Origin of the sequence: Flavobacterium selenitireducens (genome assembly GCF_014748335.1) — a bacterium.
In the GTDB taxonomy this organism is placed as follows: domain Bacteria; phylum Bacteroidota; class Bacteroidia; order Flavobacteriales; family Flavobacteriaceae; genus Flavobacterium; species Flavobacterium selenitireducens.
Genome location: NZ_JAAVIY010000010.1, coordinates 1 through 57671 on the forward strand (window position 1 = coordinate 1; position 57671 = coordinate 57671).

Genomic DNA, 57671 nt, shown 5'->3' on the forward strand with positions numbered 1-57671 from the left:
GCGGAACGAACGCCACGGCTTCGGGCCTTACGGCGGGAACTTATACCGTCACCGTTACCGATGCCAACAGTTGTTCGCTTACGCAAAGTTTCACGATCACCGAGCCGACGCCCCTTTCTGCAGTCGCTTCACAAGTAAGCACGGCAACGTGTATCGAGAGTGCGGACGGACAGGCCGAGGTGTTGGCTGCGGGCGGAACTGCGCCTTATACGTACCTTTGGGATAACGGCGTGACAACGGTCGCGAACAACATGCTGTCGGTTGGTACACACAACATCATTGCAACAGACGCGAACGGATGTACGTATACGGCCAGCGTCGTCATCGGCTTCAGCGATACGGTCGCACCGGTTCCGACACTTGCTGCCTTGCCTAATATCACGGCCGAATGTGCGGTAGTTGCCTCGGATATCCCGGTTCCATCGGCTACGGATAATTGTGCAGGTTTGATTTCGGTAACGAACAATGCTACTTTTCCGATCACGGCCCAAGGCACCACCGTCATCACATGGACGTATACGGACATCAACGGCAACACCGCGACACAAACGCAAAATGTAGTCATCGACGATGTCAGCGCACCGGTGCCACAAATCACATCGTTGCCTACAATCAGTATGCAGTGCGCGGTTTTGGTTACCGATATTCCGGTTCCGACCGCTATCGACAACTGTGCGGGTTCCATCTCGGCAACGACCGTCGATACGCTTGTTTATCAGGCTGTCGGAACTTATTCCATTCTTTGGCAATACGATGACGGGAACGGCAACGTCAGCACCCAGACCCAGATGGTCGAAGTGACGGAATCTGCGATCGCATCGGCTACGTTTGCCAGCCAGGAAGTGGTTTATAACACCCAGCCGCAAAGCATCAGCGTGGCCAATTTGCCAGAAGGCGCTTCGGTAAGTTATTCGATTGTCCCTGAAACCGGTCTTGGCAATGCCGCGGTGAACACAGGCGTCTATACGATTACAGCTGCGATCACACCGGCATCGGATGCGCCGAACTGCGGGCCGATAACGTTGACTGCGACACTGACGATCGTCCGCGCTCCTCAGCAAATCGTTTTCGACGCGCTGCCTGTCAAGCATCTTGAAAACGATCCAGACTTCCAGTTGACGGCCACGGCTACATCGGGATTGGCGGTCCACTATACTTATTCGTATACGTCAACCAACGTTCCGGCCACGGTTAGCGCCACTGGCTGGGTCGACATGCTCACGTCCGGTACGGTGCAAATTACGGCCCATCAGGACGGGAACGCCAATTATCTGCCGGCGGAGACGGTCGTGCAACCTTTGACGATCATCAGCAGCGACGCCTCGATCCATTCGGTGAATATCGGAGGGACAACATATGCAAACCCTTCATCGGAGATTTATTATCTGATGGAATGCAACAACACAGATGACGCGGTTGCCGTGTCCCTCACTACTGAAGCCAACGCCGAGGCGAATCCTGGCCACGAATTTACGATTGCCACTCCGAGGCCGGGCATTTACAGCCAATCCGTTTTCTTGACCTCCCAGGACGGCACGGGGACGAGCCAGTATACGATCGTGATCGAAAAGCGATTCAACTTCTTTGATATCGTCGAGCAAAAATTTGACAATGTGTTGTTGGCCAACAACAATCCGGCGACCAACGGAGGTTATTCGTTTGCCGAATACGAATGGTACAAAAACGATGTTTTGGTGAGCCGCAACCAGTATTTGTCGGCAGGCCCGACGCAAAACGACCTTTTGGACCCGGAAGCCGAGTACCACCTCAAACTGACCACGATAGAAGGAGACGTGCTGCAAACCTGTATGGGACGCATAACACGGGAGCACGATTACTCGATGTCGGTATTCCCGAATCCTTCGCGATGGGGCCAACAGATCAACGTAGTCGTCGATTTCCCGTCCGAAGAAATCCAGGACATGCAGATCGAGGTATTCGACCTCACGGGACGCAAAGTGTACGGAATGGCAAGCAGCGAGCGCAAGACGGCGTTGCAGCTTCCGGGATCTGTACAGGCCGCGACCTATATCGTCAAATGCACGACGAGCCGCCGTCAGAAAACTTTTAAGATTATTCTAAACCGATAGTTCGAATACAATGAAAAGCAACAGTAAATTGAATGGGCTGATCGTCGCTTTGGCACTGGCCGGCGCCATCGAGGTAAACGCGCAGCAAAGTGCCGGGTCGAGACATGAATTGTCCATCGTGGCGGGCGGCGTGACGTCGTCTTTGGATTACGATCTGAATGCGGCCAACAGCAAAGAAGGGATCGGCGGAAGCGCAGGTTTGGAATACACGTATTATTTCTCCGGGAATTTCGGAGTGTCGCTTGGAGCGGAATACAGCTTGTTTACTGCAAAGACGAAGCTGGAAAGCCTCTCGGGAGCTTACAACACGGTCGATTTCGAACAGGAATCGTTTGAGTTTCGCTATAAGATGGAGAATGTCCGCGAGAAGCAAACCATCGGATTCGTAACCATTCCCGTGATGCTGACTTACCTTAATAACGCCAATGGGTTTTATATAAAGGCGGGAGGAAAAATCGGCTTGCCCGTCAACAGCAAGTTTTCGAGCCGGTTCAATTTGTCCACGAGCGGGTATTATCCTCAATACAACGTCGAACTCATGGATCCCGCGTTTATGGGATTCGGCACATTCGACGGCATCAACGCTTCGGGCAACGACATCGAAACGGAGATCAACTATATCGCCTCGGTAGAGCTTGGTGTCAAACTTCCGATTGGAAAAGACAATGTTTACGCCGGTTTTTATTTCGACTACGGCTTGACCGACATCTCGAAAACCACGGGACAACCCGTAGGTTACCGAACCAGCCCGGATGGCGTCGCGTTTGCTTACAACAGCTTGTTGAATTCGGGTTATGCCGATGAAGTCAGGACGTTGTCGTACGGGCTCAAACTGAGATACGCGTTTAGTTTGTAACCCGAAAAAAGAGTAATGTAACAATCCCCGGAGCGCATCCGGGGATTTTTTTTGGTGACGGTTCAGCTTTTACCCAGGTAAATTTCCGATGCGATCCGGAGGTAACGCCGTTCGACATCATAAAAGATCACAAGCCACTGTAGTTTTTTCCGCTGCTTGCCGATAAGGTGCTCGATGCGCGTTCCTAGCTTTCCGTCATACGTGACGTTATTGGTCTGGATGCGCCTGCCGATATCGTCAAGGGTAATGCCGAGTTGCTGGATCAGGACGCTTTGGGCAAGGTTGATTTGCCGGTCGACGAAATCGTCCGTGATTTCGTTGGGCTTTCCGATATATTCAAAGGTGTAGTCGTACATGTGAGATTTGGTCTTGGAATTTCAATTTGCCGGGTCAGATGGCCTCGTGCTGTTTTAGCGGAAGCCGTATCGAAAATGTCGCGCCGTCGCCGGGACGCCCGGTAGCGGAGATCGTGCCGCGGTGCCTTTCGACGATCTTCTTGCACAACGCAAGGCCCAGTCCCGTTCCGTCGTACTGGTCTTTGGAATGCAGGCGACGAAAAGTCTCGAAAATATACGAAGACTGGCTGTTCTCGAACCCGATGCCGTTATCTGTGACTTCTACGTCCACGGCTTCTTCCGACATGCGAGACGTTATTGAAATGCGCGGTGGAACGCCGGGGCGGGCAAATTTCAGCGAATTGTTGATGAGGTTGTAGAACAATTGATACAACAGCACAGGCGCGCCTTCTATCGTCGGCAGGCCGTCGTGGATGATTTTTCCTGAGGTATTCTGCAAGGCTACCTCGAGGTCTACTTCGATATTATTGACGATATCGTCCAGATCTACTCGTTCGGGCGCCCTCGAGTTCGAGCTGACCGTCGAATAACCCAGCACGCCCTCGATCATCGTGTACATGCGGTCGGTGGCTCCGTTGATTTTTTCGATGAATTGCGATAGCGAACCGTCGGCATCGGAACGGTGGCGCCCGATCTTTTCCTCAAGGCGGCTCACGAACATCTTGATCTTCCGGACCGGCTCCTTGAGATCGTGTGAGGCGACATGTGCAAATTGTTGGAGGTCATCGTTGGAGCGCTGGAGTTCCTGAGTGCGTTGCTCTACCTGTAACTCAAGCGTTTCGGATAACTTGCGGTAGCGGTTTTCGCTTTCCTCAAGCTTTTTACGCGCTAGGACATGCGCGGTGACGTCGACGGCTACCTGTATCATGCCTACGATTTCCCCGGCGTCCCTGAGCGGACGGTAAGAGAGGTTGTAATAAAAGTCCTCGATTTCGCCACCGCGTGTATGCGACACACAAACTTCCGGATGATCGAATGTAATGCCGTCGTCGTACACTTTCACCACTTGTTCCCAAATGTAGGAGCCTTTGAGTTCGGGTAGCACCTCTATGAGCGGCAGACCGATCACTTCCTCTCCGTGGCCGATCATCTCCAACATCGGTTTGTTGATCTGTTCGATCACAAGGCGGTCGCCCATGAGCACCAACGTCGGGGCAGGCGTCTGGTCGATCGTCATTTTGAGCCGGGATTCGCTCTGGCGTATTTTTTCGGCGGACTCTTTTAATTCTGTAATGTCGCGTGTCGTTCCTGCTACGACTTCCACCTCTCCCGCTTCGTTCAAAACAGGCACCAAAATATAGTCGTAAACACGTTCGCCAAGTTCAGCATGCGGAAACGATACGGTTCCTCTCACATTCTTTTTAGTGGCTGCGACCTCGTCGATTTCACGCTCGTGCATTTCGGCATGCCATTCTTCGTACCCATTTTCCCTTAAGCCCTTCCCGATAGCTTCCGCGGCCGTTTTGCCCCACATTTCGAGCAAGGCTTTGTTGGCATACGTAAATCGGTAATTGAGGTCGAACACATACACAAGATCAGGCGTATTACTGGTAATGCTTTCGTAGAGTCGCCGTTGTTTTTCGGCTTCAGCCATCGCATTTTCCAACACCGTTTCGACTTTCCTGACGTCGCTGATGTCGTAAGTCGAAACGATCAGGAAATCGTCCTGGCGGCTAACCTCATATCGCAGCCAACGCGCTCCTCCTGCGGTTTGCAGCGAATCGACGAACCGGGACGGTATTCCCGTTAGCGCTACGTCGGCAATTTGGTCGAGTGCCGTGCCCCGGGCAAACATTGGCACTATATCACTCGCTGTGAGATCCGGGTAATCCGCAATGGAATACTCGTCCCGGAAGCGTGGATTGAGATATTGTATATTGAAGGTTTTTACATCGGAAGGGTGTTCCGCATCTATCTTCAGGATGGCGACCGCATTGGGCGAAGCGTCGTAGAGCGTCCGGAAAAGGTTCAAATTGTCGGCTGCACTCATCGCGGAAAGCTGTCTTTTGTCATTGTAAAATTAAGCGGATGTATGGGTTCGCATCGTTTATTAAATATAATCAAACTAATCATCACCACCAATTAAATTGCATATTCATCCGTAAAAAAGGTTGGGCGCCTGCCGTAAAATTCCTACGGGACGATGTCGGTCACGGCAAAATTTCATTCGTGCATTTGTCGCTTTTCGGGACATTCCGCTCCATCATCCCAAGCTATCCTCGGCGAAAGCGACGCAAACCAACGGCTGTCCAAACCAAAACAAATCCGTAAATTTAAGGCATGAAAAATCTTGGATTTTTATCGTTCGGCCACTGGGCCAATCATCCGGCTTATGCCACTCGCACTGCCGCCGATACTTTGCTGCAATCGATAGATTTGGCCGTTGCTGCCGAAGCACTGGGCCTTGACGGAGCTTATTTTCGCGTGCATCATTTCGCGGCCCAACTGGCGTCTCCGTTTCCGTTGCTGTCCGCTATCGGCGCCAAAACCTCGAAAATTGAAATAGGGACAGGCGTGATCGACATGCGCTACGAAAACCCGATGTATATGGTGGAAGATGCCGGAGCCGCAGACCTAATTTCAGGAGGGCGACTGCAACTCGGCATCAGCAGGGGCTCGCCGGAACAAGTCATAGACGGTTGGCGCTATTTCGGATACGAGCCCAACGAAGGCGAATCCGATGCCGACATGGGCCGGGTCAAGGCGCTGGAATTTCTCGACAAACTCAATGGTGTCGGTTTCGCGGAGCCGAATCCCTATCCGATGTTTCCCAATCCTCCGGGACTGCTTCGGCTTGAGCCACATGCTCCGGGCCTGCGCGACCGCATTTGGTGGGGAGCCGCTTCGAATGCGACTGCGATTTGGGCGGCCGAGAATGGCATGAACCTCCAAAGTTCCACGTTGAAGTACGACGAAAGCGGGAAACCGTTTCACGAGCAGCAAGCCGAGCAGATCCGGCTTTATAAAGACGCTTGGAAAAAAGCAGGCCATAAGCGCGAGCCAAGGGTTTCGGTGAGCCGGTCTATTTTCGCGCTCGTCAACGATCAGGACAGGTTGTATTTCGGGCAATCGGGCAAATCGGATTCCATTGGGATGATCGAGCCGGGCAAGCAGGCCATTTTTGGAAAGAGCTACGCCGCGGAACCCGACAAACTTATCGAAGAATTGGCCCGTGACGAAGCCATCCGGGAAGCCGATACGTTGCTTTTGACGATTCCCAATACGCTTGGCGTGGACTATAACGTTCACGTATTGTCTTCAATTTTGGAACACGTCGCGCCTGGTTTGGGCTGGCGTTGACCGTCAAACAGCATATTTATAAAGGAAGTCTCATAGAAAGGCTTCCTTTTTTATTTCCTAATATCGTGATGCGAAATAGACAACGCCCTCATACGGTCAATCAAGATAAAAGGTTGATAGCGGAAGGAAGTGGCAAAAAAAAAAGGATCCGACACTATAGCCGGATCCTTTCGAGTTGAAGACGGTCTTCGTTACCTAAGAAGTCGCCTCACAAGCGTCGGACAGTAACTTCTCCATCGCCTGCAAAAGTCCGTCGATAGGCGTATCGCTTGTATTGGTCAGGCAAAGCGAACCGTTGCTGGTAATGACGCCGACCGTTTGCTCTTTGCCCTTTCCGGAACGCACCATAGGGCCGTAAAGTGCGTTGAGCCGCAGCGCCCCGAAGTCGGTATCATATTTTACGCGTCCGAGGTTTGTCACCATGATTTCCTGGTTGAACGCTTGCTTGAGGATTTCAACAACCTCTCGCAGATCAGGCGTCTTGAAGGTAAGGTCCCTAAAAAAGCCGATGTAGTTTTGGACGTGTTCGGCAGTGTCGGTACCTGCGAGTCCTGCTTTTGCCAGACGCGCGATATCCCAGAACGGCAAATGTTGTTCGCCTTCGAAATGAACGGGATGTGTAGTGATGTTCAACCCGTAATTGTCGTCGAGGCCGAGTGCGCGTCTTGAACAAATAGGAGAGATCAGCTCGATTTTTTTGTCGGTCCAATCCGCTCTCATTTTGCGTGAGGCGATCAAAACGGCAGCACAAATGGCGGCGTGGACCGTCGTTTTTTCCTGTCTCGATTTGTCGATGATGGATTTTGTAAGGCTTGGCGATAGCCGCAGACTCGCAATTTTTGGGGCGAACGTCTTGTTGTCGTCCGCTTTCAGATGCAAATCGGATGGATCGCCAACGCCATCGTATTCGGCAAAGCCCAGTGTTTCGTCGTTTGATTTCTGGGGCTGCATAAGCGGCAAGTCAATGCCGGTAATCGCGTTCAGTATGTCGCGGAACAGGTAATTGATCGAAGTGCCGTCTGCGATTGCGTGATGTCCGACGAGGATCAGCACGGTATGTTGCGGTTTTTGGACGAGGACCGCACGAATCAACGGGCTTTTCGAGGTGTCGAATCGGATCGCGAGTTCTTTTTCGACCTCGGCTTCCCAACGATAATCGTCCGGAACATCGACGACACGCAATGGGATTGGCGTCGATTCGACATGTTCCAGAACGGTTCCCGCAGAGGCGTCGGACGTTATTCTCACGGAAAGATTCGGATGGCGCCGCTGTACTTTTTCAAGAGCCGATTCCCATTCTGAAATCGCTTTTCGGCCTTCGATTTCCCCGGCCAGGGCGAAGTCTTTGGAATCGATGAGGTCGAGCAGCCAAAATGTTTTTTCGAATGCGCCAAGACGGCGGTTTTGCTGTTTCATTTGCTTGTTTTTTTTGATGAATACTAAATCTGATAAAAGGTGGGAAATGCAATGATTTTCCGCTCGGCAAAGTTCATGATAGTCAGGCGGCGCGGGAATGGACAAATGGCGTCATGTGTTGCAGGATTTTCCTCTGCAAGCCAATCTGATCGGAATCAGAATTGAGCGGTGGCCAGCAACACAAGCGTGCAGGCACGTTCGGTGACGATTCCGTTTGCGATTGCAAGCCGTTCGAGTCCGGGATTTTCGGAACCGGGATTGAAGATGATCCGCCTCGGTTTTGTCTCGAGAATGTAATCGTAAAGTAACGTTTGGCGCGCAGCACCGATGTACATCGTGATGGTGTCGATGTCTTCGTGGATGGCTTTTGGCGCCTGGATCGGAATGCCTTCGATTTCGCCTTCCACAACGCCGATATTGACGATCGTATGTCCCGAAGCAATCAGGCGGGTTGCGGCAAGGAAGGCATAGCGTCCAGGGTTGTTTGTCGCGCCGAGTATCATGGTTTTTTTGTGTGCCATTTCGAAAGGTTGTATGGATTTGGCAAAGTTGGAGCGGATTTCCACATTCGGAAATGGACGAAAGTGCAGGATTGCCCCACGATATTCCCGCGGTCGCATTGGCAGGGCATCGGAAGAATCCATCGGCGGCCTAAAGCAGGGAAAATGATGCAACGCGCGTCCACTAATGTGCGTTTTTTAGCGATGGCGACCGGGCCATCTTTGCAACGTCGGAAAACGGTAGGAGTGATTCCGAAATATCACAAAAATGTCAGCGATTGATCTTAACGAATTTGTAGTATGTCTGAAAATCTGTTCACGAGCGATCTTAAAACCCTTGGGCTGCTTCCGATAGCCCGCGAAAATGCCGATAAAGTCAACGATGCGTGCTTCAGGCCGTTTATAAAAGTGTTGTTCCTGACCGCGGGTTACGAATTGCAGATCGACCTCAAGCGCTATTCGGTAGAGCGGCCGTCGCTGTTTTTCGTCAGCCCGGATCAACACCTGACCCTCGAAAAATCAGGGAGCGGCCAAGGATATTTTATTTTTTACAACCGCGATTTTTATTGCATACAGATCCATGACGACGAGGTGGCTTGCGACGGGTTGCTGTTCAACAACACCCACGATATCCCGATGGTGGCACTCGACGAAACCGAAAAACCGTTCTTTATTAGCCTTTTCGAACAGATGATCGGGGAGTTCGGCCTTGGCGATGGGGCGCTTGAGGAAATGATCCGGACCTACCTCAAGCAATTGTTCATCAAAGCGGTGCGGTTGTGGAAAAAGCAAAACATGGACAAAGCCTTCCTGCAAAGAAACGGCGATCTCGAATTTTTCAGGAAATTCACAAGGCTCGTCGAGCAGCATTACAAACACAAACACAATGTTTCGGACTATGCCGAACTATTATTCGTGGCGCCCAAGACGATTGCGCACAAGTTCAAAAAACTCCGTTTGCCCCAACCCAACGACGTCATCAAGAACCGCATCGTGCTAGAAGCCAAACGGTTGCTCGTCCATACGAATCTAAGCACAAAAGAAATCGGGTATAAGTTGGGTTATGACGATCCGGCTTATTTCAGCAGGCTGTTCGTCCAGAAGACGGGCCAGACAACATCCGGTTTTCGATCGAAATTCTTGGCTGAAGTGGATGCCTGATCAAAATTCCGACATATTTCAAATATCATAAATTTGCAAAAGTACCTTCAACGATGAAACAGTCCAGATTTTTCGCCATCATTTTCAAATATTTTATCTTCTTATTGGTTTCCACCGCAGGCTACGCGCAAAAGCCCGAAACTTTCAAGCTTTCCGAACAAGCGCGGCCTGCGCCGGAGAGCGTGTTCGCCAAATTCAGGAAGGCCGGTATGGATCCTGTGGACCACGTTTTGACGCCTTCGGAAAAAGTCAAGGTCGACAACGCCTTTGCGATGCTGCCGCTTTTGCATCAAAAAATCCTAAAACGCCATTTGCACAGCATCAGTTTTATGGACAACATGCCCAATACGGCCCTTACGTCTCCCGTAGAAACGACGGGCGCTGTTAAGAAATTCAACATTACTTTCCGGGCCGAAATTTTGGACGAAACCATTTCAGAGTGGGCGACTTGGAAAGAAAAAACCTGTTACGATTTCGCTGCCAATAAAGAGTATCAGCTCCTCATCGATGCCGGCACGCTCGATGCCATTTTGTATGTGCTGTTGCACGAAGCGACACACGTAGTCGATGTCGTACGTGATCTCACGCCTCATCCTGACGACGCCGATGCCTTGGTAGCGCCCACCGCTTTCACCTCAAACGTCTGGGAAAAAATGAATGTGCCCGTTCCCGGATTTATCAAGCCCCTGCTGGAGAAGACGCGTTTCAGGGGAGGCCAACTCATCGATATCGCCCGTGCGCCCGAGGTTTATGCGACGCTTGAACAAACGCCATTCGTTTCGCTTTACGGTACGGCGTCCTGGTCTGAAGATCTCGCCGAACTCGTTACGATTTACCACCTGACGGCGAAATTGGGACAGCCCTTTCGGATTTTGATGTTAAAAAACGGAGTGGAGCTTTACCGATTCGAGCCGATGAAAAACCAGCTGGTCAAGAGGCGGGTGGATCAACTCGATAGTTTTTATAAATGATGTGTAAGGTGTATCGTAGTGGCGCGATAACTTTTTCCGGTAACGCCGACATCTAACGGATTGCAAAGAAACGAGGTCGTTTGTTACGAAACCCTGGTGTTTTACACGGTGTCCGAAAAAAGAGATTACCGTGGTTACCTTCATTCTTCAATACCGGGATATAATACGCCGGAACCACTGTTAATTATCGATTATCAATTACCATTTTCGTAAATTGCACGCTCAAAATTCCCATCATTTCTAAAATGGAGCAAGCAAAACCATACATTCCTGTAAATAAAGTAAGAATCGTAACGGCCGCGTCGCTTTTCGACGGTCACGACGCCGCGATCAACATCATGAGGCGCATCATTCAGTCGACAGGCGTCGAGGTAATCCACCTGGGCCATGACCGAAGCGTAGAGGAAGTCGTCAATACGGCCATCCAGGAAGATGCGAACGCGATCGCGATGACGTCGTATCAGGGCGGGCACAACGAATATTTCAAGTATATGTATGACTTGCTCAATGAAAAAGGAGCGGGCCATATCAAGATTTTTGGCGGCGGTGGTGGCGTGATCCTGCCGAGTGAAATTTCGGAACTGCACGAATATGGCATCGAGCGCATCTATTCCCCTGATGACGGCCGCGCCATGGGATTGCAGGGCATGATCAACGATCTGGTCAAGCGTTCCGACTATCCGGTCGGGGATTCGCTGAACGGGGAAGCCAAACATCTCGAGGAAAAATTCGCCCCGGCGATCGCAAGGGTCATTTCGTCTGCCGAAAATTTTCCGGAAGTCGCCATGCCGACGATGGACGAGATCCGCACGAAGAATGAGAATTCCACGACTCCCGTTTTGGGAATCACGGGAACCGGAGGCGCCGGAAAATCGTCTTTGGTCGATGAATTGGTACGTCGGTTTTTGATCGATTTCCCGGAGAAAACGATCGGATTGATATCGGTAGATCCGTCGAAGCGCAAAACCGGAGGCGCACTTTTAGGCGACCGCATCCGCATGAACGCCATCAATAATCCGAGGGTTTACATGCGATCGTTGGCCACGCGGCAATCGAATCTCGCACTTTCCAAATATGTGGCCGATGCGATCGACGTCCTAAAAGCCGCAAAATACGACCTGATCATTCTCGAAACTTCGGGAATCGGACAATCGGATACCGAAATCATGGATCATTCCGATGTTTCGCTTTATGTGATGACGCCGGAATTCGGCGCCGCGACCCAACTCGAGAAGATCGACATGCTCGATTTTGCAGACCTGGTCGCCATCAACAAATTTGACAAAAGAGGCGCTCTCGATGCGTTGCGCGACGTCAAGAAGCAATTCCAGCGCAACCACCAATTGTGGGACGCCGACCTCGATACATTGCCCGTTTTCGGGACAATCGCTTCCCAATTCAACGATCCCGGGATGAACACGCTTTACAAGGCGATCATGGATAAGGTGCACGAAAAGACAAATTCAGGGCTCGAATCGTCGTTCAAGATCTCGAAGGAAATGAGCGAGAAAATTTTCGTGATTCCGCCGGGACGTACGCGTTATCTGTCAGAAATCGCCGAAAACAACCGAAAATACGACGCATCGGCGAATGCCCAGCAAAAAGTCGCCCAGACGTTGTTCGGGATTTACAGGACTATTGCCTCTGTTTCAGGACAGGAACTGGCGTTGACAAAGTTCGGGCTAGATTCCGACGGCGTAAATACTAATGACAATGCAGAATTCATAAAACTTCTTCTAGGCGAATTCGACCGCGTCAAAATGAACCTCGACGCCTACAATTGGGAAATCATCCTCAACTGGCAGGAAAAGGTCACGAAGTACAAAAATCCGGTCTACTCGTTCAAAGTGCGCGACAAGGAAATCAAGATACAAACCCATACCGAGTCGCTTTCGCATACGCAAATCCCAAAGGTTGCCTTACCGAAATACGAGGCCTGGGGCGACATTCTGCGTTGGTGCCTCCAGGAAAATGTGCCCGGAGAATTCCCGTTTACGTCCGGATTGTATCCGTTCAAACGCGAAGGCGAAGATCCGTCGCGCATGTTTGCAGGCGAAGGCGGGCCGGAACGTACGAACAAGCGTTTTCACTACGTGTCCAAGGGAATGCCGGCCAAGCGACTTTCGACGGCTTTCGATTCGGTGACGCTGTACGGGAACGATCCGCATATCCGGCCTGACATTTACGGGAAAATCGGGAATGCCGGCGTTTCGATCTGTTGTCTTGACGATGCGAAAAAGTTGTATTCCGGTTTCGATCTGAGCCATCCGCTGACATCGGTCTCGATGACGATCAACGGGCCGGCACCTATGTTGCTTGCGTTTTTCATGAATGCGGCCATCGACCAGAATTGCGAGAAATACATCCGTGAAAACAACCTCCAGGATTCCGTCGAAAATAAGATCAACGAAATTTACAAGCTTCGCGGGACCGAGCGTCCGAAATACCAGGGCGACCTTCCGGAAGGAAACGACGGTCTCGGACTGATGCTGTTGGGCGTCACGGGAGATGAGGTGCTTCCGAAAGAAGTGTACGAGGAAATCAAGAAGGTCACGCTGACGCAGGTTCGCGGAACGGTCCAGGCCGACATCCTCAAAGAAGACCAGGCGCAGAATACCTGTATTTTCTCTACGGAATTCGCGCTGCGCATGATGGGCGACGTCCAGGAATATTTCATCACGAACAATGTCCGGAATTTCTATTCGGTGTCGATTTCGGGTTACCACATTGCAGAAGCAGGAGCAAATCCGATCACGCAACTAGCCTTTACGCTCTCGAATGGCTTCACTTACGTGGAATATTACCTGAGCCGCGGCATGAACATCAACGATTTCGGGCCGAACCTGTCGTTCTTTTTCTCGAACGGCATCGACCCGGAATATGCCGTCATCGGACGCGTGGCCAGGAGAATCTGGGCAAAGGCGCTTAAGAACAAATACGGGGCGAACGAGCGCGCACAGATGCTCAAATATCACATACAGACATCGGGACGGTCGCTTCACGCCCAGGAAATCGACTTCAACGACATCCGCACGACATTGCAGGCGTTGTATGCGATTTACGACAACTGCAATTCCTTGCACACGAATGCGTACGACGAGGCCATTACGACGCCTACGGAAGAGTCGGTGAGACGCGCCATGGCGATTCAGCTTATCATCAACAAAGAACTTGGATTGGCCAAGAACGAAAATCCGATACAAGGCTCGTTCATCATCGAAGAACTGACCGATCTTGTCGAAGAGGCGGTGCTTTTGGAATTTGACCGTATTACGGAAAGAGGAGGTGTTCTCGGAGCAATGGAAACCATGTACCAACGCTCGAAGATACAGGAAGAATCGCTTTATTACGAGACATTGAAACATACGGGCGAATTCCCTATCATAGGCGTGAACACGTTTTTGAGCTCCAAAGGGTCTCCAACAGTGGTGCCTATGGAAGTCATTCGCGCGACCGAAGAAGAAAAGCAATACCAGATCAGGATGCTCGACAACCTTCACAAGGTGAATTCCGGAAAAGAGCAAGAGTTAATCGCTACTGTCCAGGAGACGGCAATCCAGAACCGCAACATTTTCGAACAATTGATGGAAACCGCCAAGCTGTGTTCGCTTGGGCAGATTACCTCGGCTTTGTTTGAAGTGGGAGGCCAGTACAGGCGTAACATGTAACTTTTTATGAAGAAGCTATTTTTTTTAGTTGTGGCGATGATTGCGGCTATCGGCTGCAGTGATGACGACCGCCCGTCTGCGAACTTCAATTCGACTACCGTTCTCGACGGGACGGAATTCAATCCTGTTCGCGGCACGTATTTCGAGGCCGTACCCGATATGCACCGCCACGTCATTTTCAGGATGGATGAAGGGCAGGGATCGGTCTCCAATATGTCGATCGACCTTTACATTCCCTTTACGCAATCGGGAATCACGGGCCAGTACGATATGGGAATCGGTGAAGCCGACGACGCATTGGCCAGTGTCTATCTCAGCAACGGCATGCAAAGCTATTACATCAGCAGCATCAACAGGCTAAAGGTAACCGAATTAGGAAACTCGCGTTTCAAGTTCGAGTTCATCGACGCATACGGCCTCGTATTCCAGGGCGGGACCGTGCCTTTTTCGGGTATGATAGAAGGCAGGTTCGACCTGACCGCGAATTAAGACAGAGAAGCTTCCGAAAACGGGAGCTTTTTTTTTGCAATCCCGGCAGAACGTTAAAATTTTCCCAATACCGTTACGCCATAAAAGTGCCGGCGTCTGACTCGGCAATCATCAATCAATCACAATCAAATGAAACAATCAATCACTGCTCTTGCGGCTTTACTGGCCGTATTGTGTTCATGCTCGTCAGACGACACTTCGAGTCCGCTAGTCATCGGGCCGGAATGCACCAACATCGAAATCACTTCGCACATTGTCTCACCGACGGTTTGGGAAACCGGAAACGTCTACATCGTTCGCCAGGATCTCGATGTCACGTCTCAACTCACGATCGAACCCGGCGCCATCATCAAAGTATCGGGCGCCCAAATCGAAACGGTCGGTCAAGGTCGGATAATCGCGAACGGCACGGCTGCGAACCCGATCATTTTTACTTCGTTGAAAGACGATAGTGCCTGCGGGGATTCCAACCACGATGGCGTTTCAACCCAACCCGGGAAAGGGGACTGGACGGGAATCTATCTCAACGGAGGCCAAAATCACCTATTCAGTCACTGCAAAATAACGTACGCAGGCAAAGACCGAGGCGGCTGGCACAATGCCGTCGTCATTTCGGAAAACGGGAAATCATTCCACTTCGATCGCTGTACTTTTGCCTACACGGCTACGGGAACATCCGCATCCGACTTCGCGTTTTACGGAAGTTACCACATGGCCGATCCCGCTGTTTCCAAATTCACCAACAACGTTTTCTTCGGCAACGACCGACCGCTTTACGTCGATTCGAATTATACGCTGGATGTGACGAACCAATTCCACAACCCGGCGAATGCGTTCGAGAAAAACAAACGCAACGGCATTTGGCTTATGGACACTGCCAGGAACGATCATCAAACAACATTCGCGATAACCGAAGTCCCTTACGTTTTCACGTCATTCAACCAAGGTGGACTCCACAATTCGCTGTCGATTTCGGCCAATGTCGTGGTCAAATTCGACGGAGCGACATCTGGGTTGCTCACGCAGCTCACGCGTCCTGTAGTGATTCATGCCACGGCAACGCTGACCTCGTTCAAGGACGATCAACACGGAGGCGACACGAACGGGGACGCCGACGCGACTGTGGCTCAGAACGGAGATTGGGACGGGTTTTTCGATTCCGATGCCAATCAATACGTAAACGCATCCAATATCCGCTACGCCGACAATTGATCTACTGCAACTGTTCCATCCGATGAAAAATCTCATCATGTGGGCCCTGATGTGTACTGCACTAAGCACCGCGGCCCAAACTAAACATTTCGACACGCCTTTCAATTGGATCGGCCAGGCCAAACAATTGGCGACCTCTGACACCATTGCGGCCAAAGCTGCGATCGAAAGCGCGGTCAAAGCCGGACTCTTCGACGTTTCGGCGATTTCCGCAAAATCGCTTTCGGGAATCGTGAAAGGAGACTTTGGCCACCGTATGGCTTCGGAGATCAGTTCCAATCGAGAAAAGCTGCAGGATCCTGAAACATTGGAAATCAGTACCGGGGATATCGACCGGTTCTGGACCGTGTTCGACCAAGGTACGAAAGAGGCTGAAGACTGGTTTTCGCGTTATGTAGCGCAAGGTTCAAAAGGCCTCAGGACGTTTTTCGATGTCCGGATGAGGAGCAGCACGTCTCGTTTAGCCGAGGCGGTCGTCGCCAAAAAGGATTTTTATGCCAGCATTCGCAAGCCGTCTCTCGAAATCAAAGCGTTGCGTCCCGAATTCGTAAAGGCGGCCAAAAAACTTGAGGCGATCTATCCGGAGGCGATTTTTCCTCCCGTGTATTTTTTTATCGGAAGCCTGAACAACGTAGGCACACCCGATGGATTTGCCGGCATGCTCATCGGAACCGAGCATCTGTGTCGAACCAGGGAAACCGATCTGGGACCGTTATCCGATTTTGAAAAATCGATCGTATTCGACAAAAATCTGATCGTCCCCATCGTTGTCCACGAGTACGTCCATATGCAGCAAAAGAATGTACCCGAAGCGACGCTGCTCGATTTCGCGATAATGGAAGGAGCTGCAGATTTCATTGCGTTCCTGATTACCGGGAGGCATACCAATCCCGAGGTATTCGCCTATGGCTCTGCTAACGAAGCGGAAGTCTGGCGGAAATTCAACTCACAAATGGACGGAGACAACCTCGACGAATGGCTGTTCAATTCCAAAGACGAGCGCACCGGAATGCCGGCCAATATGGCGTATTTCGTCGGATTCAGGATTTGCGAAGCCTATTATGCGAAAGCGCCCGATAAGCAGCTGGCCGTGCGCGAACTTCTGGAGATACAGGATTTCAGGAAAATCCTCAAGCGAAGTGGATATTCCGGGCAAACGTCACGGTAAACAATCATCATCAATCAATAAATCAATCGGATTCTCGCCGGAATCAAAAATCAATCATCATGAAGAAAATCATCCTATCCTTTTTAATGGCGCTGCCGTTGTGGGGAACAGCACAAAATGTGGCAGGGGAAGCGGACGCTTTCGTCTCCGACCTCGTTTCCAAGAACCTGTTCAGCGGCAACGTACTTATCGCGAGAGACGGGGAGCTCTTGTTCCAAAAATCCTACGGTTTCGCCGATCTCGAAAACAAACGCCTGAATGCGACCGATACCGAATTCCGCGCCGGTTCGCTGACCAAAATGTTTACGGCGACCCTTATCCTGCAATATGTCGACAAGGAGAAAATTTCGCTTTGGGACACGCTCGACAAATTCGTGCCTCATCTCGCGAATGCCAAAAACATCACGATCCGAAATTTGTTGAGCCACAGCTCGGGGATCAAAGGCAGCATTCCCCAAGGCGCTAAAAACCTTGAGGAAATTGTCCAGGGTTTTGAGTCCGAGCCCTCGGCCTTCAAGCCCGGGACGCGTTTCGAGTACAACAATTTCAATTATATGCTGCTTGGCTACATAGCCGAAAAAATCGGTGGCCGGCCGTATGCCGAACTCGTCTCCCGCAATATTTTCCGCAAACTGGGAATGGCCGAAAGCGGCATCGACCACAACGGACGCGTCTCCCAAAAATCAGCGTTGGGTTATATGGTAGATCCGGGCACCGGCAGTCTAGCGCGCATGGAATCGGGAAACGTCGATGTGGCCTCGTCTGCGGGCGCGTTATACACGACGACAGGCGATTTGCTTAAATGGTCGCGAGCGATCGAAAACGGCAAATTGTTGTCCGAAAAAAGTTGGAAAATGGCGTTGGCCGAAGTGCGTCCGGGTTATGGACTGGGCTGGATGGTAAGGCGCGACGGAGATCGCACGAAGTTCGGGCACACGGGATCGATTGAAGGTTTCATGTCCGATTTCCAGTATTTTCCGGAATCGGGTGTCACCGTGATCTTTCTGTCGAATGTATTGCCGCCGCGAAATACCCAGATCAGTTCGGCTTTGTCGGCAATTGCCTTCAACCAGCCGTTCGAATTGGACAAGCCCAAGGAAGAGATTGCACTTTCTGCCGAAACGCTTCGAAAATACGTCGGCACTTATGAGCTCGAAGGGCAAAAAATGGTCGTTTCCCAAAAAGAAGGCAAGCTCCTGGTGTTGGCCCCGATGGGCGACACAGCTGAACTCGGTGCCGTCGGACCCAATAAATTTTTTGTCAAAGGCCCGCAAATAGGCGTGGAGTTCCTCGAAGAAGACGGCAAGGTTACCGCGATGAACCTCGACATGAGAGGCGGGCAGCGTTTTGTGAAACTGCAGTAATATAGGTTGTTGTTTAGGGGAAAAGGGCGTGGTTGAGAGACTGCGCCTTTTTTTTGGACATAAAAAAATCCTCCCAGACAGGAGGATGTCAGTGGACGCCGTCGGTCCGATATCATGTCAGACTTCCGCCGTTGCAAGAGGGAATTTTGCCTCAATAGTACTCGAACGATACATTGGTTCCGTTCTCAGTTGCGGTAACCGGAAAATTTTGGCTGTTATACTGGTAAGAATAGATTGTATTGCCTTCGCTAAGTATATTATTTCGGGATGTCGGGGCCGCTTTCGCAAATGATTCCGGCATCATGTAATAAAATGGGTTTTTCTTATCGTCGTAGGTTATCGGGCCGCTTTGATACCCGTCCGTACTCGAAATGGAACTGATATTTCCGTTATTGGCGTAATTGTAATTGGTGGTGGCATACAACACACCGTTGTCATATTGGGAGTCGCTGATCAATTGACCGGCGTTGTCGTAGGTATACAATCGTTCGATGGTAATTCCAGATTCGACACTTGTCCGCTTTGTGATGCGTGTTCCTTCATATTCAAAGACGGCGTCCTCACCCTGGCGATAAATGCCATTTTCGTAATGTTTGATCCTAGTCAACTTGTTTTCGGAAAAAACGAATACACCGCTGTCTATTACCGAACCGTATTCGCGCTCTGCGTAAGCCGAGATCCTGCCGTCGTTATCGTAGTAATACGTTTCGAAACCTGTCGGATACGAATATCGTCTGAGTTTCCCGGCTGCGGAACCCGAAGTAGCATCTGAGGAATCGTCGCCACTGCAAGAAACGAAAACGAAGGATAGAAGAAACAGCAATTTTTTCATAATCAAAACTTTAGGCGATGCCGTTATTGTAAAAATGGGTTTGACACAAGTTCGCTGGAGCTCAATTAGCGTCACAAAAAAATCCCCTTAGCGGACCAAGAGGATTTCAATAAGTGGTCGATACTGGGTTCGAACCAGTGACCCCCACGTTGTCGACGTGGTGCTCTGAACCAGCTGAGCTAATCGACCGTTGAGACTGCAAAGTTAGCAGTAGAATCGGGATTTGCAAGTGTTGCGCAAAAAAAATCCCCTTGGTGTTGGGGATTCTTTTGAATTTCAGGCTTGTATCAGTGCAGAATTTTCCAGGAACGCTTGGTTTTTTCACTTTCAAGCTGCACGATATAGGTTCCTTTCGGGAGTCGGTCGAAGCCTGAAAGCGCGACGCGTCCTGTGTTTTGGGACGATTTTGTCATCAGCGACCGGCCGGTGACATCGTAAACCGTTACGTCAAATTCCGAAAGGTTGGCCGCTTCCACGGAAAGTGTCGAAGAAACAGGATTCGGGTAAATGCTGACATCGGCAGCCGAATGCCCATCTACCGAAAGATTCGGTTCGACGGTGTAACGCACCGCGGTAAAGCCGGCCTGGCCGAAGTTTCCGGTGTCTCCGGTGGCTAAAATCTTACCGTCGGCGAGCTCGAATATATTCATGAGCATGTCAAGACCCGAAATATCAGTCGTTACCAGGCCGTTGACGCCAAACGAGGTGTCGCGCGTCCCGTCGGCATTGAGGAACAGCAATCCAAAGTTCTCATATGCGGTACTGTGACGGGTGTAACCGCCCAATACGTATTTCCCGTTGATGCGTCGAATCACACCGTTGGCACCGTCGTTGTCGCCTATGGCATAGTTGAAATGGTTCGTTCCGCCGTTTCCGAAGGTGGTGTCCTTGCTTCCGTCGGGATTGAGTCGGCAAACCGAAAAAACGTTCGCCTGGCTGTTGACCCACGTCATTCCGGCTACGACGATCTTCCCGTCGTCCTGCACGAATTGGCAATACGGAATATCGGTCTGGCTCGGAATTCCCAGTATATCGATGCGTGTATTGCCCTGATTGCCGAAGGTGGTGTCGATCGCACCGTTCGCATCGCACTTTACGATCACATAATCGACCCAGGTCCCGAGGGAGACGATCATATTGGAAGTTGAAAAAACGATACTGCCGTCCGGGAGCTCGTTGATCGGAACCCTGTCGCCGTTCTCGAATTGCGGAAAGGTTTTGATTCCGTTCACGCCGAATGTCGCATCGAGTGTCATGTCCGCATTGAGCCGGATCAGCGCAAAGGCGTGCTGTACCGCGGCGGGTGCGTATTGTACTGCGGACAACAGGAATTTGCCGTTTTGCAGCGCGATGATGCCGTAAGCGTTTTCCACAAGGGATGGGCTTCCGATGACGTAAAACCCGTTGTTTCCGTAAGTGGTGTCGAGCGTGCCATCCTGATTGAGCATCACCAGCACAATATCGTTAAGGTTACCTTGGAAATTGTTGCCAACGCCGAGGATTTTTCCGTTGGGAAGCTGGATGACCGTCGTGAGCATATTGTCGCGATTGAGCATGTCGTAAACCGCGCGCCCCTGATTTCCAAACGATGTATCGAGGGACCCGTCGGCGTTGAGCCTCAAAAATGCAAAATCGTGCTTTGCCGTATTGTTGATGTAAACCTGTCCGACGATGATGATCTTTCCGTCCGACTGCAGGCAACTTCCGTAGCCCCAGGCCGCCGCGTTGGTAGTCGGAGCCATGTCGAAAGTGGCGATGCCGTTGACTCCGAATGTTGGATCGAGCCCGCCGTATTGGGCGGATGTGCTGAAATAGAGTCCGATAAGAAAAAGCAAAAGCGTAGTTTTTTTCATCTGAAGTAGTTTTTATAAAAATATAGGATTTTTCGCTGGCTGGTTCGGCCGTGGAGCAAATGACGGTTCCGGATTAGAATTCGAAGAATTGCCCAAAACGCCAGTTTCAATGCTAAACGATTGTTAAAATAGGGCTTTAATCTGAAAATCAGATGGTTTTGTCGAGTAAACGAACCACCGAAAAACAATTTTCCTAATTTCATCCAAGCGGAATGCCACTACCCGTAATTGAGCTAAAACGAATTGCCGTCCAAACTAGTTTATCGAGACATGGAACCTTCGGGTAAAACCGTTTTATGCAGTAACCAAAACATCAAAACAATACGCTTATGAACAAAATTACACTACTTTTCGCCGGTTTGGCGTTCAATGCTTTATCGGCACAAATCACGTACGAGGCTTCCGATTTCAATCAGGCCGGGGAGGAATTCACGATGAGCAAGGCATCGAATTTCATCGGGATGAACTTTGCGGCCTCGGGTGCCGGGCACAACTGGAACTATGCGAGCCTTAACGCGGGCTCCCAATCGGAATTTGCCTGGCAGAATCCCAATAACGCCGGATACAAACTCGGCTGGTGTCTGTCGCACTTTTATCTTTTTACGTGCAATTCCCAATTCAATTCCAATTTTACGCACGCCTCGCTTTTGTCCGAAGGGTTTGAACTCGAGGAATACGGCGTAAGCAACATTGTCGAACACGCACGCGCCAACAATTCCGGATTTGCCAATCGCATGAGAGGCTTTACCGCTACGATCCAGAACATCCCGCTTCCGGTAACGGTCGATTATGACGATCCTGACGAAATTTATGTGTTCCCGATGAATTACGGAGATAATACGGTAAACACGGGCCACATGGCGTTCGATCTCAACAGCGTCGGACTGAATTTCCAATACGAACTCGACGTGACGCGGACCAACAACGTAAACGGATGGGGCTCGTTGACCACACCGATGGGCACGTTTCCCGAGGTGCTCAAGTTGAAATCCAAAATACAAAAGACGGAAACCATGGTGTTCATGGGCGTGACGATCCCGATCCCGACAACCATGATTTCGTATCAATGGTTTGCCAAGGATTACGGCGTTCCGGTGCTCCAGGCCGACGGATTCGAAGTGTTCAGCGTTTTTATCCCGACGTCCGTTACATATCTCGACGAGCCGATGTGCCTGACGCCAAACGCTTTGTTTTCCTATCTTCCGACGGCAGATTACAACCCGGAAACCCAGTCTGCGAGCGTGACGTTCAGCAACGGAAGCCTTAATTACGACTCCGTGCTTTGGGATTTCGGAGGCGGCAATACATCATCTGACCTCAATCCGTCGTTTGACTACGACTGTCCGGGCGACTATACGGTTTCCCTGACTGTGACGAACTCGGTATGCTCGCCCGTACAAACTGCGACGTTTTCGCTTCCGGTCACCATTACCGATTCCCAAAATGCGTTGACAAGCGAGGTGACACTCGATTCTAACACCTTGACGGCCGTTCGCGATTTGGCGGGCACGACCTATCAATGGGTCAATTGCGACAATGGAAATGCATTGATCGAAGGTGCGACTTCCCAAAGTTTCTCACCGACCCAGGACGGAAATTACGCCTGCATGCTCTCAACAAACGGTTGCGAGAGCCTTTCGCCTTGTATGGAAATGACGCTGCTGGGCGTGAACCACAATGCCATCTCAGAAGTGCAGCTATACCCGAATCCGACAAGCGGAAAACTCGAACTCAGCGGATCACTTGACATAAAGAGTGTCAGGGTCTACAATACATTGGGAACATTGGTTTCCGAAAAACTTGACCTTAGCGGACAATCTTCAGGTGTGTATTTCGTGGAAATCACCGCCGGCGAAGGCAAATTCGTACGCAAAGTGGTCAGGCAATGATGACATCCATTTAATTTTTTTCTCAAGGCCCTCAAAAGAGGGCTTTTTTTTTGTAACAAAGTTGCGGTTAAGTATAAAAAAATTTGTCGCGACGTGCGTACTTTTAGGAAAAGTAACGATATGATTTCCAGAAATTTACTCGCCACGCTTGTGCTCGTCGCTCCGCTGATGGCATGTTCGCAAAAAAAACAAGACAAGGCTGCCGCCAAACCGGACGCCGAAATAAGCGACAACAAACTTCCAGAGCCGTTCGCTTCGAAGTCCGTGACCAATTACTCGAACGTCATCGGATGGAAGGAAAACGAGACGCCGAAAGCTCCAGCCGGATTTACCGTCGCCAAATACGCAGGCGGTTTTGAAAATTGTCGATGGATGTACGAACTTCCCAACGGCGACCTGGTCGTGGCCGAGAGCAATTCAAATTATAGTGTCCCGAAACAGGTCGGAGCCAAGATAATCGGAGCCGGAAAAGCCAACAACGTATCCAAAAGCGCCGATCGCATCATCTTGTTGCGCGATGCCGACAAAGACGGAAAGCCCGAGATCCGAGAAACGTTTTTGACCAAAGAGGACGGGCTCAACCAACCGTTCGGTATGCTCGTGATAGGCGATTGGTTTTACGTGGCCAACACGAATGCGGTAATGCGCTATCCGTACAAGTCGGGTCAGACAAAAATCACCGAAAAAGGCCGCAAACTTGTCGATTTGCCGGAAGGTAAGGTCAACCGCCACTGGACGCGCAACATCATCGCGAATGGCGACAACACCAAAATTTACATCGCCGTAGGTTCGGCCAGCAACATTGCCGAGGAAGGCTTGGACACCGAAATACTCAGGGCTTCCATCCTCGAAATGAATCCGGACGGATCGGGACTCAAAGTTTTTGCCTCAGGCCTGCGCAATCCTGTCGGAATGGATTGGGCGCCGGGAAGCAACACGCTCTGGACAGCCGTCAACGAACGGGATGAGCTCGGGAACGACCTGGTGCCGGATTACCTGACATCGGTCAAAGAAAACGGCTTTTATGGTTGGCCGTATTCATATTGGGGCAAGATCATCGATCCGCGCGTCAAGGATTCGAAGCCGGAACTCATCAAGAAATCGATAGCTCCCGAAGTCGACCTAGGCTCGCACACCGCTTCACTCGGATTGGTTTTCAATAAAGGAAACCGTTTCCCGGCCAAGTACAAAAACGGGGCATTCATCGCACAGCACGGTTCCTGGAACCGGGAACCGCTTTCCGGATACAAAGTTGTTTTCGTACCTTTCAGCAACGGGAAACCATCGGGCAAGATGGAAGACTTCCTTACCGGGTTCATCGTCGATCCCGGCGACAACAAAGTAAAAGGGCGACCGGTCGGCGTGACTTTCATTTCGGATGGCTCGCTGTTAGTCACCGACGATAAGACCGGCAACATCTGGCGGGTGTCCGCATCGAAATAATCCAATAAAAACAAACTCAATATGGAACGCAAAACCTTTAAAACTACGATTGACGCCACACGGCAGAAAGTCTGGGATACGTTATGGGGAACGGAAACCTATCCGAAATGGACATCGGCATTCGCGCCGGGATCAAAAGTCGAAACCGATTGGCAACTGGGCAGCAGGGCATTGTTCCTTGACGTGAACGGAGACGGGATGATCTCCGAAATCGCCCAAAAAAGAGAACCTGAATTTCTGTCGTTCCGCCACATCGGCGAAATCATGGACGGGAAGGAAGATACCGAAAGCGATAAAGTCAAGGCTTGGGCGGGATCGACCGAAGATTACACGCTGACTGAAATTGACGGGCAAACCGAGGTCAGCGTGGAGATGGACGTCGATGGCGAATATGCCGAATTTTTCGAGAAAACCTGGCCACGCGCCCTTGACCATCTAAAAAGCCTTTCGGAAGAAAAAGGGTCCGGCCATTAAAGGCGCATTCATTCCGATGTCGAGTCAATTGGTTCGAGCTTCGTCTGATTTGGGCGAACCGGAATTGCAATTAAATTCAACCAGTCACGCTTCCCGTTTCCAGGAGGCGTTTTTTTTATGACTTGAGTAATTTTTCAATCCTGACGTACCCGATGTGGAGCTCGTCTTCGGCCGGTTCATCCGCTCTGGTAAAACGCAGCGAAAAACGTTGTTTGCTCTCGGGAGAAAGAATGTCGGAAACGCGGAAAATGTCGTCAACGTCAATTCCGTATTTGTCGTCTATGTGGGATTCGGCTCCCTTGAAACCGAAATGTTTGTAGAACGCGGTCGATTTGGCGACTTTCGATGCGGTGGCCATCGTATCGGCAACGGCCAGCACCTTATAGTGGTATTCTTCAAATTCCCCTTTTCGATAACCGCCGAGGTTGATGAAAAAAAGATGTTGCTGGGATTCGGCCGGTTCGCGTTCGATTACTTCGACTTTAAACCCGTCGACAGCCGTGACCTCGCGCCAGGCATCGATATGGAGCTGAGTATCCGGCCAGAACGCTTTCATTTGAGGAACCAATTCTTTCAATGAAACCGCAATGCCGAAGAAAATGTCGTGCTGTTCGGTAAGCCGGCCTTTGGGAGTAGCACCGAGCATCACCATGAAGAGTTTTTCGTCCATCTCACAAAGATAGCGAATTCGGTTTTTTCGAGGTTTGCAAGTGTGCGTAAACGGCTCTAAAATTATCAAACCTATAACATTTTATTTTTTGGTACGGTTTGTGAAACGCGTACTTTTAGAAACAATCGATAACCATAAATTTAAAAATCATGAAAAAGTTACTTTACCTCTTCGCTCTCGCAGGAGTGACCGCTTTAACTGGTTGCGAAGGCGACCCGGGCCCGGCTGGCGCCCCTGGAGAAGAAGCCTTCGTTTACGAAATTACCAATGTGAATTTTACGCCTGCTGGCGATTTTGGCGTGTTCTTTGACTTTCCGGATAGTTTTCTAGCTTCAGATCACGTTCTTGTTTACCGACTCGCCAACGTCGTCAACCAGGAAGATGTCTGGAAGCCGCTTCCGGAGACGTTCTACTTTGACGACGGGACGCTTGATTTCATGTACGGATTTGACCATACGCAATTCGACGTAAACGTTTATATGGAAGGATTTGACCTTGCAGGCGTTTCTCCCGATTTTCGTTCCAACCAGGTTTTCCGGGTTGTGGTGATTCCCGGGCAATTTGCCAAGTCTGCGGTCAAAGTAGACCTGAACGATTACAAGGCCGTTATTAAAGCCTACGGAATCGACGAAAGCAAAATTATTGAATTGGAAGCCAAAGCGAAAGCTAAAAAGTAATAACAAGTCAGACAAAAAAAAGAGAGCCGTTAAAGCTCTCTTTTTTTATTTAGTTGACGGCCAACTTTTCTTTGTACGAACGCGATTTCCGTCGGTGGTACAATTGGTTTTCGTTGCCGAAGTACTTGTCGATCATCATGCGTGCCATCAGATAGCTCACGGTAGATTCGGCTCCCTGGTTGAGGTTGACGTTGTGCTCCTCGAGCCCGTCGAAGCAGCCGCCTGTACATGGATTGTAAATGGTCTGTTGCAAGTGGTTGTTTCCGAGGAACCAATTGAAGGCCATTTCCATTTTGACAAGATATTTGCGGTCTTTGAAAATGTCGTGGAATTTGCGCAAAGCGATGACCGTATACGCGACATCTATTGGCTGTTCGCCATATTCTTCGCAAATTTCCCCTTTCATCATCCAGCTTCGGTTCGAGATCACTTTGATGCCATCTTCGCAGAATGTCTTGTCCAAAAGGAAATCAAATGACTTTTTGGCAACATCCTTATAAACATCGTTTCGCGTTACAGAATAGGCGCAAAGCAAAGCTTCGGGAAGCACGCTGTTCGCATAGGTAAGATATCCTTCGAACCATGCCCAGTCTGAAGAGGCTGAGTGGTGGTACAGTTTTACCAAGCGGTTCGCGAGCAGACCAACGATTGCCACGGTATCCTCATTTTTGACCGATCGGTTGTAATAGTACAACCCTTTGATCATGAAGGCCATCGAACGCGGCGAATGCGTCTTGTGGGCGCACAGAATCGCACGCTCGAAAATCGCCGTGGCTTTTGCAATGTAATCGGCAGGCATGATCTTGGCCTGGGAAATCAGGTAACCCAATGCCCACAATGCGCGGCCGGTAGAATCTTCAAGATTTTCGTTGAAGTTTTGCTCCGTAATGTTTTTGTTTGCATCGACGTAATTGATGAATAAATCATCCGGACGCTCACAATAGGCAATATAATCGAGGTAAATTCCTATATATTTCAGGTCGGACGAATCGCGTCTGAACTTGTAATGCTGACAAAGCGCGATCATGGCGCGGGCATTGTCGTCAATCGTATATCCTGTGTGGATGTCGGGTTGATTGAGTTTAGAGAATTGTACCATACCGAAACCGGTGGTCATTTTCTTGATGTGCTCCAGATTGATTTTCGGATTTCGGTAATGCAATTCCATTTCGTCTTTCGAAATTTTCTGCAGAAATTTGGCATGTTTCACGGCGGAATTTTCCCAAGCCGTTCCCGTAATTTTGTGCAATCCGTTCGAAATCATTTCCTGTCGTAGTTCCACGTCAAAAATCAGACGGTTTACGGCTTCGGCCAACTGTTCGGAGTTTCCGAAATCGAACACAAGTCCAGCGTTGTCCGACAAAAATTCTTTTGCATGCGGGATCGGAGTCGAAACTACCGGACAGCCTGAACTCAAGGCATACGAAAACGTTCCGCTTACCGCTTGGTTAGGGTCTTTCGAGGTAAATAGATAAATATCGGTTAGCTGGAGGTATTCAAGCAACGTTTCAAGCGGAAGGTATTCGTTGACGAACCTCACGTTGTTTTCGAGTTTCAGGTCGACGATTTTCTGCTCGAGGAATTCCCGGTATCGTTCGCCTTCGCTGAGCACTACCGTTGGATGCGTTTTACCGATGATGAGAAATAGCACATCAGGAGTTGTTTTGGCGATAGTCGGCAGGGCGTCAAGCGTAGTCTCTATGCTTTTTCCAGAACTCAGCAATCCGAAAGTGGAAAGCACCGTGCGTTCGCCAATTGCATATTTTTCTTTGAGCATCGCCTTGTCGAGGTGGGGAACAAGGTGCGTTCCATGGGCGATTACGGTAATTTTTTCACGGGCAATCACGTAATCGCGGACGAGAATTTCGGCGGCATCGTCGGTCATGACGATGATGCCGTCGACCGTATCGAGAATATGTTGGACATTTGCCTTGAATGCATCATCCGGTCGCGGTAAAACGGTGTGGAATACGACGGCTACCGGTTTTTTGACGTCGGTCAGGAATTTGTTGAAAGCCGGAACATTATCGGCAAACAAACCGAATTCGTGCTGAATGAGCGTCACTTTAATATTGTCGTCGGAATTGATCTGGGCGACCAAATCTGCATAGGACTGCTCGTTGGACGTATTGAGGACAAATTTGACTTTCGGGTCGTTGTAGGTATGTTGCTCCTTATTAGTTTCCAAAGCACACACCTTGAGATCGAAAGAATAGACGAACTGCTTCTCCATTGCCTGGATAAGGTCTTCAGAATACGTAGCGATACCACATTGTCGCGGCGGGAACGTCGTCAGGAATAGGATTTCAGGCAGTGCATCATCTTTTTTGGACTTTTTGCTGTCCAAAAAGAAATCCTGGGGCAAATAGAAAGGGAACTTGCTGTTGTTCCCTGTTTTGTTGTGCATATTCGAATTTTCCATGGCTGTGTACGGTGTGTTGTTATAGTTGTGTCCCTGGTTGTATTTTCGTACAATTTCAGGTTTTCAAATTTCTTGTAAATACCATGAATCCCATTATACAATCGTTTGGTTTCGTTGCATAATTATGTGTGAAAAAAAAGCGACCCGAAAGTCGCTTAAATCTATAAATTGGCGCCAGCCTTGTTGGCCCACTGAGAGGCCCGTTCTTTTGCCTTGTTGGCGAAATCTTCTCCATCTCCGACGATCTGGGCGTATTCCTTTTTCGCTTTTTTCTCGAGCTTGTTGAGTTTCGACCTGAACTTATCGGAGTAATCTTCGACGGTTCCCTTGATTTTCGCTTTTTTGGATCGGTTGCGATATGCGATGATGCCCGCGGCTGTCAGTGCGGCGACTCCTATCGCGACACCTGCAATAATTGCTTTCTTATTCATGACTATGTTATTTAGTGGTGTTATTTCCCTAAAAGTACCCAATTTAAAATAGGGACTGGGTGGAGTTATGACGGTTTTAACCTTATTAACGTTGGGTTAAGAATCGATGGCGTCGAATCGCACATTTATGTTTTGTAATGATTTTATAAGTGGGTATCGGTTAATTTAAAGGGTGTGGTTGGTGAAAACTATCTATTTTGTAAAGCAGCCCCCTTTAAAAAAGGGTATTTTGGTTTTTGAAAATAAAATGACGTATATTTGCCATCGCAATAATCAGCGTTTAAACTAAAAAGCAACTTATGTCAACTTTCCGTTTTCAATCTTTGAAAGAATCCTCGCGAAGACAAACCGTCGAAGTGAAAGAACTCGACAGAAAATCCATCATTTTCGGGAGCAACGTATTCAACGACAAGGCGATGCGCCAATTCCTGACCTCAGAAGCCTACAAGGCAGTCAAGGGCGCCGTGCAGCACGGGTCCAAAATCGACCGCAAGCTGGCTGACTACATCGCAATGGGTATGAAGGAATGGGCCCTTTCCAAAGGCGTGACGCATTACACGCACTGGTTCCAACCTTTGACCGGCGCGACCGCAGAAAAGCACGATGCATTCTTTGAAACGTCTTTCGACGGATTGGACCCGGTTGAAAAATTCGGCGGAAGCCAGCTTGTACAACAAGAGCCGGACGCTTCGTCTTTCCCCAACGGAGGAATCCGCAATACGTTCGAGGCACGCGGTTATACGGCTTGGGATCCGACTTCCCCGGCATTCATCTACGGAACCACGTTGTGCATCCCGACGGTTTTCGTTTCCTATACGGGTGAAGCACTCGACAACAAAGCGCCTTTGTTGCGTGCGTTGAGCGCAATTGACGACGCGGCTACCGAAGTGGCGCGATATTTTGACAAAAACGTAAAGAAAGTCACACCCACTTTGGGTTGGGAGCAGGAATATTTCCTTATCGATTCGGCCTTGGCGGCATCGCGTCCGGATATTTTGTTGACGGGACGAACGCTGTTGGGGCATACATCGGCAAAAGGTCAACAATTGGAAGATCACTATTTCGGATCGATCCCTACGCGCGTCCTTAACTATATGCGCGATCTCGAAAACGAATGCATGTTGCTCGGAATTCCGGTAAAGACGCGCCACAATGAAGTTGCGCCCAACCAATTCGAGCTTGCGCCGATATTTGAAGAGACGAATCTCGCCGTCGACCACAATTCACTGTTGATGGATGTGATGCAGAAAGTTGCCGAGCGCCACTTCTTCAAAGTGCTTTTCCACGAGAAGCCGTTCAAGGGAGTCAACGGTTCGGGGAAACACAACAACTGGTCATTGGCAACCGACACTGGCATCAATTTGCTTGCACCTGGCAAGACGCCGATGAGCAACCTGCAATTCCTGACATTTTTCATCAACACCATCAAGGCGGTCCACGTCTACGAAGAATTGATGCGTGCGTCCATCGCATCGGCCTCGAACGATCACCGTTTGGGTGCCAACGAGGCGCCTCCGGCCATCATTTCGGTCTTTATCGGACAGCAATTGTTCAAAGTCCTTGAAAACCTTGAGAATGTAACCGACGGAAAGCTTTCACCTGAAGAAAAAACCGACCTCAAACTCAATGTCGTAGGCAAAATTCCAGACGTCCTGCTCGACAATACGGACCGCAACCGCACATCGCCTTTCGCGTTCACCGGGAACAAATTTGAATTCCGCGCAGTAGGTTCGTCCGCGAACTGTGCCGTCTCGATGACGACGCTGAACTCGATCGTGGCAAGACAGCTGATCGACTTCAAAAAAGAAGTAGATGCGCTAATCGAAGGAAAAGACCTCAAGAAAGACGAGGCGATCTTCAACGTTTTGCGCGAATACATCAAGCAAACCAAGGCCATTCTTTTCGAAGGCGACGGATACAGCGATGATTGGCAGGTCGAGGCTGCAAAGCGAAAACTGAGCAACCACAAGACGACTCCGGAGGCATTGAAGGCTAAAGTGTCTAAAAAGGCAATGGACTTGTTCGAAGGCCTCGGCGTCATGAACCATGTCGAAGTGGAAGCGCGTTACGAGATCGAACTCGAGGAATACACGAAAAAAATCCAGATCGAAGGGCGTGTCCTGGGTGACATCGCCCGCAACCACGTCATTCCGACGGCCATCAAATATCAGAATACGTTGATCGAGAACGTAAAAGGCCTCAAGGAAATCTTCGGCAACGAGTTCGAGCAAATCGCCAAGGAGCAGATCGTACTGATCAAGGAGATTTCGGCCCATATCGAAGGTATCAACTCAAACGTGGAAGCCATGACCGAAGAACGCAAAACGGCCAACAACCTTGCAAGTGCCGAACAAATGGCCGCTGCGTATTGCGATACCGTAAAACCGTATTTCGACGTTATCCGCGAACATTGCGACAAGCTGGAGCTTTTGGTCGACGACGAAACCTGGACACTTACCAAATACCGCGAATTGTTGTTCACGCGATAATATTTGGTATCAGATAAACAAAAACCCGCTTCTTTCGAGGCGGGTTTTTCTATTCAAGGAAAATTCAGGTCAGTTATTGGACGGGGAGAGCTCAGGCGAACCCGAAGATGAGAACTGCTGGGATACCCAAGTTCCGTTCGCCGGGTTAAAAACGTAGGCCTTGTCGGTTCCGAAATCCAAGAACGCAAACGAGCCGATGCCGACAACCAAAGTTGGAGAACCCGACGCACTGAATTGCTGATTGTGCCATGCTCCGGTTTTTGGGCTGAATGCATAGGCTTTGTCGCTGCCAAAGTCGATGAACCCGAAGGCACCATCGACGCCAACCAGTTCCGGAGAACCCGACGCGCTGAATTGTTGGTTGCTCCAAGTTCCGGTCCTGGTATTGAAAACGTAAGCTTTGTCGGAACCGAAATCGATGAATCCGAAGTTGGCTCCAGAAATGAACAATTCAGGCGATCCGGTAGACGAAAATGGCTGGCTCACCCAAGTTCCTGTCGCCGCGCTGAATGCATATGCGGTATCCGATCCGAAATCGATAAACGCAAAATTGCCTTCGGTCGAAACTAATTCAGGCGAACCTGAAGCCGAAAATTGCTGGTTCGTCCAGGCTCCTGTCGTGGCGTTGTAAACGTAGGCAGTGTCAGATCCGAAATCGATGAAACCGAAATTCGTGTACTGGCTCTCCTGGACAAGATCCGCCAAAGTGGAACCGCTCGAGGTGCCTGCCAACGTTCCCGCTGCCATCGCATAGGGAACCGACAACAACTGTGTCGTGCCCACCAGGGCATAGTTGGTTCCGCCTGCCGCGTCCATTTCTACTTTTAGGAATTTCGATCCAGTCGCCCAGTTGATGCCCGCGAAAGTTCCTGAGATTGGTGTTCCCTGTCCGATCACAAGATTGAACAAACCTTGCGCATTCGTCGTTTTGGTATGCGTTTCCGAATAGGCGACCGTTCCCGTAGCCGAAGTATTGAGCACCGAAAGGCGCAGCCCGACGTTGGAACTCACGACCGCATTCCCAGATCCGTTAAGGGCGATGGCCTGATAGGAAACGCCTTGAGGGACTTGAGCGAACAATAACGAGGTTAAAAAAAGTGCGCTTGAGAGTAGTATTTTTTTCATTTTAACGTTTTACGATTTTAAAGGAATTGAATGTTTTATTGTCGAAGCGGATCATATAAATCCCGGTTCCGAGACTGCTCAGGTCGAGGTTGTTCTCGCTCCCTATGAGGCGCTGCAATACCAATTTTCCCGATTGGTCGAAAATCGAGACTTTTTCGCCTATGAGGTTGCGCTCGGTTTTAAAGGAAATGCCGGCCGTCGTCGGGTTAGGGTAGGCCACGACGTTGGGTGCAGGAGAGAAGTCGGTCACTTCGAGCTGGCTGTTTTGGGCCAGGATGCCGATCAGTCCGCTTTGGGATTGGTTCGGGCTGACCGGCACGACGACGATTTCGCCAACAGAAACCGAGCCGGATGTCCCAATGATACTGCCCGAATTGACGGATTGCACCACCGACTGTGCTTCGGCGTAACCCGCTGACAGTAAAAGGAGGAGTACTGCTTTTTTCATAAAAATGATTTGATTTGGCGCAAATATATAGAAATCGATTTCGTACCTGATTTTTATTTTATGTATCTTTCGAATATCCCAAACAATCCCCGATGAAATTCTTAAAAACCCTGTTATTCCTGTTGTTCGCCGGTTCCGTCGGATACGGACAGCAACAATTTTCGGTTTACTTCGAAAGCAACAAGCACGATTTAAAAAAGACCGAATCGGCACGGCTGCAAAAATGGATGGATGCCAACAAAGACGTCAAAATCGTCGCCATAAACGGCTATACGGACGAAGATGGCACGACGACCCACAACGATTCGCTTTCCCAAAGGCGTGTGAATGCGATCTTCAAATTCGTTTCCGGCAAGATCAGCATACGCAAAGACTTCAAGACGCGCAGTTTTGGGGAACTTCATCAACACTCGAAGAACAAGGCAGAAAACCGCAAAGCCACGATTTATTATCTCGAGGCCAAAGATTTGCCGCGCGAAAACGAAATACTCGGCATTAAGCCGGAAGCCGTCGCCGAACCTCAAAAACGCGTAGTGACGTATCCGGAAAAAATTACGGTAGACAATCCGGACGGCACCAAGTCCGAGTTCAAGCTCGACGTAGCGTTCATGCGCCAGATGACCAACGCCGTGAAAGGCGACAAACTCACGATCGCCAACCTGAATTTCGTGATCAATACGTTCGCGATCGTCCCGGCCTCTCGCAGTAAATTGTACGAACTGTTGCTCGTGATGCAACGCAACCCGAATCTCAAAATTGACATCCAGGGACATTTGTGCTGCAGCCCGAAAGATCACACCGACCTTTCGACCAAACGCGCATTCGCGATTTACAATTTCCTGATGTCGCACGATATAGAAAAATCGCGCCTTTCCTACAAAGGTTTGGGCACGACGGCGCCGTTGCATCCGATTCCCGAAAAAGACGAAGCCGAACGCGCCGCCAACCGACGCGTCGAAATCGAGATCATTTCAAATTGATTTTTTGGGCGTTTCGGCGGCTTGACAAAAGCTGTCGCATTTGTTCAAGCCGCCGCCGCGCTTTCCGCTTCCATCTTTTGCTGCGCAGGCTACGCAAAAGGATGTCCACTACAATCGCTAACGCATCCGTCCCACGATGAAAAAACTATTTGGCACCATTCTGTTCCTCGCTTCGGCGATCGCATCGGCACAAGACAAGACCGAAGTGTTCTTCGCTTTCGACCGCCACGATCTCGAACTTTCCGAAAAGCAAAAGCTCGACAACTGGATTTCGCAGCATCCGAATTCGCAAGTGGATGCGATTTATGGCTATTGCGACCGCATCGGCAGTTCGCAATACAATGACAGCCTGTCGGTAAAACGCGCCAATGCCGTAGCGGAATATCTCAAAAGTCGCCAGGTCGCAACATCGGGAAACCTTTTGATAAAAGGATATGGCGAAGATTTCGAACAATCCCGCGATCTCAGCGACAACCGCAAAGTGGCAGTGCTTTACACAATCGCTCGCGATCAGGAAACCGCCAAGCCGACCAATGGACTGAAAAAGAAAATGATCGACGCCAAAGTCGGGGAAAAAGTCCGCCTGCCGAATTTCAATTTTTTCAACATGAGCGACCAGCTCGTACCCAAGTCCCGTCCCGTACTCGACGAGCTGCTTGCGATAATGAACGACAACCCTAACCTCCGGATAGAAATTCAAGGACATATCTGTTGCCAAACCGTGAAGGAGAAAGATTACTCGTTCGTTTCCACACAACGGGCCAAGTCGGTTTACGATTTTTTATTGCGCAATGGCGTCGCTGCCAAACGGCTTTCCTACCGCGGATTCGGCGTTTCACGACCACTGCATCCGATTCCGGAAAAGAACGAAAAAGAAATGGATGAAAACAGGAGGGTTGAGATTGAGATTCTTTTTAATTAGTGAAGCGGTTAATTAGCGAATTTGATAATTAGATAATTAGACAATTAGATAATGAGGGACGCAAAAACAAGTGACATGATCGGAGAATTCAAAGTTCCGAACCTGATTGAGGACACAAAAGTTCAAACGAACAAATAAACAAAACAACCGATCGACAAATCGACAACCAATACTTATCTTTGCGCGAACAACACAAACCATGACAGATACTTCCAAACGCTACGCCCAGCGCGGTGTTTCCGCCGAAAAAGAGGACGTTCACGCCGCGATAAAAAACATAGACAAAGGGCTCTTCCCGAAGGCTTTCTGCAAAATCGTGCCCGATCATCTGACCGGAGATGGTAATTATTGCCTCGTGATGCACGCCGACGGAGCCGGAACGAAATCGGCTTTGGCCTATATGTATTGGAAGGAAACCGGCGATCTCAGCGTTTGGAAAGGCATTGCCCAGGATGCGTTGATCATGAACATAGACGATCTGCTTTGTGTTGGCGCGACCGACAACATCATGCTTTCGTCAACAATCGGACGCAATAAAAACCTGATTCCTGCCGAGGTTTTGGCGGCCATCATCAACGGGACCGAAGAACTCATCGAAGAACTCAAAACTTTTGGCGTCACGATACATTCCACCGGAGGCGAAACTGCCGATGTGGGCGATCTCGTCCGCACGATCATCGTCGATTCGACGGTCACGGCGAGAATGAAACGGTCTGCAGTGATAGACAATGCCAGGATCCGTCCCGGAGACGTTATCGTTGGGTTGGAATCTTTCGGACAGGCGACTTACGAAAAATCGTATAACGGTGGAATGGGTTCCAACGGACTGACTTCCGCCCGACATGATGTCTTTGCGAAATACCTTGCGGAGCGCTATCCGGAGAGTTTCGACGCCGCTGTTCCATCCGACCTCGTTTATTCGGGCAACGTAAAGTTGACGGACGAAGTCGAAGGTTCGCCCATCGACGCCGGAAAGCTCGTGCTTTCGCCAACCAGGACGTATGCGCCGATCATCAAGAAAATACTTTCGAAATACTATCCAGAAGACATTCACGGCATGGTTCACTGTTCCGGCGGCGCCCAAACCAAAGTGCTGCATTTCGTCGACAACGTTCATGTCGTAAAAGACAATCTGTTTCCGGTTCCGCCTTTGTTCAGGCTCATACAGCAACAATCTAAAACCGACTGGAAGGAAATGTACCAGGTGTTCAATTGCGGCCATCGCATGGAATTGTACATTCCTGAGGCAATCGCCGAGGACATCATCTATATCTCAAAATCGTTTGGCGTCGATGCTAGAATCGTGGGACGCGTCGAGGCTTTCGAAGGTAAAAAGTTGACGATCAGCAGCGAGTTCGGCGAATTTATTTATTGATTTTCTTTGGTTGATGCTGTTTTCGTGCTTTTTAACCATTAGGGGAATTAAGAAGTGTTAAGCGTTTAACTTTTTTAAACCATTAAGGGAATTAAGGAGAGTTAAGCATTGACTTTTTTAAACCATTAAGGGAATTAAGGAGAGTTAAGCATTTACTTTTTCTAAACAATTAAGGGAATTAAGGAGAGTTAAGCGTTGGACTTTTTTAAACCATTAACGAAATTAAGGAGAGTTAAGCGTTTGACTTTTTTAAACCATTAAGGGAATTAAGGAGAGTTAAGCATTTACTTTTTCTAAACAATTAAGGGAATTAGGGAGCGTTATTGTTTATCTATTTTTAAAACAATTAAGGGAATTAAGGCTAGTTAAGCGTTGGTTTTTTTTAAACCATTAAGGGAATTAAGGAGAGTTAAGCGTTTGACTTTTTTAAACCATTAAGGGAATTAAGCATTTACTTTTTCTAAACAATTAAGGGAATTAAGGCTAGTTAAGCGTTGGCTTTTTCAAAACCATTAAAGGAATCAAGTTGAGTTAAGCATTTGACTTTTTCTAAACAATTAAGGGAATTAAGGAGAGTTGAGCATTTGACTTTTTTTTAAACAATTAAGGGAATTAAGGCTAGTTAAGCGTTGACTTTTTCTAAACCATTAAAGGAATCAAGTAGAGTTAAGCATTTGACTTTTTCTAAAACAATTAAGGGAATTAAGGAGAGTTAAGCGTTTGACTTTTTAAATCATTAAGGGATTCAAGCGTAAAGCGTACGCAACACTTAACTAACCTTAACTTCCTCAATTGTTTAATTAAATTTTTTTCTATGGTTTAAACCAAATTTCGTTTCTGATTTTTTATAAAAAATATTATGCAACTTATACCCAAAAAAGGCATCGCCAATTTGCTCTTCGGAATGAAAATCAGCGATGTAGAAAGCGCCATCGGCAAATCCGACCTTCACTTCAAGGACGACGACAACAACGCCATCCACGTTTACAACGCGCTCAAACTGCGCCTGACGTTTTACGAGGACGAGAGTTATCGCTTCGGCTACCTTATTTCGGGAAATCCCGAACTCGAATTAGGCGGACAAAAACTGATAGGGCAAACCGTCGAGAACGTAAAGCCACTGCTGCCCAAAGCGTTCAAAACCTGGGAAACCGAGCGTTTCGATCTTGCCACGAACCACTTCAACGAAGCAAACTGGCTGATCTTGCAGGAAGAATTCGGAACCATCGCTAAAGTCGAAATGGGCGCCGTTTTCAACGACAAAGACGAGGTCGAATGGGCGTTCAGATGATTTGGGCGTTCCGGCGGTTCTGACTTTTTTCCTAAATCGCACTTTCTGGCCACCGCCGTCGGGTCTTCCGCTAAAGTCCTCGTGCCTGCGGGCTATCGCTTCAGCCCCTAACGCGGGTACGGTTTTCGATAGAAGATGCGATTTAATTAAAGATCCGCTTCCAAAACCAACCATAAAAAAAGTCCGGCACATGACCGGACTTGCTATTTCATAAACGACTATGCTTACTGCTTGTCGACCATTTCGATCTCGAACACCAAATCCGTATTGGGTGGAATCGGGCCGCGTCCGCCTTCTCCATATCCAAGTTTAGATGGGATGAACACTACAACTTTGTCGCCCATGTTCATGTTTTCAATGCCTTCGATAAAACCTTGGATCATACCGGTCTTTGTCCCGATCTTGAACGGAAAAGGCTTGTAACCTCCGCCAGCGGCACGGTTGGCGTCGAACTGGCCGTTTTCCTGGGCGACTTGCTCGTAATTGCTGTCGAACAGTTTTCCGTCGGCGAAATAACCAGCGTAATAAATGTAAACCTGGGAATCGGCAGCTGGCTTGACACCCGTTCCCGTTTTGATCACCTTGTACGACAGCCCGCTCGGAAGCGTGGTTGCCGTTGCGCGCAATCCGTCGAGATATTGCTTTTTTGCGGCCGATTGGGCAGCACTTTTTTCGTTTTTAAGCTTTTCTTCGTTGGCTTTGTTGGCAAAGTAGTCACCAAAAATTTTCGAAGCGTTGAATTTTTTGGCCTCTTTCCCTTTTCGGACAATCGTGACTTTGGTAATGATATCGTCCTGGGCGATGTTGTTCACGACGTCCTGTCCGCTGACCACATGTCCAAAAACAGTATGCTTGCCGTTGAGCCAGCTCGTTTCTTTGTGCGTGATGAAAAACTGGCTGCCGTTGGTTGTCGGGCCTGAATTGGCCATTGAGAGAATTCCGGGACCGCTGTGTTTTAAATCCGAGACAATTTCGTCTTTGAACTTATAACCGGGATCGCCCGAACCGTTTCCAAGCGGATCGCCTCCCTGGATCATGAAATCTTTGAGTACGCGGTGGAATTTGAGGCCGTCGTAGAACTTCTTCCCTTTGTATTTTTCGTTCACCTGGGGATTGTCGCCCTCGGCCAAAGACACGAAATTGGCAACCGTTATCGGTGTTTTCTGGTATTCGAGCTGGAGTACGATCTTTCCTTTCGAAGTTTCCATTTCAGCAAAGAGACCTTCATCGTTTTTCGGGGCAACCGACTTCGTTGCAGCAGTCTTCGCCGCCGTCTTGTTCGTCGTTTTTTTGACTTGTGCCTGCATCATCGAGAACGACAGCAGCAACAACAACATCGCTTTACGTTTCATCTTTTTAATTTTTATGGATGATTATTTTTGGGTTGGTTCTGGTCAAGTTTTAACATCTCGATCTCAAAGATCAGGTTCGCGTTCGGAGGAACTACGCCTCCAGCACCCGCGGCTCCGTACGCCATTGCCGAAGGTATGAAAAACACCGCTTTGTCGCCATATGACAATTGCGACATTCCCTCCTTGAATCCCGGAATGAGTTGTCCCTGCGGCCCGTAGACGAAACGCGCCGGTAAATAGCCGCCGCCTTGTTCGCGGTTGCGGTCGTATTTCCCGAACTGTTCCGCAATGGTCATGATATTGGAGTCGAACAACAGCCCGTTTTCAAGAAAACCGGCGTAATTCATGAGCGCCATCGCCCCGTTCTCCGGTTTCTCGCCCGATCCTTTTTTGATTATGGCAACTTCAACGCCCGACGGCAGCTTTTTGGCGGTTTGGCGCAATTTGGCGAACGATGCAAGCTTCTCGTCAATTTGGGCCTTGTATTTTTCGGTATAGGCTTTTTCGAACTCGGCAGCCTGGGCGGCTTGCTTTTTCTGTCCGTCAAGTTCCTGGGAAAAGTAATCGCGGAAGGTCTTGACCGCGTCGAAACGCTTTGCGGCTTCCCCTACGCGAATAATTTTCACCTGCTCGATTTCGTCTTCCATCGCAATGGAGTCGACGATGTCCTGGCCGGTCACGACATATCCAAAAACCGAATGGCGGCCGTCGAGTTGTTGGGTGGGCAAGTGGGTGATGAAAAATTGGCTGCCGTTGGTTCCTGGCCCGGCGTTGGCCATGGAGAGTGTCCCGGCGCGATCGTGCGTCAGGTCCGAAAACTCGTCGCTGAATTTGTAACCAGGGCCTCCGGTACCGTTGCCCAAAGGATCGCCACCCTGTACCATGAAATTGGGCACGACCCTGTGAAATTTCAAGCCGTCGTAAAAGGGTTTGCCTTTGAACTCGTCGGAACAAAATGCATTTTTACCTTCGGCCAGCGTCACGAAATTCGCCACGGTCACAGGTGCTTTCTGGTATTCAAGTTCGCACAGGATTTTGCCTTTATTGGTCGTGATTTCGGCGTAAAGCCCGTCGGCGAGGTCGCTTTTTTCGTCTTTGCAGGAAGTCATCGCGCAGGAAATGGCGAAAAGAACGAGAACAATTTTTTTCATTTATTCGGTAGTAGTTTGGTTTTCAGGTTTGATGTCGGTCAGGGTGACGGTTGCAATCAGCGGCTGGTTGTGGCCGATGCGTCTGTTGTCGCCGTGATAGCCGTATCCCATATGGGACGGGAACAGGAAGCGCACGGTTTCATTCTTGCGCATCAGTTTGATGCCGTGCCTCAATCCCATGATGATTTTTTGTTCCTTGTCTACATGGTATTCCTGGGGACGCAATTCGAGAGCGCTGTAAATCACGTTGCCGTCCAGATCGCTGAGTTCGTAAGTGTAAAACGCGACGTCCCCTTTTTTGGGACGGATCGTGTCGGTAGTATTTTGCTTGATGTACGTATACCAATATCCCTTTTTGGATCCCGTGTATTTGCGGTTTGGCTCGCTTTTGATGATGGAGTCGATTTTGTCTTCTTCCCCGGCGATCAATTTTTTGTTGCGCTCCGCCGATTCTTTCATGAACGTGCCCGAAGACTGGGAAATCGGGCGACGAGGCTGTTGTTGGCTGCAGCAAACGGCGAATACCGAGAGCATTAAAAGCAGCGCTATTTTGGTCTTTTTCATAGTGTCAGATTGAGATTTGGGAAACCAGTCCTTCGAATTTGTGGACTGTTTCTTCGAGGGAACTGAACGATTTTCCTCCGGCCGCGTTGATATGCCCGCCTCCGTTGAAATGGTTGCGCGCAAATTGGTTCACGTCGAAGGTTCCTTTTGACCGGAACGAAATCTTGACGATGTTCTCATCTTTGTGCTCGATGAAGATCGCGGTAAATTCGATTCCCTTGAGGCTCAGACCGTAGTTGACAATGCCTTCCGTGTCGCCTTTCACGTATTGGAAGTCTTCGAGTTCCTGAGCGGTCAACGAGGTATAACTCGTTTTTTTAGCTGGAATGATCTTCAGCTTCGAAAGCGCGCGACCCAACAATTGCAGGCTGTTATACGTGCTGCTGTCGTAAACCGAGTTGTGTATGTAGCCGTTTTCGACACCCAGGTCGATAAGGTCGGCCACAATGCGATGCGTTTTGCTCGTCGTAGACGGAAAGCGGAACGATCCCGAATCGGTCATGATGCCGCAGTAAATGCAGGTCGCGATCGTTTTGTCGAGCAGGTCTTTTTTGCCAAGGCCCGAAATGAAATCGAACACCATCTCGCAAGTGGAGCCGTAAGCCGTGTTTGAAAACGTGTACGTGGCGTAAGCGTCTGGCTTTTGGTGATGGTCGATCATGATGAACAACGCCTTGAGACGTGCCAGGGTGTGTTCCATTTCACCGGTGCGGTGCAAGGCGTTGAAGTCGAGCGTAAAAACGATGTCGGCTTCTTCGAGGATTTTGGCGACGCCCTCTTTGTCTTTTTCAAAAATCCGGACGGTTTCGGAGGCCGGCAGCCAGGCCAGGAAATCAGGGAATTCGTTCGGGGCGATCACCGTAGGGTTTTGCCCCAATTTTTTCAAAAAGTGGTAAAGCGCTAAGGTCGAGCCCATGGCGTCACCGTCTGGGCTGCGATGCGGGATGATGGCAATGCTTTTCGGGGAAGCCAGCAAGGCGTTGATTTCTTGAAAATCACGTTCGTTCATAGGTTGCGAATTTACATTTTTTTTGAAATTTGGAGGATGTTTTGGGAATTCATTGTGAGTGCGATTTTAGAACGTTGACATGCTGACAACACAGATTTGCTTAGGGTTACGCTTTGTAGGTTCAGGAACCGCAGTTCCCTGATTCGGCTCACTTCGATTCAGGCATTCACGTCTTGCAACGCGACCACGCGAAAGTTTTGGTGTAGTTTGCAGATTGGCGAATCAGCGGTTCATTTTCGACGGTTGTAACGGAATATGATCCTGCTGTGGACCGTCGGCCTAGCCCCGATAGCAGCGGTTAGCCCGCAGGGACGAAAGCTATATTTTTGGGGCGGGGCGCGGCGACCGCAGGAAGCCGCGCCCCGCCCTAATAAAATAAGCTTTTTGGACCGAGGACTAAGAGCGTATAGCGGGATCGGCTCCTTACAGTTTTACGCCCGAAACGCAAAGCCCGAGCCAAACCGCGCCCAAACCAACGACTACGCTGGAGGCGATATAGGCGAAGGCCAATGCGCCGTTGCCATTTTGGAATAATGTGATGTTTTCGTGCCCGAATGTGGAAAAAGTGGTGTATCCGCCGCAGAAACCAGTGACGAGCAGCCATTTGTAACCCGAGTCGAAGAGGCCGTTTTTTTGAAGTTGCCCGACGAAAAACCCGATCAGGAAACAACCGATTATATTCGTCACCAAAGTTGCCCAGGGAAATACCGTCGGGAAATATTTGCTGACGAAAATCGACGTGAGATATCGCAACACGCTCCCGATGGCGCCACCTAAAGCGACGAGAAGCAGGTTTCGTATCATTAATTCTTGGCTGTCGCGATCACGAAATTGAGTTTGAGCCGCACTCCGATTTGCATCAGGTCGACCAAATCCTGGACCATGAGGTCGGCAGGAATCCTGATCACGACGTTTTTGTCGCCTGTGGTTTGCGTGCGCGCGGCCAGTTCCATTTCGAGTTGATCGAACGGTATGTTGTCTTTATTGAGAAAGTATTGTTTTTCCGGTGTTACCGACAACGTCAGGTGATCCTTTTTCGTGGTTTCGGTCGATTCCGCTTTCGGGAGCGTCAACTTGATCACGTTAGGGTTGGCCAGCGTCGAGATGATGAGGAAAAACAGGAACAAAAAGAACATGATGTCGCTCATCGAAGCCGAGAACAACTCGGGATGGAAGCGCCTTTTTCGTTTAATTGCCATCTGGAGACTGGATTACGTTGATGATTTCTAAGGTTTGGGCTTCGGCTTTGACCGTGAAACCGTCGATGACCATGTTGTATAGGTGATAGCCCGAATAGGCGATGACGCCCACGACAAGGCCGGCTCCCGAGGAGATCATCTTTTCGTAGAGACCGCCTGATATGGTTTGTATGTTCAGGTTTCCTGTCGTCGAAATCGAGTGGAAGATCTTAATGACTCCGGCGATCGTTCCGATGAATCCCAGAATTGGCGCCACACCGGAGATCAATCCCAGATAGCCGAGGCCTTTTTCCATTTTGGCGATTTCAATGTTTGCCGTTTTCTCCATTGCAGATTCGATTTCCGAGATCGGACGGCCAATGGTCTGGATTCCCGATTTCAGGATCGCAGCTGTGGAATTCCCGTCGCGGCTGCACAACATCAACGCGTTGTCGATGCGACCGGCGCGAAGCTGGGCTTTGACTTCGCTCATGAGGTTCGGGTCTTGCTTGCCGAGTTTCTTGATGGTCATGGCGCGTTCGACGATGACGTAGATGCAAAAGAAAAGCAAGACGATAAGCGGGTAGATCATCGCTCCGCCTTTGAGCACGAAGTCGAGATAGGAGACGTTTTCAGTTACGGCTACAGTGGCGGCGCCGGCGGCATTTTGCGCATTAGCGATGGTGTCTTGGACCGGTTGCGGATCTTGGAGCAGTAAAGTGAGGAATTGCATAGAGAAAATTCGGTTTTAATTTGTCTTGAACAAAAATGCACATTTTTTAAACGGGCAAAATCGCGCTTTAGTGTTTTTTATTAACGTATTGCTGTTGGTAAGGTAACGGGGAAAGTCGGGGCGTAGTATAAGTTTCGGACAGGTGGGTTGGTTTTTGCGATGTTTTTCGACCGGTTCGGCTTGAGACCTAACAGGATTTGGGATACCTGTTAGGTCTGCCGAAGTTCGGGTTTTTACACGACGTGAGACGCTATATTTTCTGCCAAAAAAGTTAAATCACGCCATTTTGCGAAATGTCAGGTTGATCCTTGCTTCGGTAATTTTTGAAGACTTGGGAACGGCATGCAGCCAACTTTCCTGGGTTTCGCCTTTCATGACCAACAAACTTCCGTTTTGGAGTTCCAGCGAGACGGATTCTTTCGACGCTTTGTGTTTCAGCGCGAACTTTCGGGTGGCTCCGAGGCTGACCGATGCGATGGCGGAATGGCGTACGATTTCCTTCTCGTCGTCGCTGTGCCAGCCCATGCCTTCCGATCCGTCGTGGTACAAATTCAGCAAACAGGAGTTATAGGTTTCGGACGATATTTTTTCTACGATGGCCTTGAGTTGCAGTAATTCTGTAGTCCACGGCAAAGCGGTCCGCATAATTTTGGAATACGTATAATCGAAAGGTTTGTCGCCATACCAGGCGGTTTTGCGTTTGGTGATGATGCGTTTCCCGAACATCGAAACTTCGTCGTTTTTCCAATCGATGGTTCGCAGGAGGGCAGCGAAATACGCGTCGGGATCCGGGATTGCCGATGCGAAATAGTGCACGACGCCATCTTTCGGAAGCAGGTTCGTCATTTTTTGAACGTTGATTTCCGGACGGCATCCGCTAATTTCTTGCCTTCGGTTGCATCGGCATACGTCAAATTGATACTGACCGCTTTTTTTCCGAAAACCCTGGCGTATGTGACGGTATAGATCGAAAATGTGGCATCGAGCGTGACCTTTGAGGTAAAGACTGCGAATTTTTTCCCGTCGATGGTTTCCTCAGTCTCCGTCGTGATTCCCGATCCCGGAAGCTGCTCGTTCACGGCATCGGTCACGTCTTTTTTGGCCGAACGCAACGCATCTACGTATTTGCCGTCTTTCGATTCATCGAATTCTTCCCAATACGCCTGTATATTGTGCGACTGGTCTTTTTCGTAGGCCAACAGCATGTCTTCTTGATCGGTTTTCATTTTTTTATAGTCAGGAGGGATCGAAACCGTCCATCCGAATTCCTTAAAAATGAGCGTCAACGGCTTTTCCTGGGCGAATCCGGCACTGAAGATTGAGGCGAAGAGAAGGGCGAAAAGTGTTTTCATAGTGCAATGATAACGGATAATCGAACGATTTCGCCTGCAATTTCCATCTGTTAAGAAAAATTTATGCGAGGAGTTTCCCAATCTAAATTGTTGAAGTATTTTTGCGCATGCAACACATAAATAAAATTTATTCTGCTTGTGTGTTTTTAAATCCACTCAAAAACAATGATTTAAATAATTTGCGCATTCGACTTAAGATGTTAAAGTGGGTAAATATTTTACCCACTTTGTGCCCACCGTCATTTTTACTTTCTTATTTTTACGTCCAAGATCAGATATTATGGATGTAAAAGCGTCAGTTATATTCAGCGAGAAGAGAAAAGGAGACGAAAAAGGTTATTTGCATGTTCTATACAGGAGAGGAGCAGAGCGTACCAAAGTAAGTCTGGAATTTACATTGACTAGGGAACAATTTGAAGATCTCTATGATAAACGATTTCAAAGATTCATTCCGACCAAGAAAATCGATTACAAATCGATTAATGAGAGGATCGAGGTAAATCTAAAGCGTAACCCATTCGACAACAAAAAAACGTCTTACACCTTCTTATCTTACTTTGAATATAAGAAAAGTATGCTATCCAATCACAGCACGATCAATATTCACAACACTTGTTTGGCAAATCTCAAAATTTATTTATCATCGATTGGTAGGAAAGATATTAGGTTTGAAGATTTTGATAATGACTTCATTTTAAGAATGAGATCGTATTTCAAGCAAAAAGGATTGCAAGACTCTTCCTTAAGATTATATCTTAATACTTATTCAGCTATTTTTAATAGTGCTGCAAAGGACAATATTTATACTCAAGTCAATCCGTTTTATGGACACAAAATAAAGGTTATCGGTAAACCGAAAAAAATACTGACAGAGCAAGACATTAAAGCTTTACAAGCAATAAAACCAACTGATGGATATTTTATTGAAAGTAGAATGTTCTTATTTTCTTTTTTAGGGAATGGTCTCAGATGTTCGGATATGATGCTTTTGAAGAATAGCAATTTCACAAACAGAAACGCTATCGAATATATCCAAATGAAAACCGGAACTTCAATGAAGTTAAATTATAATACTCAGTTGGTGAAAGTGATCTTGGATGTTATTGGGATGGGAGATTTAATCGAAAAGCTAAAGCAAAGTTATGAGGGCTATTTCGACAATCTTACTTACAACGAATGTATTAGAAAAATTTACGCTCATATTGGAGCAGAAGGTTATTTAGACAAATTAGAATCAGATACTTTACTTAGTCCTGATTCACCGTATGAGAAATACAAAGGTTTCGTTATTAAAAAGTCAGATGAAGAGATAAAAAATCTAATCGGATATTCTTATTCATTACTTAGAGAAATTAGCGTAACTGCGAGAATGAAAATAGTTGAATACTTTAAAAAGCAAAATCCTGATGAATTGTTATTTAAGGATTTTATAAAGTCTAACATTTTCAACGGATACGATAAAAAGCAACCATTTACAAAAGAGCAGTTCGATCTTTATAAAAGTAAGTTTACGTCTTACAACGCTAAAATTAAAAGAATGTCAAAAAAGTATGATTTGACATTACCGAATCCAACAACACACTCCGCACGATTTACGTTTACCAATATACTTTTAACAATGGATAGTATAAACCTAAACGATATAAGAATCGCTCTCAGTCATACAAATCTAGCAACAACTCAAAAGTATTTGCAGACGGGATTTGACTTTAAAAAATCGGATGCACTTAATGAACGATTGAATAGTATTTTTGAATAAGAGTTTTTTAAGTGGGGATGTGTGCAAAAATTTTATTATGCTACATCGTTGTTTAACTATCGTTATTATCAATCGATTTATTGATTGCATCTAATACTGGTTTAGATTTTACTAAATAAAAATCATATATCTCTTTCATTTGCGAGGTAGTATTCTTTTCGTAATGTTTACTCAATAGAAAAGAGAAAAAGTAATTTAATTTTGAATAGTAAACAAATGCAAGAAGTTCTTCTAATTCCTCTTTAAAATCTTTCTTCAAATCAGAATTATATACAGCTTTCCAAACTTTGTAATAACTAGAAATTGCGGAATTGATTTGTAGTAATACACCAAAAGAAGAATCATCGATTTTTACAGTTTCCTTTGTACCATTTTTTTCGTGTTCTTCTTTAATTCTAAAGAACTCAATCAAGAATAAATTGATAGCTTGCCCTCCAATAAAGTTATATTTCTTATCAGTTCGTTTTGCTAGTAATTCAATTTTTGAAATTAAAGTATTACCATGAAATGAAACATTGAAATTGTTAATTTCATCTGCTATTAGTAGAATGCGAGACTTATAATTATTGAAAACAAAATCTATATGTTCGTCTTTCTTGTTCTTTTTAAATTGTTTTTTTAAAATATCATTTGCTTTCTTCTGCATATAGAATGCTAAGAAAGTAAGTATTGCAGAAGCAATACCGATTATTGGACTAAGAACACCACCGAAAGCATCACCGACAACACCGTAGGTTGGCGATATTTTATCTGAAAAAGCTATTTGAAGAAAGAGTATAACAAAACCAAATATTGCAAACCCAATAAACCAAAAGCTATACCAGGTTGCATTATTTAATCTATCATTGCTGAACTCCTTTTTTAACATATTTAATTTTCTATTTGCTTTGTTCTCAATTATTTTCGTTTGTGATTTACTCTAAAGTCAGAATCTTTTTCCGAAAAAGAAGAAATATATCTTTTATTCGCTAAAACACTTAATAGTTCCCAATTGTCATGGTCTTTTGGAATTCTTGCTTTTGAACTTGTATCAGTAATCCACGCATAATTTCCTCCTAAATTTGTCAAGAAAGATTCAATGAAAGATAGGTCATATTTGCTTGAATTTTTAACAAATAACCTTATTCGCTCTTTTACTGGAACTTGGTTGTTTACAAGAATAGAGTTTAAAACATTATCACTAACGACAAAGGAACTATCTGATATAAGAATAGAACTCAATAGTTTTATATTGCTATTCGTGATAATTGCTTCTTCAGAACAATTATCCAATATTTTCAATTTGTCAGAATTGTTTAAGATGGAAGACTTTAAGATCAATTCCAAATCATCGCTGTCAAATGTAAGCTGATCTAAGATTTTAAAATAATCGTTCTTTCTTTTTTCGAGTAGATAGATATTTAATCCATCAGATTTTTCTTTTAATGAATTAAAACTCTCAACAGTAGGATTAACACAATTACTATTAATAAGTGACTTAATTTTGTTGTCGGATATTTCTTCAAAGCTTAAATCACTATACCACCAAGGACTGGATTTAGTAATTAAATCGTACGATTGATCTTCTATCTCGTCCTTTTGAAGTAGCTTTTTCCAAAATTTGCCATAAACATTTGTAGAATTTACCTCTTTAGGAATTTTAACCTTGGACAATTCTTCTGCATTTTGAATTAGATTGATGAATTCAATACTCGATTCTGATATTTCTGATTCAGTTTTTTCTTCGTCTCCTTCTTCAATAATTTGGTTATTATAATCGAAAAGTAAATTTTCCCAAGAAGGAAGTAATTTATTGTTTTCAAGTAATATAGGATACAATCCAGAATCCTCAATGGTTGAGAGCTTTGCAATCTTAGTTTCTATTTGTGAAATAACAGATTTTTTGTTATCAATTTCTATATTTTCATTGTTGAGTAGAGCGATAAGATACTCCTCTTTCTCATTTACATTGGTAGATATTTTTAAGTACACGTTTTCAATATAATCATCAATATTTGCTTCAACATATTGAATTAATTGATCTGCTTTTGATGTCCTAATTGCAAAGTAGTTTGAGTTATCAAATTCTACTTGGTTAAATTCTCCGAACTTTTTAATTACGGAAGCAACTATTTCAATATTTAACTGATAATAGTTACCCTTGTATATGAAAGACAGCATTTCATCAGAAGAATTTTCAAAATCAATTTTGCTAAAGCTTATTTTTAATTCTTCAATAACTTTTTTAAGCTGATCATGATTCTCAGTAATATTTAAAAATAATGGATCGGAGAGAATAAGCTTTGTTAAAGAAGATTGTTTTGAAATCTCAATTATAGCTTTTACATCCCCATACTCAATTATCCTTTTTAGAATAGTATTTTTTAAATCTTCCGAGAAATCAGGATTAGATTCTATGAATCCCCATATATTGCTCCACTTGTTGCAGAGCATCTTTGTAAATTCATCTAATTTTTGTGATGTTTCAAAATATCCTTTAATGAACTCGATGGAGATTTTTGATTCGTCTTTCAGTTTGTTAAAAATTGATTCTAATTGAGAATTATATTTATTGGAATGATAAAGTAAGTAATCTAAAATGTCATAATTCAATATATACTCTGTCTGAAAATCAAGCGGGTTAATTTTTAAAAGTAATTTTTCGATTTTAGACAACTTATAATCAAACGGTTGTTTTATCGAGTTCTTAATGCTGATATGAAATTGATAGTCAGAACGCGTTAAGCTTTCTTCATGGAATAGCGATATATAGTCTATATAATCTTCTGCGATATAGCCATTTCGTAATAGAATGGTTATAAGATTTTTGTTGAGGTTGTCGCTTAATTCTATATCAGAGAATTGATCAGATCTCAGCAAATCGGCTATTTTAGAGATTCTAGTTTTTTGTTTTTGCTTTTCTAATTCCTGAATTTTATTTTTTAACGAAGCAATCTTGCCATTTTTAATATCCGTAATCTCTTTTTCCTTCTCTAAATATGATTTATTTTGGTCAATGAGCTTTTCAATTGTACTAAATTTTGTGGTGGAATTTAGATTTCGAGTATCAGTTCTTCCATAGTATTCGTTGAACCTAATTTGTTCATATAGAAAATTATTTGTTTTTAAATATTCAAAATTTGCTGTTTCGACAACTTCATCTATTGATAATATATTGTTATTAATAACAAATGATTTGAAACCTGGTAAAGTTTCAATTATTCTAACTACATATAGTAATCTTAAATCTTGTATATTACTTATGAATAAACTCTCATATTCTTTAATTTGATCTTTATATTGCTCTATTTCACTCTCTATTTCACTAACTGAATTTTTTATAAAAATCGCTTTTGAATTAAAAATGGTATAGAGATCACCTTCATTATAACTCAGCTTCATAAAATCATTAGGGTATATGTTTTTATAAGTGATTATGGCGAATAACTTATCTTGATTTAGAGTTTCATTTAGCTTATTACTATATAAATAAAATTCGTTAGAGATATTATGAAGCAAACGCATATCATCTATGAAAAAGGATATATCTTCAATTAAATTATCACTCAGGTTATATTGAAACTTGTTTTTCTTTTTAAGTAGTATTTCACTTGAATTAGATGAATTTATAACCGGAATTACAGGTATAATAAAATCAAAGAACTTAGTTCGCTCTTTATCGGTAAACATATCGTCACGAACAGCATACACAAAAACAATCTCTTTACGTTTTGTTTTTTCCGAATTATTGAGAAGTAAGTTAACCTCTCTAAGTTTAGTAAAGATTTCAGTTTCTCGAAATCTGTCTAAGTCTTCAATTATGACAACGTTATAAGGTCTTATGGAAAAGAAATAAAGAATTTCATCGATATGATGATTTAAAACCGACTTATTTAAATTTTCACCAACACCGATTTCAGCATTTTGTATTTTGAGTTTATTAATTGTAACAGCACTAATAATTCTAACTGATTTTAATATTATAAAGAATGTACCTAATGCTACTATGAAAATTCCGCTATAGTGGATAATATCGCATACTTTATTACTGATTGCAATATCTTTAAAGATACTTTGAATGAAATATGGATAGAAATAATTACAGATCGCTAACAAAAACAATAAGTATCCTATAGAAATGAAAATTAGCTTTTTTACACTATAACTTTTTATTTTCTTGAACCTTGAATCAGGAATTTTGTTGTCTTCTTCATGGTAAAAAATCTGTTCTAATATACTTGTTTCGATAAGTCTTAATAGCTCGGTTTTGTCAACTTTAATCTCTTTACCTTTTTCGTCGAACTCAGGTTTTTCTTCTTTAAAAGTTGCCAAAGAAATATTTAGAAATTTTAAATCATTTCCCTTATAATTTTTTTGGAATGTTTTCAGGATACTACTTTTTCCAGATCCGTATGAACCCGTTAAGGCAATATTCTTAATGTCTTCTTTCTTTCTATTTTTTAGTGACCATAATAAAGCTTTTGAGTAATGTCCATTCTCATCACCATTGTCGATAGGGGATAGGGAGGAGTAAGCTAAATCATCAATACTTTTAATAGAGTACTTAAAATATATTGACTCTAACCATTTGATAATTTTTTCTAACAGTTGAAGTATCTTTTTTCTCATACTCTGTGTCTTAAACATTTCAAGTGATTAGCTAAGTATCCAAGTAAATTCACTTCTAATGAGCTTTCCTAAAGCATATTTTTTATAAAGCTTAGTAAAAAATTAGCGCTTGTGTACGAAGCATATTGTTGATAATCATCTCCCTTATGTTTGTCTCCGAAGTCGCAAACCGATTTTACTACAAGAGGTTTAGTTTTATTGAAAAAATGACACGCGAGATATACACCGTACCCTTCCATATCAATTGCTGAAAGCTTGCGATTTTGGGCAATTATGCTTTGTACCAATCCCTCACTAGAAACGACATATGATCCAGAGGTAGTGGGAGCAATTTTAGCTTGTAACACAGTTGAAGGTTTGCTACCACGATATTTACTTTGAATTTTTACGATTTCATCATTCTCACGGATAAAATTACTTAACTTAGAAATTAAAGTTTGATCTGTTGGAATTTGATGAGGTTCGGGTTTTAGTACAACATCACCAGCATCCGTTTCCACCATTTTCCCTGAACCAAAATCTGTGATGTTTTCTGAAACTATTATGTCCCCATAGTTTATGTCTCTGTCCTTCACACCAGCGCAGATTCCAGTCATCGCAATATATTTTGGGCAAAACTTTTCTATGATTTTCGTTGTTACGGACGCAGACGCTTGCATACCCATTCTTGTAATGGAACAAGCTATTATTTTATGTTTATTACCATTTAGAGTGTTTATTTCACTCGAGTAATATACCAATGGATCTCCTTCAAACGATATTTTTTTCCACGGTAAATCTAACTGAAGTATTTCTGAAAATTCTGGTGTCTCAAGTGCGCAGATTATTCCTATATCGTAATAGTTTTTTGATTCGATTGCTTCTTTAAACCTTTGTTTCAGGGAAGTGATATAACAGACTTTACTCTTGAGCTTATCTTTCCAAGAGTTTTGCGTAAAGCTAAAATTTATTAGATGCCATAATTTGTCATCGAAAGTTTCTTGATGAGCATTTATTAAATCGTCAAACTGAGAAAAGCCAATTATATGAGCAGGTATATGAATTGAACTATTATAGTATATTTCATCAAGAAACTTTACACTCTCTTCTGCATTAGGTTCCGTTTCGTGATCTCGGGGCATAACTAAGTCGAGTAGTAGTAAATCAAAATCTCTGTCATATAAAATTTTCCTTCCGTCTTTTATGTTCTTCTCCTTAAAAATATTTGTTTGAGGAATATTACATTCTTCAAGTAAGTATTTCTCGATGAGTGAAATTTTCTCATCTGAATCATCCAATATTAGTATATCAATCATAGCTTTAACATCAATTCTTTAAGTTTAATCGACCATTCTTTATTTGAATGCGAAAAGAAAATATATCCACAATAATTTTCGCCAAAGTCATTAGAGAGTTCTTGATCCAGTTCTTTTATTCTGGTACCATCTACATAATTTTCATACATAGTAACTACGATTACTTTAGTTGGAATGTTTCTTAGATATATCTGCTTTAAAATGTTTTTTCCTGCTAATGGTTCTGGTTCACCTCCAGATTCATCGTCTGAAATATCGTAAGTCTGCATACTCATATCTAACAAAATCAAATCATATTTATCAAAGTTTAATACGATTTCTTTGGAAGCAGAATTGTATGAAGTTCGTTCCTCAATTATAATGTTAGGAAAATCTCCTTCTAAAAACGTTTTAAGTTTTTCAAGTTTTTTTTGATTATCCTCTACAATTAGTATCTTATTCATCTTGGAGGAGATTTTGAACTTCAACGCTAACTATAACTTCAAAAACATTTTCATGGTCAGGGGACTTTACTTGAATCATGTTACTCTCATTATCCAAATCATATTTTACAATTTTAATAGCTTTTGATATGCCTGATTTGCCCTCGGATATAAGTTTGGCAGTATCTACAACCGCTTGCCCATTTTTTGTTTTAAACGGTAAATCAGTTATTGGAAACTCTATAGCATTTATGAATTTGAATTTTAAATATTTGTCTTCTTCATATGAACTAAATTCAAAATTTTTAATATCATCAATAGAATAGCCATACTTAAACATATTGTCCAACAATATTCTAAATAGGTCTGTAAAGTGAATATAATAACATGATTTTATTGTTGGATTGGAGTCGTAGTTTACTTTACATCCAACATTCATTTTAGGGTAGCATTTTTGAGTATTGTTCCAAACAATATCAAAGATTTTCTGGATATTGAAATCGTCAATTGTCGATCCTGATCTTCTAAACCATGAACTAATTTTTTTAATCTTATTTTCTATTACTGTTGAACTATCTGCAAGATTTGTAAAAATTTTGGGTAAATCTTCATTACTCAATATTGACCTCAATCTTAAGTCTAAAGCGTTAAGTTCTTCCGCAAATTTATTTTTTATGTCATTATCAATATACTCCCTAATTACCGCCAAATTTGCATCCGTTCGTTGCCATATTAGGTCAATTACGTTTTGACAGAATTGCCGAGAATCAACATCAATTGAAAGTTCAGCTATATAAGCTGAAAGTTCTAACTTGTCGAATTCATAATTAAAAAGTCCATTCTCATTCTTTCCATCTTTCTTTATCTGAATTTTAGTTTTTATAATATCTTCAATCAAAGTGTCAATTTTGAAAGAGAAATTTGTAAGTACAGAATGCAGATCGGACTTCTTTTTATCATTTAAATTAAAATACTGTGAGTTCCAAGATGAATTTTCTTCATATTTGTCTGTTTCTCCAATGCGATTAAGGATTAAGTTTTGCTTTTCAAGTTCTGGACGTAATTCTCCTAGTAAAACCCCATGACGAATCCTGGTACTCAGATAAGCAACAATACCAAAATTGCTGAATAAATACTTGTCTAATATAGAATCAAACAATTCTGAGAAAACGTCGACTAATGCACTTTCAGAATATTTTACCTCTGAGGTGTCGTAGTCTTCCATTCCATTAAACTTCACAAGAGCAAAACTATTTTCACTAATGAGAAGTATTTTTTTGTCTTGTAACGAAAGATTATAAATGGTTTTGTAACGGTTGTAAAGACCGTCAATATCCTTGAGTTCTCTAGTAATAATCGCTTGGTCATTTGCATAAATTTTGCTTTCCTCTAATTTCAAAGTTCCCTCGTAAACGATTAGTTCGTTTGAAATTAGATTTAATTCTTCCTGATATTTCTTTTCGTTTTCACTAAATATTTCTTTTAGATAATTTATAATTTTTAAACGTTCGTTTAATCTGTCAATCGTGTTATTTAGATATATCGAATGCTTTAATACCTCTGAACTGCAAACGTCAAAATAAAAATATTCGATTTTTTTTCTGTCTGAATCAATTTCATGTTCGAAAAGATTGGACGGAAGTGTCTTATCATAAATTTTACAAAATTGTTCTATTATAAAACTTTTCTCTAAGTCATCCTGAGAGCAAAGACTTATAAATATTGGAAGATCAATTGTTCGTCGTACGTCTGTATATCTTTTTCTTCTTAAAATGTCAATTAATTTTTTTGAATCTATTTTTACAATAGAATTTTCATTTTCTTTAAAATTATTGACATATAATTTTATCGCAGAGTTGTAATTTTCAAGATTTACTAGTGATTCGAAGAGATACTTCAATGCTGTTTGAAGAATTGGAATGTTGTCTTCAGTTTGTTTAATTACGTCTTCCCATAGCATTGTGCTCTTTTCGTAATTTCCCTGTTTAAAGTAAATTTTTGCTTTATTGATAAATGAAAATTCAGGACTTAAGTTCTTATTAGTAGTTATATTCTCAGTCAAATAATCTTGCCAGTAACTTATCGATATCGAATTATTATATATTTGTAATCCACTATTTAAGTAGTTTTGTCCCGCTTGTTTATCCTTAAAGTATTTAGAGAAGTAGGGATCAAATTTATTTAGAGATAATAACTTGAGCGAAATGTCCGCATCTAAACCTTGTTCCTTCTTTAGAAAATAATTTAGACTCGGACCTATGTCAAAACTTAGTGTGTTTTTATTGATCTGGTAAAGATTATAGATAACTTCACTTCTATTTTCACCTTTATTCATCAATTGAAAAATCTTAGTGGTGATTTGATTTAACAAAGAAGGAATATCAGTAATAGGAGTAATTGCCATCTTTAAGTTTATATGGCAACGTACGTAAAGAATAAGTAAATCAAAATTCGATGGATCTATCTTAATAAAAAGTCTTATTTCTTCAATAGCTTCATCATAAAGACCAGTATAGTAAAGATCAATTATCTGTAGATATTTATTATCAAAATAATTTTGACGATCCGACAATTTTGGTATTTCGTTAGTGCATAGGATTGGAATTAGATTACGGTCACTCGTTTTTTTGAATAAATATTTCGATTTTAAAAATGCGAAATTGAAATTCTCTTTTTTTAAAGACAATATTTTCAAGATGTCTCTCGCAAATAAATACCTGTCTATTAGTGAATTGCAATTTTCAAACACTAAAAGCATGGAAAAGTCACTTATCTGATAATTTTCAAAATAGTTTAATCTAAAAAGATAGTATTGCCTTATTTCCCGCTCATCCTCTTTTTTATTTCTACTGAATAGACTTTTGATATCGTAGTCATATTTGTAAGCGGATAAATTTCTTTCGGTTCTAAAGGATAGAAAATGCGCAAGTGTACTGACGAAAAAATTTTTATTTACCTCATTTATTTTTGATAAAAATTCCTTTTGCTCTTCTGACTTGTCTTGGTATTCTAGCAAAAGAAACTTAGCTTCAATGTACCAAATAGAATAGCCAAATTCGCCCAAAATATTTTCTAAAGTCTTTTCAGCACTCTCATAATCGCCAAGTAGAAAAAACTTCTCAAATTCAATTTTAAAAATTAAGAAAAGACTTATCTGCTTTGAAAATTTTCTAATAGATAAAAAAGTCCATTTGAATTCATTTTCGAGACTTATAGGTTTAAACAACATTTCACCTTTACCAAGTACATCTAACGTTTTGGGAAACGCATTTCCGTAAATTGAAAAATTTGTGGGACTAATAAACTTCGATAACGAATCTGTCACATCGGACAGATTGTCAAAATCTAAAAGGTTTTTAAGTGTGTTTAAACTACTAGGACGTTTTCGTGAAGACATAACACGACCTAGCGAACTATGATATATGTTCTGTTTTGTTTTTTTATCCATGAAATGAAAATAGATCGTAAAAATATCAAAAAATTGTTATTTTTTTTACAATCCTTCACCTTTTGATAGCATTTTTTTGATCTTTTGGACTGTACCACTGCTTTTATCAGTCAATTTCATTGTCTTTCTAACGGACATACCTTGCTTCAATAATTTGACTACATCTTTGTGTTCGCTTAATAACGTTTGGGGACTTTTCCTAAATCCGTCTTTACGACCAACTTTCCCACCATTCTTACGAAAGCTATCATACCCCGACTTAATACGTTGACGAATTTGTGTTTTTTCCATTTCGCTAACTGAGGTAAGTATTTGGATAAGGAACTGGGACATCGGATTTATTTCACATTTATCATTAAACGTTTCTATATTGTGATTTTTAATGTAAAGGGAAATATAATTCTCATTAAGCAGTTGAATTGTTTTAAGAACTTCAATAGTATTTCTTCCAAGTCTGCTTAATTCCCAACAAAGAATTTTGTCAATTTTATTCGACTTGATAAAGTCTATCATTTTCATTAGTTGAGGTCGTTCCTCATTGGTCTTTCCACCTGAAATCTTTTCTTCAAAGATTTTCACGACTTCATAATTTCTAGTTTGGGAAAATTCCAATAATTCTTCTGTTTGTCTTTTGTAATCCTGACTGTTCGTCGAAACCCTGGCGTATATCACTACTTTCATTTTGTATCGTTTTAATATTTTATATTTCAAAGATACAGTTATTGTATCAAATAACCTTCGTATTTAAAATTAAAATGATACGCTTTGGGTAATGGTACGTTTATAATAAAAAAGAGCAACTTTAAGTTGCTCTTGATAATTGAGTCATACGGTATTCAATTGTTATGTAATCAAATTTGATTAGGTCCTATTTCTATTTAGCTTCCCAATAATTGAAAGGAGGCAATTCATCTTTCATACATTTTAG

47 protein-coding genes and 1 tRNA gene (1 of these 48 running past the window's edge) are annotated in these 57671 nt (G+C 45.2%); 20 read left to right on the forward strand and 28 right to left on the reverse strand.

Annotated elements, in window-relative coordinates:
• Together HC229_RS13645 and HC229_RS13650 are read left to right on the forward strand one after the other, a co-directional pair.
• A partial coding sequence (locus HC229_RS13645) for an HYR-like domain-containing protein (RefSeq protein ID WP_191021056.1) occupies positions 1-2090 on the forward strand: 2090 nt, incomplete at its 5' end.
• A 10-nt stretch (positions 2091-2100) separates the two neighbouring features.
• The gene (locus HC229_RS13650) at positions 2101-2946 is read left to right on the forward strand and encodes an outer membrane beta-barrel protein (RefSeq protein ID WP_191021057.1); all 846 of its coding nucleotides are present in this window, start codon (positions 2101-2103) and stop codon (positions 2944-2946) included.
• A gap of 62 nt (positions 2947-3008) precedes the next feature.
• On the opposite strand, the gene HC229_RS13655 is transcribed toward HC229_RS13650, so the two are convergent.
• Together HC229_RS13655 and HC229_RS13660 are read right to left on the reverse strand one after the other, a co-directional pair.
• Positions 3009-3302 carry a hypothetical protein gene (locus tag HC229_RS13655; RefSeq protein ID WP_191021058.1) on the reverse strand — a complete coding sequence of 98 codons (294 nt, stop codon included), beginning with the start codon at positions 3300-3302 and terminating at the stop codon, positions 3009-3011.
• 34 nt (positions 3303-3336) lie between these two features.
• Positions 3337-5292, reverse strand: a complete 1956-nt coding sequence (locus HC229_RS13660) for a PAS domain-containing sensor histidine kinase (RefSeq protein ID WP_191021059.1) — start codon at positions 5290-5292, stop codon at positions 3337-3339.
• Positions 5293-5582: 290 nt separating this feature from the next.
• Here HC229_RS13660 and HC229_RS13665 point away from each other — a divergent pair, with 290 nt between their 5' ends.
• On the forward strand, positions 5583-6602 hold the full coding sequence (locus HC229_RS13665) for an LLM class flavin-dependent oxidoreductase (RefSeq protein WP_191021060.1): 1020 nt from the start codon (positions 5583-5585) through the stop codon (positions 6600-6602).
• A 195-nt stretch (positions 6603-6797) separates the two neighbouring features.
• Here the strand turns inward: HC229_RS13665 and HC229_RS13670 are convergent, their stop codons facing one another.
• Both HC229_RS13670 and HC229_RS13675 read right to left on the reverse strand, forming a co-directional pair.
• Positions 6798-8018 carry a condensation domain-containing protein gene (locus HC229_RS13670; RefSeq protein ID WP_191021061.1) on the reverse strand — a complete coding sequence of 407 codons (1221 nt, stop codon included), beginning with the start codon at positions 8016-8018 and terminating at the stop codon, positions 6798-6800.
• Positions 8019-8173: 155 nt separating this feature from the next.
• A complete protein-coding gene (locus HC229_RS13675; protein WP_191021062.1) occupies positions 8174-8539 on the reverse strand; it encodes a CoA-binding protein in 366 nt (121 codons plus the stop codon).
• 279 nt (positions 8540-8818) lie between these two features.
• On the opposite strand from HC229_RS13675, the gene HC229_RS13680 reads away from it, so the two are divergent.
• From HC229_RS13680 to HC229_RS13710, 7 genes are all read left to right on the forward strand, one after another.
• Positions 8819-9679, forward strand: a complete 861-nt coding sequence (locus tag HC229_RS13680; protein WP_191021063.1) for a helix-turn-helix domain-containing protein — start codon at positions 8819-8821, stop codon at positions 9677-9679.
• Between the two features lie 53 nt (positions 9680-9732).
• Positions 9733-10650 carry a hypothetical protein gene (locus HC229_RS13685; RefSeq protein WP_223845616.1) on the forward strand — a complete coding sequence of 306 codons (918 nt, stop codon included), beginning with the start codon at positions 9733-9735 and terminating at the stop codon, positions 10648-10650.
• 245 nt (positions 10651-10895) lie between these two features.
• On the forward strand, positions 10896-14318 hold the full coding sequence (locus HC229_RS13690; protein ID WP_191021064.1) for a methylmalonyl-CoA mutase family protein: 3423 nt from the start codon (positions 10896-10898) through the stop codon (positions 14316-14318).
• Between the two features lie 6 nt (positions 14319-14324).
• Positions 14325-14807: a hypothetical protein gene (locus tag HC229_RS13695; protein WP_191021065.1), complete on the forward strand. Its 483-nt coding sequence runs from the start codon at positions 14325-14327 to the stop codon at positions 14805-14807.
• A 129-nt stretch (positions 14808-14936) separates the two neighbouring features.
• Entirely contained in the window at positions 14937-16019 is a 1083-nt protein-coding gene (locus HC229_RS13700; protein WP_191021066.1) for a hypothetical protein, read from the forward strand.
• A 22-nt stretch (positions 16020-16041) separates the two neighbouring features.
• Entirely contained in the window at positions 16042-17187 is a 1146-nt protein-coding gene (locus tag HC229_RS13705) for a gliding motility protein GldB-related protein (RefSeq protein ID WP_191021067.1), read from the forward strand.
• Between the two features lie 59 nt (positions 17188-17246).
• The gene (locus HC229_RS13710; protein ID WP_191021068.1) at positions 17247-18551 is read left to right on the forward strand and encodes a serine hydrolase; all 1305 of its coding nucleotides are present in this window, start codon (positions 17247-17249) and stop codon (positions 18549-18551) included.
• A 151-nt stretch (positions 18552-18702) separates the two neighbouring features.
• Here HC229_RS13710 and HC229_RS13715 read toward each other — a convergent pair whose 3' ends face one another.
• The 3 genes from HC229_RS13715 to HC229_RS13725 form a co-directional block, all read right to left on the reverse strand.
• Positions 18703-19383: a hypothetical protein gene (locus HC229_RS13715; protein WP_191021069.1), complete on the reverse strand. Its 681-nt coding sequence runs from the start codon at positions 19381-19383 to the stop codon at positions 18703-18705.
• Between the two features lie 114 nt (positions 19384-19497).
• Positions 19498-19572 (reverse strand) — tRNA-Val (locus tag HC229_RS13720).
• Between the two features lie 98 nt (positions 19573-19670).
• Positions 19671-21236: a T9SS type A sorting domain-containing protein gene (locus HC229_RS13725; protein WP_191021070.1), complete on the reverse strand. Its 1566-nt coding sequence runs from the start codon at positions 21234-21236 to the stop codon at positions 19671-19673.
• A 329-nt stretch (positions 21237-21565) separates the two neighbouring features.
• Here HC229_RS13725 and HC229_RS13730 point away from each other — a divergent pair, with 329 nt between their 5' ends.
• The 3 genes from HC229_RS13730 (at position 21566) to HC229_RS13740 (ending at position 25042) form a co-directional block, all read left to right on the forward strand.
• Positions 21566-23125, forward strand: a complete 1560-nt coding sequence (locus tag HC229_RS13730; protein WP_191021071.1) for a T9SS type A sorting domain-containing protein — start codon at positions 21566-21568, stop codon at positions 23123-23125.
• A gap of 120 nt (positions 23126-23245) precedes the next feature.
• Entirely contained in the window at positions 23246-24568 is a 1323-nt protein-coding gene (locus HC229_RS13735; protein ID WP_191021072.1) for a PQQ-dependent sugar dehydrogenase, read from the forward strand.
• A 21-nt stretch (positions 24569-24589) separates the two neighbouring features.
• Positions 24590-25042 (forward strand): SRPBCC family protein, encoded by a 453-nt coding sequence (locus HC229_RS13740; RefSeq protein ID WP_191021073.1) that lies wholly within the window; start codon positions 24590-24592, stop codon positions 25040-25042.
• Positions 25043-25157: 115 nt separating this feature from the next.
• On the opposite strand, the gene HC229_RS13745 is transcribed toward HC229_RS13740, so the two are convergent.
• Positions 25158-25712, reverse strand: coding sequence for a DUF1543 domain-containing protein (locus HC229_RS13745; protein ID WP_223845617.1), 555 nt, complete (start codon positions 25710-25712; stop codon positions 25158-25160).
• A gap of 149 nt (positions 25713-25861) precedes the next feature.
• Between HC229_RS13745 and HC229_RS13750 the strand changes: the two genes are divergently transcribed.
• On the forward strand, positions 25862-26389 hold the full coding sequence (locus HC229_RS13750; RefSeq protein WP_191021074.1) for a hypothetical protein: 528 nt from the start codon (positions 25862-25864) through the stop codon (positions 26387-26389).
• 49 nt (positions 26390-26438) lie between these two features.
• Here the strand turns inward: HC229_RS13750 and HC229_RS13755 are convergent, their stop codons facing one another.
• Together HC229_RS13755 and HC229_RS13760 are read right to left on the reverse strand one after the other, a co-directional pair.
• Positions 26439-28796: a glycosyltransferase gene (locus HC229_RS13755; protein WP_223845618.1), complete on the reverse strand. Its 2358-nt coding sequence runs from the start codon at positions 28794-28796 to the stop codon at positions 26439-26441.
• Positions 28797-28972: 176 nt separating this feature from the next.
• Positions 28973-29242 (reverse strand): hypothetical protein, encoded by a 270-nt coding sequence (locus HC229_RS13760; protein WP_191021075.1) that lies wholly within the window; start codon positions 29240-29242, stop codon positions 28973-28975.
• A 299-nt stretch (positions 29243-29541) separates the two neighbouring features.
• Here HC229_RS13760 and HC229_RS13765 point away from each other — a divergent pair, with 299 nt between their 5' ends.
• Entirely contained in the window at positions 29542-31731 is a 2190-nt protein-coding gene (locus HC229_RS13765) for a glutamine synthetase III family protein (protein WP_191021076.1), read from the forward strand.
• A 69-nt stretch (positions 31732-31800) separates the two neighbouring features.
• On the opposite strand, the gene HC229_RS13770 is transcribed toward HC229_RS13765, so the two are convergent.
• Positions 31801-32856: an NHL repeat-containing protein gene (locus HC229_RS13770; RefSeq protein ID WP_191021077.1), complete on the reverse strand. Its 1056-nt coding sequence runs from the start codon at positions 32854-32856 to the stop codon at positions 31801-31803.
• 1 nt (position 32857) lies between these two features.
• Positions 32858-33304 (reverse strand): T9SS type A sorting domain-containing protein, encoded by a 447-nt coding sequence (locus HC229_RS13775; RefSeq protein WP_191021078.1) that lies wholly within the window; start codon positions 33302-33304, stop codon positions 32858-32860.
• A gap of 92 nt (positions 33305-33396) precedes the next feature.
• Between HC229_RS13775 and HC229_RS13780 the strand changes: the two genes are divergently transcribed.
• From HC229_RS13780 to HC229_RS13795, 4 genes are all read left to right on the forward strand, one after another.
• Entirely contained in the window at positions 33397-34284 is an 888-nt protein-coding gene (locus HC229_RS13780) for an OmpA family protein (protein WP_191021079.1), read from the forward strand.
• Positions 34285-34420: 136 nt separating this feature from the next.
• Positions 34421-35206, forward strand: coding sequence for an OmpA family protein (locus HC229_RS13785; RefSeq protein WP_191021080.1), 786 nt, complete (start codon positions 34421-34423; stop codon positions 35204-35206).
• 199 nt (positions 35207-35405) lie between these two features.
• Positions 35406-36581 carry an AIR synthase related protein gene (locus HC229_RS13790; protein WP_191021081.1) on the forward strand — a complete coding sequence of 392 codons (1176 nt, stop codon included), beginning with the start codon at positions 35406-35408 and terminating at the stop codon, positions 36579-36581.
• 859 nt (positions 36582-37440) lie between these two features.
• Positions 37441-37872, forward strand: coding sequence for a hypothetical protein (locus tag HC229_RS13795; RefSeq protein ID WP_191021082.1), 432 nt, complete (start codon positions 37441-37443; stop codon positions 37870-37872).
• A 224-nt stretch (positions 37873-38096) separates the two neighbouring features.
• Here HC229_RS13795 and HC229_RS13800 read toward each other — a convergent pair whose 3' ends face one another.
• The 9 genes from HC229_RS13800 to HC229_RS13840 form a co-directional block, all read right to left on the reverse strand.
• Complete coding sequence (locus HC229_RS13800; protein WP_191021083.1) at positions 38097-39224, reverse strand: peptidylprolyl isomerase; 1128 nt, start codon at positions 39222-39224, stop codon at positions 38097-38099.
• An 11-nt stretch (positions 39225-39235) separates the two neighbouring features.
• Entirely contained in the window at positions 39236-40375 is a 1140-nt protein-coding gene (locus HC229_RS13805; protein ID WP_191021084.1) for a peptidylprolyl isomerase, read from the reverse strand.
• Positions 40376-40939 (reverse strand): gliding motility-associated peptidyl-prolyl isomerase GldI, encoded by a 564-nt coding sequence (gene gldI / locus HC229_RS13810; RefSeq protein WP_191021085.1) that lies wholly within the window; start codon positions 40937-40939, stop codon positions 40376-40378.
• Positions 40940-40943: 4 nt separating this feature from the next.
• Positions 40944-41948, reverse strand: a complete 1005-nt coding sequence (locus HC229_RS13815) for a DHH family phosphoesterase (protein ID WP_191021086.1) — start codon at positions 41946-41948, stop codon at positions 40944-40946.
• A 423-nt stretch (positions 41949-42371) separates the two neighbouring features.
• The gene (gene crcB / locus HC229_RS13820) at positions 42372-42752 is read right to left on the reverse strand and encodes a fluoride efflux transporter CrcB (protein WP_191021087.1); all 381 of its coding nucleotides are present in this window, start codon (positions 42750-42752) and stop codon (positions 42372-42374) included.
• Positions 42752-43147, reverse strand: coding sequence for an ExbD/TolR family protein (locus HC229_RS13825; RefSeq protein ID WP_191021088.1), 396 nt, complete (start codon positions 43145-43147; stop codon positions 42752-42754). Before HC229_RS13825 ends, crcB begins: the two co-directional genes overlap by 1 nt.
• Positions 43137-43859 (reverse strand): MotA/TolQ/ExbB proton channel family protein, encoded by a 723-nt coding sequence (locus tag HC229_RS13830; RefSeq protein ID WP_191021089.1) that lies wholly within the window; start codon positions 43857-43859, stop codon positions 43137-43139. Before HC229_RS13830 ends, HC229_RS13825 begins: the two co-directional genes overlap by 11 nt.
• Before the next feature lie 276 nt (positions 43860-44135).
• Positions 44136-44705: an alpha-ketoglutarate-dependent dioxygenase AlkB family protein gene (locus HC229_RS13835; RefSeq protein ID WP_191021090.1), complete on the reverse strand. Its 570-nt coding sequence runs from the start codon at positions 44703-44705 to the stop codon at positions 44136-44138.
• On the reverse strand, positions 44702-45211 hold the full coding sequence (locus HC229_RS13840) for a hypothetical protein (protein WP_191021091.1): 510 nt from the start codon (positions 45209-45211) through the stop codon (positions 44702-44704). Before HC229_RS13840 ends, HC229_RS13835 begins: the two co-directional genes overlap by 4 nt.
• Before the next feature lie 280 nt (positions 45212-45491).
• On the opposite strand from HC229_RS13840, the gene HC229_RS13845 reads away from it, so the two are divergent.
• The gene (locus tag HC229_RS13845; RefSeq protein WP_191021092.1) at positions 45492-46970 is read left to right on the forward strand and encodes a phage integrase SAM-like domain-containing protein; all 1479 of its coding nucleotides are present in this window, start codon (positions 45492-45494) and stop codon (positions 46968-46970) included.
• Between the two features lie 52 nt (positions 46971-47022).
• Here HC229_RS13845 and HC229_RS13850 read toward each other — a convergent pair whose 3' ends face one another.
• The 7 genes from HC229_RS13850 to HC229_RS13880 form a co-directional block, all read right to left on the reverse strand.
• Entirely contained in the window at positions 47023-47838 is an 816-nt protein-coding gene (locus HC229_RS13850) for a hypothetical protein (RefSeq protein ID WP_191021093.1), read from the reverse strand.
• A gap of 29 nt (positions 47839-47867) precedes the next feature.
• Positions 47868-51578 (reverse strand): YobI family P-loop NTPase, encoded by a 3711-nt coding sequence (locus tag HC229_RS13855; protein WP_191021094.1) that lies wholly within the window; start codon positions 51576-51578, stop codon positions 47868-47870.
• A gap of 68 nt (positions 51579-51646) precedes the next feature.
• The gene (locus tag HC229_RS13860) at positions 51647-52873 is read right to left on the reverse strand and encodes a 5'-methylthioadenosine/S-adenosylhomocysteine nucleosidase family protein (protein WP_191021095.1); all 1227 of its coding nucleotides are present in this window, start codon (positions 52871-52873) and stop codon (positions 51647-51649) included.
• The gene (locus HC229_RS13865; RefSeq protein ID WP_191021096.1) at positions 52870-53316 is read right to left on the reverse strand and encodes a response regulator; all 447 of its coding nucleotides are present in this window, start codon (positions 53314-53316) and stop codon (positions 52870-52872) included. The genes HC229_RS13860 and HC229_RS13865 overlap by 4 nt, the downstream gene beginning before the upstream one ends.
• Positions 53309-56743, reverse strand: a complete 3435-nt coding sequence (locus HC229_RS13870) for a tetratricopeptide repeat protein (RefSeq protein ID WP_191021097.1) — start codon at positions 56741-56743, stop codon at positions 53309-53311. Before HC229_RS13870 ends, HC229_RS13865 begins: the two co-directional genes overlap by 8 nt.
• Before the next feature lie 45 nt (positions 56744-56788).
• Positions 56789-57424, reverse strand: a complete 636-nt coding sequence (locus tag HC229_RS13875) for a recombinase family protein (protein ID WP_191021098.1) — start codon at positions 57422-57424, stop codon at positions 56789-56791.
• Positions 57425-57617: 193 nt separating this feature from the next.
• Positions 57618-57671, reverse strand: the 3' end of a protein-coding gene (locus HC229_RS13880) for a hypothetical protein (RefSeq protein ID WP_191021099.1). The gene runs 681 nt beyond the window's last position; the window shows 54 of its 735 coding nt (coding positions 682-735); its start codon lies off the right edge, out of view — the gene reads right to left on this strand; it ends in the stop codon at positions 57618-57620.

Bases quoted from the DNA above. Each gene is read 5' to 3' on its own strand.
- HC229_RS13750 (WP_191021074.1), top strand. From the start codon at position 25,862: ATGAAAAAGTTACTTTACCTCTTCGCTCTCGCAGGAGTGACCGCTTTA.
- HC229_RS13650 (WP_191021057.1), top strand. From the start codon at position 2,101: ATGAAAAGCAACAGTAAATTGAATGGGCTGATCGTCGCTTTGGCACTG.
- HC229_RS13770 (WP_191021077.1), bottom strand. From the start codon at position 32,856: ATGAAAAAAATACTACTCTCAAGCGCACTTTTTTTAACCTCGTTATTG.
- HC229_RS13875 (WP_191021098.1), bottom strand. From the start codon at position 57,424: ATGAAAGTAGTGATATACGCCAGGGTTTCGACGAACAGTCAGGATTAC.
- HC229_RS13660 (WP_191021059.1), bottom strand. From the start codon at position 5,292: ATGAGTGCAGCCGACAATTTGAACCTTTTCCGGACGCTCTACGACGCT.
- HC229_RS13695 (WP_191021065.1), top strand. From the start codon at position 14,325: ATGAAGAAGCTATTTTTTTTAGTTGTGGCGATGATTGCGGCTATCGGC.
- HC229_RS13740 (WP_191021073.1), top strand. From the start codon at position 24,590: ATGGAACGCAAAACCTTTAAAACTACGATTGACGCCACACGGCAGAAA.
- HC229_RS13855 (WP_191021094.1), bottom strand. From the start codon at position 51,578: ATGAGAAAAAAGATACTTCAACTGTTAGAAAAAATTATCAAATGGTTA.
- HC229_RS13685 (WP_223845616.1), top strand. From the start codon at position 9,733: ATGAAACAGTCCAGATTTTTCGCCATCATTTTCAAATATTTTATCTTC.
- HC229_RS13860 (WP_191021095.1), bottom strand. From the start codon at position 52,873: ATGATTGATATACTAATATTGGATGATTCAGATGAGAAAATTTCACTC.
- HC229_RS13680 (WP_191021063.1), top strand. From the start codon at position 8,819: ATGTCTGAAAATCTGTTCACGAGCGATCTTAAAACCCTTGGGCTGCTT.
- HC229_RS13825 (WP_191021088.1), bottom strand. From the start codon at position 43,147: ATGGCAATTAAACGAAAAAGGCGCTTCCATCCCGAGTTGTTCTCGGCT.
- HC229_RS13725 (WP_191021070.1), bottom strand. From the start codon at position 21,236: ATGAAAAAAACTACGCTTTTGCTTTTTCTTATCGGACTCTATTTCAGC.
- HC229_RS13655 (WP_191021058.1), bottom strand. From the start codon at position 3,302: ATGTACGACTACACCTTTGAATATATCGGAAAGCCCAACGAAATCACG.
- HC229_RS13840 (WP_191021091.1), bottom strand. From the start codon at position 45,211: ATGAAAACACTTTTCGCCCTTCTCTTCGCCTCAATCTTCAGTGCCGGA.
- HC229_RS13845 (WP_191021092.1), top strand. From the start codon at position 45,492: ATGGATGTAAAAGCGTCAGTTATATTCAGCGAGAAGAGAAAAGGAGAC.
- HC229_RS13690 (WP_191021064.1), top strand. From the start codon at position 10,896: ATGGAGCAAGCAAAACCATACATTCCTGTAAATAAAGTAAGAATCGTA.
- HC229_RS13870 (WP_191021097.1), bottom strand. From the start codon at position 56,743: ATGGATAAAAAAACAAAACAGAACATATATCATAGTTCGCTAGGTCGT.
- HC229_RS13835 (WP_191021090.1), bottom strand. From the start codon at position 44,705: ATGACGAACCTGCTTCCGAAAGATGGCGTCGTGCACTATTTCGCATCG.
- HC229_RS13785 (WP_191021080.1), top strand. From the start codon at position 34,421: ATGAAAAAACTATTTGGCACCATTCTGTTCCTCGCTTCGGCGATCGCA.
- HC229_RS13830 (WP_191021089.1), bottom strand. From the start codon at position 43,859: ATGCAATTCCTCACTTTACTGCTCCAAGATCCGCAACCGGTCCAAGAC.
- HC229_RS13775 (WP_191021078.1), bottom strand. From the start codon at position 33,304: ATGAAAAAAGCAGTACTCCTCCTTTTACTGTCAGCGGGTTACGCCGAA.
- HC229_RS13670 (WP_191021061.1), bottom strand. From the start codon at position 8,018: ATGAAACAGCAAAACCGCCGTCTTGGCGCATTCGAAAAAACATTTTGG.
- HC229_RS13665 (WP_191021060.1), top strand. From the start codon at position 5,583: ATGAAAAATCTTGGATTTTTATCGTTCGGCCACTGGGCCAATCATCCG.
- HC229_RS13780 (WP_191021079.1), top strand. From the start codon at position 33,397: ATGAAATTCTTAAAAACCCTGTTATTCCTGTTGTTCGCCGGTTCCGTC.
- gldI (WP_191021085.1), bottom strand. From the start codon at position 40,939: ATGAAAAAGACCAAAATAGCGCTGCTTTTAATGCTCTCGGTATTCGCC.
- HC229_RS13800 (WP_191021083.1), bottom strand. From the start codon at position 39,224: ATGAAACGTAAAGCGATGTTGTTGTTGCTGCTGTCGTTCTCGATGATG.
- HC229_RS13850 (WP_191021093.1), bottom strand. From the start codon at position 47,838: ATGTTAAAAAAGGAGTTCAGCAATGATAGATTAAATAATGCAACCTGG.
- HC229_RS13710 (WP_191021068.1), top strand. From the start codon at position 17,247: ATGAAGAAAATCATCCTATCCTTTTTAATGGCGCTGCCGTTGTGGGGA.
- HC229_RS13675 (WP_191021062.1), bottom strand. From the start codon at position 8,539: ATGGCACACAAAAAAACCATGATACTCGGCGCGACAAACAACCCTGGA.
- HC229_RS13705 (WP_191021067.1), top strand. From the start codon at position 16,042: ATGAAAAATCTCATCATGTGGGCCCTGATGTGTACTGCACTAAGCACC.
- HC229_RS13790 (WP_191021081.1), top strand. From the start codon at position 35,406: ATGACAGATACTTCCAAACGCTACGCCCAGCGCGGTGTTTCCGCCGAA.
- HC229_RS13765 (WP_191021076.1), top strand. From the start codon at position 29,542: ATGTCAACTTTCCGTTTTCAATCTTTGAAAGAATCCTCGCGAAGACAA.
- crcB (WP_191021087.1), bottom strand. From the start codon at position 42,752: ATGATACGAAACCTGCTTCTCGTCGCTTTAGGTGGCGCCATCGGGAGC.
- HC229_RS13730 (WP_191021071.1), top strand. From the start codon at position 21,566: ATGAACAAAATTACACTACTTTTCGCCGGTTTGGCGTTCAATGCTTTA.
- HC229_RS13805 (WP_191021084.1), bottom strand. From the start codon at position 40,375: ATGAAAAAAATTGTTCTCGTTCTTTTCGCCATTTCCTGCGCGATGACT.
- HC229_RS13815 (WP_191021086.1), bottom strand. From the start codon at position 41,948: ATGAACGAACGTGATTTTCAAGAAATCAACGCCTTGCTGGCTTCCCCG.
- HC229_RS13760 (WP_191021075.1), bottom strand. From the start codon at position 29,242: ATGAATAAGAAAGCAATTATTGCAGGTGTCGCGATAGGAGTCGCCGCA.
- HC229_RS13745 (WP_223845617.1), bottom strand. From the start codon at position 25,712: ATGGACGAAAAACTCTTCATGGTGATGCTCGGTGCTACTCCCAAAGGC.
- HC229_RS13715 (WP_191021069.1), bottom strand. From the start codon at position 19,383: ATGAAAAAATTGCTGTTTCTTCTATCCTTCGTTTTCGTTTCTTGCAGT.
- HC229_RS13700 (WP_191021066.1), top strand. From the start codon at position 14,937: ATGAAACAATCAATCACTGCTCTTGCGGCTTTACTGGCCGTATTGTGT.
- HC229_RS13795 (WP_191021082.1), top strand. From the start codon at position 37,441: ATGCAACTTATACCCAAAAAAGGCATCGCCAATTTGCTCTTCGGAATG.
- HC229_RS13865 (WP_191021096.1), bottom strand. From the start codon at position 53,316: ATGAATAAGATACTAATTGTAGAGGATAATCAAAAAAAACTTGAAAAA.
- HC229_RS13755 (WP_223845618.1), bottom strand. From the start codon at position 28,796: ATGCACAACAAAACAGGGAACAACAGCAAGTTCCCTTTCTATTTGCCC.
- HC229_RS13735 (WP_191021072.1), top strand. From the start codon at position 23,246: ATGATTTCCAGAAATTTACTCGCCACGCTTGTGCTCGTCGCTCCGCTG.